General features: G+C 62.6%; 60 protein-coding genes and 2 pseudogenes (2 of these 62 cut by a window edge). 28 read left to right on the top strand and 34 right to left on the bottom strand.

The genetic code is table 11. The features are described 5' to 3' along the window. Positions 1–385, bottom strand: a pseudogene (fahA, locus tag HX881_RS16760) (fumarylacetoacetase) (its annotated part extends 934 nt beyond the left edge of the window); the annotation flags it as partial. A 3-nt stretch (positions 386–388) separates the two neighbouring features. Next, entirely contained in the window at positions 389–1687 is a 1299-nt protein-coding gene (hmgA, locus tag HX881_RS16755; RefSeq protein ID WP_177085545.1) for a homogentisate 1,2-dioxygenase, read from the bottom strand. Between the two features lie 179 nt (positions 1688–1866). Between hmgA and HX881_RS16750 the strand changes: the two genes are divergently transcribed. Continuing rightward, complete coding sequence (locus tag HX881_RS16750; RefSeq protein ID WP_177085543.1) at positions 1867–2664, top strand: IclR family transcriptional regulator; 798 nt, start codon at positions 1867–1869, stop codon at positions 2662–2664. Between the two features lie 12 nt (positions 2665–2676). Here HX881_RS16750 and HX881_RS16745 read toward each other — a convergent pair whose 3' ends face one another. Beyond that, positions 2677–5226 carry a LuxR C-terminal-related transcriptional regulator gene (locus tag HX881_RS16745; protein ID WP_177085541.1) on the bottom strand — a complete coding sequence of 850 codons (2550 nt, stop codon included), beginning with the start codon at positions 5224–5226 and terminating at the stop codon, positions 2677–2679. 248 nt (positions 5227–5474) lie between these two features. Here HX881_RS16745 and HX881_RS16740 point away from each other — a divergent pair, with 248 nt between their 5' ends. Next, positions 5475–6254, top strand: a complete 780-nt coding sequence (locus HX881_RS16740) for an N-acetylmuramoyl-L-alanine amidase (RefSeq protein WP_177085539.1) — start codon at positions 5475–5477, stop codon at positions 6252–6254. A 168-nt stretch (positions 6255–6422) separates the two neighbouring features. On the opposite strand, the gene HX881_RS16735 is transcribed toward HX881_RS16740, so the two are convergent. After that, on the bottom strand, positions 6423–7790 hold the full coding sequence (locus HX881_RS16735) for a DUF1329 domain-containing protein (RefSeq protein ID WP_017126483.1): 1368 nt from the start codon (positions 7788–7790) through the stop codon (positions 6423–6425). Between the two features lie 23 nt (positions 7791–7813). Continuing rightward, on the bottom strand, positions 7814–9598 hold the full coding sequence (locus HX881_RS16730; RefSeq protein ID WP_083875332.1) for a DUF1302 domain-containing protein: 1785 nt from the start codon (positions 9596–9598) through the stop codon (positions 7814–7816). Between the two features lie 674 nt (positions 9599–10272). Between HX881_RS16730 and HX881_RS16725 the strand changes: the two genes are divergently transcribed. Then, positions 10273–10797, top strand: a complete 525-nt coding sequence (locus HX881_RS16725; protein ID WP_177085538.1) for a hypothetical protein — start codon at positions 10273–10275, stop codon at positions 10795–10797. Between the two features lie 48 nt (positions 10798–10845). Here the strand turns inward: HX881_RS16725 and HX881_RS16720 are convergent, their stop codons facing one another. The 6 genes from HX881_RS16720 to HX881_RS16695 all read right to left on the bottom strand — a co-directional run bounded on the left by HX881_RS16720 (position 10846) and on the right by HX881_RS16695 (position 15391). Next, entirely contained in the window at positions 10846–11253 is a 408-nt protein-coding gene (locus HX881_RS16720) for a hypothetical protein (protein ID WP_177085536.1), read from the bottom strand. A 208-nt stretch (positions 11254–11461) separates the two neighbouring features. Next, positions 11462–12373: an SDR family oxidoreductase gene (locus tag HX881_RS16715; RefSeq protein WP_017126487.1), complete on the bottom strand. Its 912-nt coding sequence runs from the start codon at positions 12371–12373 to the stop codon at positions 11462–11464. A gap of 120 nt (positions 12374–12493) precedes the next feature. Next, entirely contained in the window at positions 12494–13396 is a 903-nt protein-coding gene (locus tag HX881_RS16710) for an alpha/beta fold hydrolase (RefSeq protein WP_177085534.1), read from the bottom strand. Next, the gene (locus tag HX881_RS16705) at positions 13396–14178 is read right to left on the bottom strand and encodes a class II aldolase/adducin family protein (protein WP_042935457.1); all 783 of its coding nucleotides are present in this window, start codon (positions 14176–14178) and stop codon (positions 13396–13398) included. The genes HX881_RS16710 and HX881_RS16705 overlap by 1 nt, the downstream gene beginning before the upstream one ends. Before the next feature lie 150 nt (positions 14179–14328). After that, on the bottom strand, positions 14329–15015 hold the full coding sequence (locus HX881_RS16700; RefSeq protein WP_042935423.1) for an LrgB family protein: 687 nt from the start codon (positions 15013–15015) through the stop codon (positions 14329–14331). Further along, entirely contained in the window at positions 15005–15391 is a 387-nt protein-coding gene (locus HX881_RS16695) for a CidA/LrgA family protein (protein WP_177085532.1), read from the bottom strand. The genes HX881_RS16700 and HX881_RS16695 overlap by 11 nt, the downstream gene beginning before the upstream one ends. Positions 15392–15487: 96 nt before the next feature. On the opposite strand from HX881_RS16695, the gene HX881_RS16690 reads away from it, so the two are divergent. Next, positions 15488–16384, top strand: coding sequence for a LysR family transcriptional regulator (locus HX881_RS16690; RefSeq protein WP_017126492.1), 897 nt, complete (start codon positions 15488–15490; stop codon positions 16382–16384). On the opposite strand, the gene HX881_RS16685 is transcribed toward HX881_RS16690, so the two are convergent. Beyond that, positions 16365–16820, bottom strand: coding sequence for a flavodoxin (locus HX881_RS16685; RefSeq protein ID WP_177085530.1), 456 nt, complete (start codon positions 16818–16820; stop codon positions 16365–16367). The genes HX881_RS16690 and HX881_RS16685 overlap by 20 nt on opposite strands. 154 nt (positions 16821–16974) lie before the next feature. Here HX881_RS16685 and HX881_RS16680 point away from each other — a divergent pair, with 154 nt between their 5' ends. After that, entirely contained in the window at positions 16975–17439 is a 465-nt protein-coding gene (locus tag HX881_RS16680; protein WP_177085528.1) for a PAS domain-containing protein, read from the top strand. Positions 17440–17507: 68 nt separating this feature from the next. Then, positions 17508–18113 carry a hypothetical protein gene (locus HX881_RS16675; protein ID WP_177085526.1) on the top strand — a complete coding sequence of 202 codons (606 nt, stop codon included), beginning with the start codon at positions 17508–17510 and terminating at the stop codon, positions 18111–18113. A 12-nt stretch (positions 18114–18125) separates the two neighbouring features. Here HX881_RS16675 and HX881_RS16670 read toward each other — a convergent pair whose 3' ends face one another. Then, on the bottom strand, positions 18126–19085 hold the full coding sequence (locus HX881_RS16670; protein WP_017126496.1) for a MerR family transcriptional regulator: 960 nt from the start codon (positions 19083–19085) through the stop codon (positions 18126–18128). A gap of 211 nt (positions 19086–19296) precedes the next feature. On the opposite strand from HX881_RS16670, the gene HX881_RS16665 reads away from it, so the two are divergent. The 6 genes from HX881_RS16665 to HX881_RS16640 all read left to right on the top strand — a co-directional run bounded on the left by HX881_RS16665 (position 19297) and on the right by HX881_RS16640 (position 22387). Then, the gene (locus HX881_RS16665; RefSeq protein WP_042935427.1) at positions 19297–19866 is read left to right on the top strand and encodes an antibiotic biosynthesis monooxygenase; all 570 of its coding nucleotides are present in this window, start codon (positions 19297–19299) and stop codon (positions 19864–19866) included. A 113-nt stretch (positions 19867–19979) separates the two neighbouring features. Next, positions 19980–20690, top strand: a complete 711-nt coding sequence (gene folM / locus HX881_RS16660; RefSeq protein ID WP_177085524.1) for a dihydromonapterin reductase — start codon at positions 19980–19982, stop codon at positions 20688–20690. 24 nt (positions 20691–20714) lie between these two features. Then, complete coding sequence (folE, locus tag HX881_RS16655; RefSeq protein WP_017126499.1) at positions 20715–21275, top strand: GTP cyclohydrolase I FolE; 561 nt, start codon at positions 20715–20717, stop codon at positions 21273–21275. A 2-nt stretch (positions 21276–21277) separates the two neighbouring features. Then, positions 21278–21649 (top strand): dihydroneopterin triphosphate 2'-epimerase, encoded by a 372-nt coding sequence (gene folX, locus HX881_RS16650; protein WP_042935429.1) that lies wholly within the window; start codon positions 21278–21280, stop codon positions 21647–21649. A 110-nt stretch (positions 21650–21759) separates the two neighbouring features. Then, a complete protein-coding gene (locus HX881_RS16645; RefSeq protein WP_017126501.1) occupies positions 21760–22056 on the top strand; it encodes a DUF1244 domain-containing protein in 297 nt (98 codons plus the stop codon). After that, positions 22049–22387, top strand: a complete 339-nt coding sequence (locus HX881_RS16640; RefSeq protein WP_177085522.1) for a HopJ type III effector protein — start codon at positions 22049–22051, stop codon at positions 22385–22387. The genes HX881_RS16645 and HX881_RS16640 overlap by 8 nt, the downstream gene beginning before the upstream one ends. Before the next feature lie 165 nt (positions 22388–22552). On the opposite strand, the gene trxB is transcribed toward HX881_RS16640, so the two are convergent. Beyond that, positions 22553–23515, bottom strand: coding sequence for a thioredoxin-disulfide reductase (gene trxB / locus HX881_RS16635; RefSeq protein ID WP_017126503.1), 963 nt, complete (start codon positions 23513–23515; stop codon positions 22553–22555). Between the two features lie 314 nt (positions 23516–23829). Here trxB and cysZ point away from each other — a divergent pair, with 314 nt between their 5' ends. After that, positions 23830–24585 carry a sulfate transporter CysZ gene (cysZ, locus tag HX881_RS16630; protein WP_017126504.1) on the top strand — a complete coding sequence of 252 codons (756 nt, stop codon included), beginning with the start codon at positions 23830–23832 and terminating at the stop codon, positions 24583–24585. A gap of 39 nt (positions 24586–24624) precedes the next feature. Here cysZ and HX881_RS16625 read toward each other — a convergent pair whose 3' ends face one another. Then, positions 24625–25203, bottom strand: coding sequence for a hypothetical protein (locus HX881_RS16625; protein ID WP_017126505.1), 579 nt, complete (start codon positions 25201–25203; stop codon positions 24625–24627). 137 nt (positions 25204–25340) lie between these two features. Between HX881_RS16625 and HX881_RS16620 the strand changes: the two genes are divergently transcribed. Continuing rightward, entirely contained in the window at positions 25341–26561 is a 1221-nt protein-coding gene (locus tag HX881_RS16620) for a glycosyltransferase family 4 protein (protein ID WP_177085520.1), read from the top strand. On the opposite strand, the gene HX881_RS16615 is transcribed toward HX881_RS16620, so the two are convergent. The 3 genes from HX881_RS16615 to HX881_RS16605 form a co-directional block, all read right to left on the bottom strand. Further along, positions 26530–27633: an NADH:flavin oxidoreductase gene (locus tag HX881_RS16615; protein WP_177085518.1), complete on the bottom strand. Its 1104-nt coding sequence runs from the start codon at positions 27631–27633 to the stop codon at positions 26530–26532. The genes HX881_RS16620 and HX881_RS16615 overlap by 32 nt on opposite strands. A gap of 156 nt (positions 27634–27789) precedes the next feature. Then, entirely contained in the window at positions 27790–28272 is a 483-nt protein-coding gene (locus HX881_RS16610) for a glutathione peroxidase (protein WP_042935431.1), read from the bottom strand. A 135-nt stretch (positions 28273–28407) separates the two neighbouring features. Beyond that, positions 28408–28893, bottom strand: coding sequence for an FKBP-type peptidyl-prolyl cis-trans isomerase (locus tag HX881_RS16605; protein ID WP_008000574.1), 486 nt, complete (start codon positions 28891–28893; stop codon positions 28408–28410). Here HX881_RS16605 and HX881_RS16600 point away from each other — a divergent pair. Genes HX881_RS16600 through HX881_RS16590 form a run of 3 tightly spaced genes read left to right on the top strand, consistent with a single transcriptional unit; the run spans position 28862 to position 32262 of the window. Further along, the gene (locus HX881_RS16600; RefSeq protein WP_083875339.1) at positions 28862–29200 is read left to right on the top strand and encodes a DUF3565 domain-containing protein; all 339 of its coding nucleotides are present in this window, start codon (positions 28862–28864) and stop codon (positions 29198–29200) included. The two genes, HX881_RS16605 and HX881_RS16600, sit on opposite strands and share 32 nt — an antisense overlap. A 56-nt stretch (positions 29201–29256) precedes the next feature. Beyond that, a complete protein-coding gene (gene pta, locus HX881_RS16595; protein WP_017126509.1) occupies positions 29257–31356 on the top strand; it encodes a phosphate acetyltransferase in 2100 nt (699 codons plus the stop codon). Then, the gene (locus HX881_RS16590) at positions 31357–32262 is read left to right on the top strand and encodes an acyltransferase (protein ID WP_177085516.1); all 906 of its coding nucleotides are present in this window, start codon (positions 31357–31359) and stop codon (positions 32260–32262) included. Positions 32263–32476: 214 nt separating this feature from the next. Here HX881_RS16590 and cysN read toward each other — a convergent pair whose 3' ends face one another. The 3 genes from cysN to HX881_RS16575 all read right to left on the bottom strand — a co-directional run bounded on the left by cysN (position 32477) and on the right by HX881_RS16575 (position 36222). After that, positions 32477–34375 (bottom strand): sulfate adenylyltransferase subunit CysN, encoded by a 1899-nt coding sequence (gene cysN / locus HX881_RS16585; protein WP_177085514.1) that lies wholly within the window; start codon positions 34373–34375, stop codon positions 32477–32479. 13 nt (positions 34376–34388) lie between these two features. Continuing rightward, positions 34389–35306 (bottom strand): sulfate adenylyltransferase subunit CysD, encoded by a 918-nt coding sequence (gene cysD, locus HX881_RS16580; protein ID WP_177085512.1) that lies wholly within the window; start codon positions 35304–35306, stop codon positions 34389–34391. Between the two features lie 157 nt (positions 35307–35463). Then, positions 35464–36222 carry a Nif3-like dinuclear metal center hexameric protein gene (locus tag HX881_RS16575; protein ID WP_177085510.1) on the bottom strand — a complete coding sequence of 253 codons (759 nt, stop codon included), beginning with the start codon at positions 36220–36222 and terminating at the stop codon, positions 35464–35466. A gap of 101 nt (positions 36223–36323) precedes the next feature. On the opposite strand from HX881_RS16575, the gene algW reads away from it, so the two are divergent. Beyond that, positions 36324–37484 (top strand): Do family serine endopeptidase AlgW, encoded by a 1161-nt coding sequence (gene algW, locus HX881_RS16570; protein ID WP_017126514.1) that lies wholly within the window; start codon positions 36324–36326, stop codon positions 37482–37484. A gap of 82 nt (positions 37485–37566) precedes the next feature. On the opposite strand, the gene hisC is transcribed toward algW, so the two are convergent. The 10 genes from hisC to HX881_RS16520 all read right to left on the bottom strand — a co-directional run bounded on the left by hisC (position 37567) and on the right by HX881_RS16520 (position 45584). Next, positions 37567–38619 (bottom strand): histidinol-phosphate transaminase, encoded by a 1053-nt coding sequence (gene hisC / locus HX881_RS16565; RefSeq protein WP_177085508.1) that lies wholly within the window; start codon positions 38617–38619, stop codon positions 37567–37569. Beyond that, a complete protein-coding gene (hisD, locus tag HX881_RS16560; protein WP_177085506.1) occupies positions 38616–39953 on the bottom strand; it encodes a histidinol dehydrogenase in 1338 nt (445 codons plus the stop codon). The genes hisC and hisD overlap by 4 nt, the downstream gene beginning before the upstream one ends. A 141-nt stretch (positions 39954–40094) precedes the next feature. Then, the gene (gene hisG / locus HX881_RS16555; RefSeq protein WP_017126517.1) at positions 40095–40730 is read right to left on the bottom strand and encodes an ATP phosphoribosyltransferase; all 636 of its coding nucleotides are present in this window, start codon (positions 40728–40730) and stop codon (positions 40095–40097) included. Positions 40731–40885: 155 nt separating this feature from the next. Next, on the bottom strand, positions 40886–42151 hold the full coding sequence (gene murA, locus HX881_RS16550; RefSeq protein ID WP_017126518.1) for a UDP-N-acetylglucosamine 1-carboxyvinyltransferase: 1266 nt from the start codon (positions 42149–42151) through the stop codon (positions 40886–40888). A 24-nt stretch (positions 42152–42175) separates the two neighbouring features. After that, positions 42176–42427 (bottom strand): BolA family protein, encoded by a 252-nt coding sequence (locus HX881_RS16545; protein WP_017126519.1) that lies wholly within the window; start codon positions 42425–42427, stop codon positions 42176–42178. A gap of 114 nt (positions 42428–42541) precedes the next feature. After that, positions 42542–42847: an STAS domain-containing protein gene (locus HX881_RS16540; protein ID WP_017126520.1), complete on the bottom strand. Its 306-nt coding sequence runs from the start codon at positions 42845–42847 to the stop codon at positions 42542–42544. Next, a complete protein-coding gene (locus HX881_RS16535; RefSeq protein ID WP_017126521.1) occupies positions 42840–43499 on the bottom strand; it encodes an MlaC/ttg2D family ABC transporter substrate-binding protein in 660 nt (219 codons plus the stop codon). The genes HX881_RS16540 and HX881_RS16535 overlap by 8 nt, the downstream gene beginning before the upstream one ends. Before the next feature lie 11 nt (positions 43500–43510). Beyond that, positions 43511–43978, bottom strand: a complete 468-nt coding sequence (gene mlaD, locus HX881_RS16530; protein WP_017126522.1) for an outer membrane lipid asymmetry maintenance protein MlaD — start codon at positions 43976–43978, stop codon at positions 43511–43513. After that, positions 43978–44775 carry a lipid asymmetry maintenance ABC transporter permease subunit MlaE gene (gene mlaE / locus HX881_RS16525; RefSeq protein WP_017126523.1) on the bottom strand — a complete coding sequence of 266 codons (798 nt, stop codon included), beginning with the start codon at positions 44773–44775 and terminating at the stop codon, positions 43978–43980. Before mlaE ends, mlaD begins: the two co-directional genes overlap by 1 nt. Then, on the bottom strand, positions 44775–45584 hold the full coding sequence (locus tag HX881_RS16520; RefSeq protein ID WP_017126524.1) for an ATP-binding cassette domain-containing protein: 810 nt from the start codon (positions 45582–45584) through the stop codon (positions 44775–44777). Before HX881_RS16520 ends, mlaE begins: the two co-directional genes overlap by 1 nt. A 290-nt stretch (positions 45585–45874) precedes the next feature. Between HX881_RS16520 and HX881_RS16515 the strand changes: the two genes are divergently transcribed. The 10 genes from HX881_RS16515 to HX881_RS16470 all read left to right on the top strand — a co-directional run bounded on the left by HX881_RS16515 (position 45875) and on the right by HX881_RS16470 (position 52898). Continuing rightward, entirely contained in the window at positions 45875–46849 is a 975-nt protein-coding gene (locus HX881_RS16515) for a KpsF/GutQ family sugar-phosphate isomerase (protein ID WP_017126525.1), read from the top strand. Beyond that, positions 46850–47374 (top strand): KdsC family phosphatase, encoded by a 525-nt coding sequence (locus HX881_RS16510; RefSeq protein ID WP_017126526.1) that lies wholly within the window; start codon positions 46850–46852, stop codon positions 47372–47374. 8 nt (positions 47375–47382) lie between these two features. Then, a complete protein-coding gene (gene lptC, locus HX881_RS16505; protein WP_017126527.1) occupies positions 47383–47955 on the top strand; it encodes an LPS export ABC transporter periplasmic protein LptC in 573 nt (190 codons plus the stop codon). Further along, positions 47942–48487, top strand: a complete 546-nt coding sequence (gene lptA, locus HX881_RS16500; protein WP_017126528.1) for a lipopolysaccharide transport periplasmic protein LptA — start codon at positions 47942–47944, stop codon at positions 48485–48487. The genes lptC and lptA overlap by 14 nt, the downstream gene beginning before the upstream one ends. After that, the gene (gene lptB, locus HX881_RS16495) at positions 48487–49212 is read left to right on the top strand and encodes an LPS export ABC transporter ATP-binding protein (RefSeq protein ID WP_017126529.1); all 726 of its coding nucleotides are present in this window, start codon (positions 48487–48489) and stop codon (positions 49210–49212) included. The genes lptA and lptB overlap by 1 nt, the downstream gene beginning before the upstream one ends. A 186-nt stretch (positions 49213–49398) precedes the next feature. Beyond that, on the top strand, positions 49399–50892 hold the full coding sequence (locus HX881_RS16490; protein ID WP_042935433.1) for an RNA polymerase factor sigma-54: 1494 nt from the start codon (positions 49399–49401) through the stop codon (positions 50890–50892). Positions 50893–50969: 77 nt separating this feature from the next. Next, on the top strand, positions 50970–51275 hold the full coding sequence (gene hpf, locus HX881_RS16485) for a ribosome hibernation-promoting factor, HPF/YfiA family (protein WP_017126531.1): 306 nt from the start codon (positions 50970–50972) through the stop codon (positions 51273–51275). Between the two features lie 9 nt (positions 51276–51284). Next, entirely contained in the window at positions 51285–51749 is a 465-nt protein-coding gene (ptsN, locus tag HX881_RS16480; protein WP_017126532.1) for a PTS IIA-like nitrogen regulatory protein PtsN, read from the top strand. 2 nt (positions 51750–51751) lie between these two features. Further along, entirely contained in the window at positions 51752–52609 is an 858-nt protein-coding gene (gene rapZ / locus HX881_RS16475) for an RNase adapter RapZ (RefSeq protein ID WP_017126533.1), read from the top strand. Between the two features lie 16 nt (positions 52610–52625). Further along, entirely contained in the window at positions 52626–52898 is a 273-nt protein-coding gene (locus tag HX881_RS16470; protein ID WP_017126534.1) for an HPr family phosphocarrier protein, read from the top strand. Between the two features lie 79 nt (positions 52899–52977). Here the strand turns inward: HX881_RS16470 and HX881_RS32795 are convergent. The 3 genes and pseudogenes from HX881_RS32795 to HX881_RS16460 all read right to left on the bottom strand — a co-directional run. Beyond that, positions 52978–53091 (bottom strand): annotated as a pseudogene (locus HX881_RS32795) (ZIP family metal transporter); the annotation flags it as partial. A 31-nt stretch (positions 53092–53122) separates the two neighbouring features. Further along, entirely contained in the window at positions 53123–53734 is a 612-nt protein-coding gene (locus HX881_RS16465; RefSeq protein ID WP_177085504.1) for a superoxide dismutase, read from the bottom strand. A gap of 1 nt (position 53735) precedes the next feature. Continuing rightward, a protein-coding gene (locus tag HX881_RS16460; RefSeq protein ID WP_017126537.1) for a hypothetical protein crosses the window boundary here: on the bottom strand, positions 53736–54010 show its 3' portion. Its footprint extends 166 nt past the window's final position; 275 of the gene's 441 nt are visible here — the last part of the coding sequence; its start codon lies off the right edge, out of view — the gene reads right to left on this strand; it ends in the stop codon at positions 53736–53738.

The following is a 54010-nucleotide window of genomic DNA, read 5'->3' as shown; positions in this document are numbered from 1 at the left end:
TCCTGGCCGGCAGGTGCATCACGCAATCCGCCGCCAGCGGCAGAAGATTCGTGCCCAGGGCTTCGATCCGGCCGCGCAGCTCGCTGCCTTCACCCAGCAGTTCAAGCAGGCGCTCGCGCAGGGCCACGCGGGCGCTGCGACCGAGTGCGAAGAAGGCATTCAACTGGCCGCCCCGGGTGGCCTCGACCGCGGCCCTGGCGGCCCCCTCGAACAGACCGGCCTCCAGGCCCGCCTGCAGATCGAAGATATGCTCGCCGATCGCCACGCCGCTGCGCGGGGTCGAATCCTGACGGCTGAAAACGCCCAGAGGCAGGTTCTGCAACGGGAAGTCGGCGTGCCCGTTGGCAGACGCAACCCAGCTGCGCGTGAGGGTTGGTTGAGTCATGGGTTATCTCCGATCCGGGTTGAAGGTGGCGGGCAACGTCGCCCAGCAAGCGTCGTAATTGTTCTGCAACTGCGGGCAGTCGAGGGCGAAACGGCTCGGGCGCAGCACCTGGCTGGTCTCGAACATGAAGGCCATGGTGTTGTCGATCTTGCTCGGAGCCAGGTCGGCGGCAATCGCCTTGCTGCAGGTTTCGCCGTCCGGGCCGTGGGCACTCATGCAACTGTGCAGGGAGGCCCCGCCCGGCAGGAAACCTTCGGCCTTGGCGTCGTAGGCGCCCTGGATCAGGCCCATGAATTCGTTCATCAGGTTGCGGTGGAACCACGGCGGCCGGAAGGTGTTCTCGGCGACCATCCAGCGCGGCGGGAAGATCACGAAGTCGAGGTTGGCCAGGCCGTGGACGCTGGTGGGCGAGGTCAGGACGGTGAAGATCGACGGATCCGGGTGATCGAAGCTGACCGTGCCGATGGTATTGAAGCGGCGCAGGTCGTACTTGTACGGCACGTTGTTGCCGTGCCAGGCGACCACGTTCAGCGGCGAATGATCGAGTTCGCAGCCCCACAGCTCACCGAGGAATTTCTGTACCAGGGTGGTCGGTTGCTTGAGGTCTTCGTAATGGGCCACCGGCGTGAGGAAGTCACGGGGATTGGCCAGGCCGTTGCTGCCGATCGGCCCGAGGTCCGGCAGGCGCAGCGGGGCACCGTGGTTTTCGGCGATATAGCCGCGGGCCTGGGGATCGAGCAGTTCGACGCGGAATTTCAGCCCCCGGGGCAGCACGGCGATTTCCAGCGGTTGCAGTTCCAGTACCCCGAGCTCCGTGGCGATACGCAGGCGGCCCAATTCGGGCACCAGCAGCAGTTCGCCGTCGGCATTGAAGAACACCCGCTCCATCGAACGGTTGGCACGGTAGCCGTAGATGCTGATGCCCGCCGGTTTGTCCGCGCCCGAATTGGCCGCCATGCCCACCAGGCCATCGATGAAGTCGGTGGGCTCGGCCGGAATATCCAACGGGTTCCAGCGCAGGCGGTTGGGGGTCACGGCGCCCAGCGGGCCACCGGCCAGTTGCCGGTCGAGCCGGACAAACGCCGGATGATTGGCCGACGGCTGAATCCGATACATCCAGGTCCGCCGGGCTTCGCTGCGGGCCATGGTGAAGGCGGTGCCGGAAAACAGTTCGGTGTAGAGCCCGTAGGGGGCTTTCTGCGGCGAGTTCTGGCCGACCGGCAGGGCACCGGGCAACGCCTCGCTGCTGAATTCATTGCCGAAGCCGGACTGATAGGCCAGCGTCGTGGAGTCGAGGTTCATGGAGCCTCCTGAGGGAGTGGACCGTTGTCTGCCTCGATCATCGACATGCAGCAAGGTCGGTTTGTTTTTATCGGTGCGAAATTATGTATTGCGTAATTCGATTATGCAAAACGTAATTTGATTGACGATGCCCGTCAAGCTATAAAGACGCCCATTCGTCCCGGGATCACATTGCCTCCATGGAAAAGCCGCGCAGTACCAGCGACAGCAACGGTAAACAGAAAGTCCGCTCGGCCGAGGTCGGCACCGACATCCTCAAGGCCCTGGCCGAACTGTCGCCCAGCACCTCGCTGTCGCGCCTGGCCGAGCACGTGCAGATGCCGGCGAGCAAGGTCCACCGCTACCTGCAGGCGCTGATTGCCAGTGGCTTCGCCGAACAGAACGTGGCCACCAACCACTACGGTCTCGGCCGCGAGGCGCTGCGGGTCGGCCTGGCGGCGCTGAACAGCATGGACGTGCTGCAAGTGGCCGCGCTGCCCCTGGCGGAGTTGCGCGACGACCTCAATGAAAGCTGCTTCCTGGCGGTCTGGGGCAATCACGGCGCGACCGTGGTGCATATCGAACCGGCAGTGCGCTCGGTGACGGTGGTGACGCAGTTGGGCTCGGTGCTGCCGTTGCTCAGTTCATCCACCGGGCTGGTGTTCAATGCCTTTCTCCCGGATCGCGAGACCGCCGATCTGCGCGAGGCCGAACTCAGGGCCGGCTCCCCTCACCCGCTGGCCGATGCCGCGGCCTATGCCATGACCTGCGAGCAGATCCGCCGGCGCGGTCTGCATTTTGTCCACGGGTTGTTGATGCCGGGGGTCGATGCGCTGTCGGCACCGGTGTTCAACGCCGTGGGCAAGGTGGCGGCGGTGTTGACCGTGGTCGGCCCGACCTCGCTGTTTCACGCCGATGAGGACGGCCCGGCGGCCAAGCGCCTGCTGGCGGCGAGCGAAGCCGTCAGTTGGCGGATGGGTTATCAGCCACAGGGCTGACCGGCCCCGGGATTACCCCATCAGGCCCAGCGCCTTGGCCTTCGCCACCGCCTGGGTGCGGCGCTCCACCCCCAGCTTGCTGTGGATGCGGCGGGCATGGGTTTTCACCGTGTGCAGCGAGATGAACAACTGGGTGGCAATCTCCAGATTGGAACTGCCCAGGGCGATCAGCTTGAGCACTTCCAGCTCGCGCTGGCTGAGGGGATTGTCCCCCGTGGCGATCAGTTCTTCCTCGAAGCCCAGTGCCGAGAGGATCCCCGGCTGACGCAGGCGCAGCTCACGCAAGGCCTGCTGCAGATGGCAGCGGCCGACCAGCGCCAGCCCCTCGCCGAGGTGGGTCTTGGCCAGGGCGCTGCGGCTTTCCAGAAAAGCCACCTCCGCCAGGGCCAGGCGGATTTCCGTTTCGATCCCCTGCATGCCCCGCTGCTGTGCCTGCGCCAACAACTGCGCCAGCGACTCCAGCCCGGCACAGGGCTTGCGCTGATACACCCGGGCCAGGATCAACAGGTATTCCAGCCGTGGAATCAGCTCCAGGGTGGCCGGTGGCGCCTGCACAGCGTTCGGCCCGCGATAATGGCGCAGCACCCGGGTCAAGGCCTCGTCCGCCAGTTCGGGACGTCCCTGTTGCAGCCAGAGATGGCTGCTGATCATCAACAGCACCGCGCGGTACACCAGATCCGGAATATGCCGCTGCTGCATCAGTCGCTCGGCATCGCGCAGACGGACGAAGGCCTGGGCATAGTCGCCGTGGTTGGCATCCAGCAGCGCCAGGCCGAGGAAACCGTACAGGGCACGCTTGTCCTGACTGCGCAGGCATTCGTCGAGTCCGGCCTGGAAATACTCGGCGGCCTGCTGGTCGCGGCCCTGGCGCAAGGCAATGCGGCCCTGGCGCAACGCGACCCGACCGCGCAACGGGCCGGTCAGGTAACGCTTGGCCGTCAACAGGGCCTGCACGTTATCCAGCAAGGCTTCACTGCGATGCAGGGCGCCGCGCTGCTCCAGCAACTGCGCGTGATCCAGCTCCAGCAATGCCTCGAACAGCAACGATCCCTGGGCGCGCGCCAGGCACAGGGCCTCGCGGCTCAACGCCTGGGCCTGTTCCAGCTCGCCGTTGAGCAGGGCCTGCTGGGTCAGCCCCGACAGGCAGAACAGCCGTGCCGGCCACGCCGCCGCCGGCAGATCGTGGAGGGCGTCGAGAAAATGCTCGCGCGCCGACCGCGCCTGCCCCTGCAAGTGCAGCAACCAGCCCTGCTGGGCCTGCCAGCGCGCCAGCAGTTGTCGTTGGGCCGCGGCGGACGGTTGCGGGGTGAAGCGGGCCATCTGTTCGATGCTGTGGGCCGCCTCGTCGAAACGTCCGGCGAACAGCAACGCCGTGGTGATCAGGCCGAGCAGATGCGGTGTGCCGAACATCAGCTCGTCCGGCTGTTGCTCGTGCAGGCGCAACAGCAGCGCGACGTTCTGGCCCTGGAACAGATAGTCGAAGGTGAAGTTGTGCAGCAGGCTGGCCGCGACCTCGAACTCTTCGGCGGCCAGGGCCTGCTCCACCGCCGCCTGCCAATCGCCTCGGGCACTGAACCACTGGCAGGCGCGGCGATGCCAGGAACGCCCGGCCGGCCAGGGCTCATCGCGCAGCAGCAGGGTCAGCGGCGCGAACACCCGCAGCCATTCCGTGGAGTCCTCCCAGGGTTCGATGAAACAGCCCAGCTCCTGCAGGGTGCGCATCCACTGGGCGCCCTCCCCGGCACCGAACAGATGCTCGCAGAGATCGGCATTGAAACGCGGCAGATGCGCCAGTACGCGCCAGGCTTCGGCCAGCTCGGGCGCCAGGGCATCGAACAGTTCGTGTTGCAGGTAATCGAGCAGCGTCGCCGAACGTCGCGAGCCGACCTCGGGATCGTTGGCGATCCACGCCGGCGCCTCCAGCAGGGCGACCCGTACACCCGCGCACCAGCCGGCGGTGTACTGGCCGATCCGGTCGATGCACTGGGCCGACACCTGGACTGTCGGATTGACCACCAGGCGTTCGATCTCGCCGCGCTCGAAAGCCAGGCTCGGGCCGTCGACCTCGTAGAGTTCGCCTTCCAGCAACAGCCGGGGCCAGTTGCAATGGGGCCGTCGCCGCCCGCCCAGCCACCAGCTCAGGACCGGGCTGCTGACCGCCAGCAGGCGATCGAGCAACTGGTCCAGGGCCGGGTTGGGCAAGCGGCAGTAGTCGTCGAGAAAGATCCAGGTCGGCAGGGTCCAGCGGGCCAGCCGGGCCAACAGGCTCGCTTCATCCCGGGCATCGTCCAGGCCCAGCGCCTCGGCCAGGGCGCAACAGAAGGCCTCGCTGCTCAGGCTGGCGCCGGCCAGTGGCAGCCAGCACACGCCGCAGTTGGGCGCTGCCTGCAACAGGCATTCGGCGAGCAGGGCGCTCTTGCCGCTGCCGGCGGGGGCACAGAGCAGGCGCACCCGTGCCGACGATTCGATCAAGGGTGTGCTCAGGCGTGGGCGCGGCAGATGGCGGGAAGATAAACGAGGCAAGAACCCGGGACGATCCAGACGCGGGGTCATGGCGGTCATTGCGGCGGCCTTTTCTTGGTTTTATACCGCCACCCTAGTCCTCATGGGCCGCTTTGTTGAATGAGTATTCAGCACACTGATTGACGGCCATAAGGAAACTGACCGACCGGTCGCGCCCGGCGCGCCGGGTCGCCCCGAGGGATCGCAGGGGCATTTCAAAAACACCCTACGCCGCACAAGGAAAGCTCTTAAAAACAGCGCAGTCCACAAGCCTTACTGTCTTGTTCCACGCTTAAAGAGTTCGTCTCATGAACATCATCAAATACACCACCTACCGCGCAACCAGGAGTTTTGACAGTCGGGTCCGCTTTCTCGTGATGCATTACACGGCGGGCAACTTCCAGGCTTCGATCGACAGCCTGACCGGCCCCCATGTCAGCGCCCACTACCTCGTCCCGGACCCGGCCGATGCGTCCTATATCGCGGCGGGCTTCAACACCCAGAACATCTTCAACCTGGTCAATGAGAACGACCGGGCCTGGCACGCGGGAACCAGTAGCTGGGGCAACCGTAGCAATCTCAACGACAGCTCCATTGGCATCGAGATCGTCAACCTGGCGACCGACGACAATGGACAGTTCACCTTCCCGCCCTACCCCGAGCCGCAGATCGAGGCGGTCAAGGAACTGGCGCTGAACATCCTCGCGCGCTACCCCGCCATCAGCCCGGTCAATGTGGTCGGCCACAGCGATATCGCCGTGGGCCGCAAGAGCGATCCGGGCGCGGCCTTTCCCTGGCAGCAGCTGTATCAGGCAGGCATCGGCGCCTGGTACGACGAAACCACCAGGGACAGTTATCTCAGCCGTTTCACCGAACAGGGCCTGCCGCAGCCGGCCACCTTGCTGGCGCAGTTCAAGGCCTATGGCTACGACACCTCGAAAGCGACCTCGGAGCAGGGCTTGTGGCAACTGATCCGCGCCTTTCAATTGCACTTCAGGGCCGACAACCATGACGGCAGGATGGATATCGAAACGGCTGCGCGCCTCGCGGCGCTGGTGAAAAAATACTTCCCCGCCTCGGCGCTCTGAGAGACGGCCACGGCAAGCCGACTCAGGTCCAGGGGCGCTGCTGATTCTTGGGTGCGACACAGAGCACTGTGGGAGTGGGCTTGCCCACGAAGAGGCCCTCGAGACTTGCAGCGCCGCTGATGGCCCCTTCGCTGGCAAGCCAGCTCCTACAGTGGGAAACAGTGTTGCCTAGCGAACCCCGCTCGCCCGCAGCGCCGCCGGCGTGTAGTCCGCCGCCTTGCCGACAAAGCCGAACTGGAAGCTGTGTTTCTCTTCGTTCTTCATGCCCAGGGCGATGTAGCGCCCGGCGATCAGGTCGTACAGCGTTTCCACGGTGTAGGCCGGCACCTGGTGATCGTAGTAGAACTGCGCATGGCCTTCGGCGACCCGCCACAGTTGGCCGCGACCGTCATAGTGGTCCACCAGCGCGACCTGCCAGCTGTCTTCGTCGATGTACATATGGCGTTTGGCATAGATGTGCCGTTCGCTCGGCTTGACCGTGCCCTCGATTTCCCAGACCCGGTGCAGCTCGTAGCGGGTCAGGTCCTGGTTGATGTGGCCGGCCTTGATCACGTCGGTGTACTTGAGGGTCGGCGAGTCCAGCTTGTAGCTGTTGTAGGGGATGTACATCTCCTTCTTGCCGATCAGTTTCCAGTCGTAGCGGTCCGGCGCGCCGGAGAACATGTCGAAGTTGTCCGAGGTGCGCAGGCCGTCGGCGGCCGTACCCGGACCGTCATAGGCGACTTGCGGGGCACGGCGCACGCGGCGCTGGCCGGCGTTGTAGACCCAGGCCAGGCGCGGCTCCTTCACCTGGTCGAGGGTTTCGTGCACCAGCAGCACGTTGCCCGCCAGGCGCGCCGGCGCAGTGACTTCCTGCTTGAAGAAGGTCAGCACGTTGGAACCCTTGTCCGGTGCCAGGTCGGGCACTTCCGACGGCACCGCGGCTTCTTCCTCGAAGGTGATCGGGGTGAAGGAGCCGTTGGTCTGCGGCGTCGCCTGGGTGATGGTGCGTCGCAGGTTGCCACCGTGATAACGGGTGATATGGTTCCACAGCACTTCCACGCCGTTCTTCGGAATCGGGAAGGCGTAGTAGCGGTTGCCGGTGAAGTTCGCCAGGCCGTTGCCGTCGTTGATCGTGGTGACGTTGAGGGCGCTGCGCTTGGCCGAGTCCAGCACCGCTTGCGGCAGGGCCACGGTGCGGTGGGTCGGATAGACCGGGATCTTGTAGGTCTCCGGATAACGCTTGAACATCGCCAGCTGGCCGTCCGAGAGCTTGGCCTTGTACTGGTCGGCGGTGGCCGCGGTGATGACGAACAACGGTTTTTCATTGGCGAACGGGTCGGCGAGGAAGCCCTTGCTGTCCACCGCGCCGGCATTTTTCGGGATGCCGCCGGTATAGGCCGGGATCGAGCCATCGGCATTGCCGGCCTTTTCCGCGCCGATCGGGGTCAGGGTGGTGCCGAGCTTGGCCGCTTCCTCCGGGGAAACCGCCGCCATCACGTTGGCCGCCAGCAGACTCAGGGCCAGGGCGCCGCATTGCAGGATCATCTTACGCATAAAGTAGTCCTTTTCAGCCTTGATCAGAAGTTCGCGCCGACGCTGAGCGCGAGGAAGTCACGGTCGGTCAGGGTGTTGTAGCGGCCACCGAAAAAGTCGGTGTAGCTGAGGCTCGCGGTGTAGGTGTTGCGGTAGTCGGCATCGACACCGATGCTCACTGCCTTGGCGCCTTCGTTGAAAATGCCGTTGGGACCGTAGCCCTTGACGTCATGGGACCAGGACAGGTTGGGCTTGAGGTTGACCCCGGCGAACACGTTGCTGTAGTCGAGGATCGCCCGGGCGCGGTAGCCCCAGGAGGTGGCGGTGACAAAGCCGCCGGTATCGCCCTGGAAGCCGTAGGCACCGTAGACCGAGTCACGCCCGTAGCGCAGTTTGTCCTTGGACTCCAGGCCACCGACGTAGGTGATCCCGGCCTCGCCCACCAGGGTCAGGCGATCGGCGCCCATGACCTGGTCGAAGAACTGCGTGAGGGTGGTTTGCGCCTGGGTGATTTCCTTGCGGCGATAGCCGGTGTTGTCGGAGCCGGCCGTGGTTCTGATCGGCGAGGCGGCGCCGCCGGCAATCGGATTGACCAGCGCCAGGGTCAGGTCGGTGGTGTTGAGTTGCACCGGGGCGTTGGGACGATAGCTGATCTCGCCACTCCAGGCGGTGCCGGTCGGCAACGTGGTGGAGAAGCTGGCGCCGTAGAGACGGATATCTTCCGGGTATTCGAGGTAGTACTGACCACGTCCCAGCATGATGCTTTGCGCCAGGCCGCTGCGGACGGCAGCCGGCGCCAGCGGCAGGATGCTGCCCAGTGAATTGATGGTGCTCTGGCCTGCGGTGGTGGTGCCCACAGTCGGCGTCCGGCTGTGGTAGTTCATGAAGTAGAGGCCGTATTCGGTGTCACTGCCCAGCCAACGCAAGGCCATGCCCCATTGACCGCCATCGCGAGCCTCGCGGTCGTTGCTGCGCTGTACCACAACGCCCTCTGGAGTGACCTCGAAGCCCTGCCCAAAGGCAGCCGCCAGTGGCTGCAACGGCGCGATGGCCGGGCTGCCGACGGTGTAGTTGTTGTTGCACCCGTGTTGCACCACATCGTTGCCGAAGAAGGTCCCGCAGTTGTCCACCACGGTGTTTTCCCAGTTCAACTGGTAGAAGCCCTCGACCGTCAGCGCATCGGTGAGGCTCTGGGAAGCGAAGAACATATTGACCGGGATCAGGCCTTCCTTGATCTCGGCGCCGGGCCGGCGGAAAGCCGAGACGTCGATGGGGTTGATGCTGTTGATGGAGTTGCCGATAAAGGTGCTTTCGCCCCAGCTGACCACCTGCTTGCCCAGGCGCACGGTGCCCGGCAGGTCGGCGATGGAGTAGTTGTGGTAGACAAAGGCGTCGAGCAGTTGCGCGCCGGAAGAGCGTGCCCCTTCGTCGCGATGATGGTCGCTGAGATCCTTGAACTCGCGGTCGCCATCGGCCAGTTCGAAGTCATACCAGTACTTGCCACGAACGAAGACGCCGGTATCGCCATACTTCAATTCCAGGTCATGGATGCCCTTGAAGATCTTCGAGAAGGTATCGCCCTTCTTGAAGTTCAGGCGCCCGTCATCACCGGTGGAGGCCTGCCCGGTACCGCCGTTGGTAACCCCTACCAGTTTCTTGTCGGCATCGCGCATGCCCCAGCTCGCGCCGACCGACAGGGAAGAGTCGAACTTCCCTTCGATCTCGCCGATGTTGAACGAAACCGCGTTGGCCTGGGCGCTGGCGCCCAGGGCCACGGCGATAGCCAGCGCCTGCGGCGTGAAGATGGCGCGCATTGTTGTTTTTGTCATGCGTCTTCCCCGGTGAGTGACAGAAGCCTTCACCCTACCCACCGCCAGCGGGAGCGATAAGCGCACCAAGGAGGTATTCGCGTTGTACCTCCAAAGGATGAATGCCCGCACCGGCACGGGCTTGCAGGGCACCATCGAAACGCTGGATGGCAGGCCATAGCGGGGATGGATGAAGGTCGTCGGCACACGGACCGACCTCGGGGCAACCGCCAGCGACTGTTACCGCGAATGCAACAGTGATTGTCACGAAGCGCGCTTTTTCAGACATCCACAATTGCTTATTCTTACCTGGCTTTCAGAAGGAATGGCTTGAAGGGTTGAAACTTCGAGACAGGTTCCGGCATCGAGTCACCGGCTCTGCACTGAGGGTTGTCCTGGCCGTCGCGGCTGAACGTTTTTCGATATCCGCCCCAGGGTTGGCGGGTCATCATCGCGCTGTTCACTGACGTTGATTTGTAGCTCCTTGATCAAACGTCTTCCCTTGGCCGCTGCGTTTGCAGCGGCTTTTTTTATGGTCGCGCAATTCAATTCCTATAAACGAGTAGGAATAATAACGAACCACTGTAGCTAAACTCTCTTTTGCCGACCTCAAGGCCTTTAACTGTCATATCGCATAAAGATTCAGATTTTCTTCCCGATAGGGCTCTCGTCATAAATCATTCAGGAGAGTCACTATGCTTGACTACGTCAACAGGGTGATGAATCGAGTCGCGCCCTATGTGTATCACGTCAGGGATGAATTCAAGACTTCAAGCGGGTATACGAGGGAAGAAGAAGATGCCAGCGCTAGAATAAAACAGTTCTGGGCAGACGATTCCATTCCAATAAGTGAAAAACTGCAAGGACTGGATTTTGACCTTAGCCGCTTCGATGGAAAAAACATTACCAACCGAGAGTTACTTGAGGTCGCAAAGGCACTGCTAAACGCAGGTTTGATCGACATGGATGGACTCATGGTATTTACCTATCCAGGAAGAGAATTCAACACTCAAGGCACTCAAATAAATAGAGATACTAAAATCGATGCTTTTGCGCAAATACAAAAACAATTGGACTCTATTAATCGCATGATCGATGGTGGATACGTTGTGGCCAAGGACATGATACCAAAACAGAATTTTGCACTAACCGTCCTTAAAGGATTGCAGGAACACTCGCTAATGACGACTAAAAAACACTGGGTAAATGTAAGAGTCTGACTGTGAATCAGCCCGCCTCTGCATTCTGGCAGAAACGGGCTGAATTCCTCACAATGGTACAGAGAACGTCCCTTTATAGCGGATCGCGGTTGCACCGGCCTGATTGTCAATGACAACACGGAAGGTGCCTGTTCCTAATTTTTCCTGCATATCCGACGGGCCTGTTCTCACCAGGCTCCAACCGTTTCCCTCCATCTTTTCGATATTCATGTAGGTCAACGCTCCACCCAGTGTACGAATCCGGATGTCATGAAATCGGTCATCACAGGTCGAGGTATAAGGACCATGAACCACCATCGTCTCCCCCGGCATGACAATCCCTTGATGGATGGTTCCCTGATTGATCAGGCAATTGGGGAACGTCGCCTCTGTCAGAGGCGACTTTTGCGCAGAGGCGGCTCCTGTCTGTGGCACCAGGGCAACAGCAATAACCAGTGGCAAGTATTTAACAAACATAGGTGAGTACTCCATTTCGTTTTCAGTGGTGCATCGCTCGATGCACGCGGCTGCGTTATGCAGCTCGCACCAGAAACGGAATCAATTCACACCCTAGTTGTACATTCCTTACCTATCCGACTTAATCGTAGGCCGTCTCCTGCTTCAGACGACCACTTCCAACGCGCCTCCCTTTTTCACGATCACCCTCTCGGAACCGGAGGACGGTTCAGGCCGTATATTTTTGCAGATTCGCCATCATTTGCCGCAGCGCCTCGGGGGTATCCTGCGGATGCACGGCGCCTTCGAAGTTGCAGATCTTTTCCCAGTTCGCCGCGACATCCTCCACCGCGAAACCGTTGTGCGGATCGAACCCGGCGCCCAGGCTGCGTTCCCAGCGGGTCTTGCCGATCCAGCCGCCACCGACTTCGAACAGACCGGAAGTTTCCTGGCACTGCTCACTGCCGAGGAACACCACCAGCGGGCTGATCAGCTCGGGCTTGAGCAGTTCGAACACCTGCGGCGGAATCAGGCCTTCGGTCATGCGCGTGCCGCCCGTGGGGGCGATGGCGTTGACCAGGATATTGTTCTTGCGCCCTTCGATGGCCAGGGTGCGGGTCAGGCCATAGAGCCCGAGCTTGGCCATGCCGTAGTTGGACTGGCCGAAGTTGCCATAGATACCCGAGGTCGAGGCGGTGAAGATCACCCGTCCGTAATTCTGCTCCCGCAGGTGCGGCCAGGCGGCGTGGGTGACCTTGTAGGCACCTTCGACATGCACCCGGTAGACCAGATCCCAGTCGGCGTCGTCCATCTTGAGGAAGGTCTTGTCCCGCAGGATACCGGCGTTGTTCACCACCACATCGACACGACCGAAGGCATCCAGGGCGTTCTGCACGATCTTGTCGCCATCGGTCACCGAGTCATGGTTGGCCACCGCGGTGCCGCCGGCTTCTCGAATCTCGGCCACCACCCGATCCGCCGCCGACGCGTTGGCGCCCTCGCCATGGGCCGAGCCGCCGAGGTCGTTGACCACCACCCGTGCGCCATGGCGGGCGAACAGCAGTGCATGGGCACGGCCCAGGCCGCCGCCGGCACCGGTGACGATCACCACTTTATCTTCGAAGCGCACAGACTCACTCATACAGGTCTCCAGCCGGGGGCGATGGGAATAGACCTTGAGTGTCGGACACGGGACAGCGGGTCACAATAAATACGGCTGGGGCTGAATGGTGCGCGATAAGGCAGAGGGATAGTCCGTCCGTCAGGAACAGGCCTGGCGCGGTGGCAGCGACACCGACTGCTGCCGGAACGCCAGGTAATGCTTGAGCACCTGCACCGGTGCCTCGGTCTGCGGATAATGGCCGATACCCGCCAGCAGCACGGTGTCCGGGTCGGGAATCAGCTGGCGGTAACGCTCGACCATATGCGCCCCGGAGATCGGATCGAAGGCCCCGTCGATCACCCGCAACGGCACTACGCCACGCTGCATGGCGCTGACCCAGCGCTCGCGACGCGCCCGCCGCTCGGGAATGTAGCCGATCAACTTGTGCAGGATCCGCGGGCCCTGGTTGTTCTCCACCAGGCTCCAGAAATCATCCAGCGCACTTTCGCTGGGACGCGTCTTCGGGCCGAAGATCCGGCTGAAACTCTTGACCAGCGCATCGCGGCTGAAGGCACGCCCCAGCAACCAGCCCAGCGGACTGAGCAGCAGTTTCTGCGCCAGCACCGGACGATGGGTTTCCGGGAACAGCCCGCCATTGAGAAAAACGCAGCTGGCAATGTCGATCCGCGCTTCGTAATGCCGGGCCAGGAGTTCCTGGGCGACGCTGTCGCCATAGTCATGGGCCAGCAGATGCACCGGCTGGTCGATCCCCAGGTGGGCAAGCAGCGCCTGCTGCAGGTCGGCCTGTTCCAGGAGGCTGTAGTCGTGATCCAGCGGTTTGGCCGAATCGCCGAAACCGAGCATGTCGCAGGCGATCAGCCGATAGCGCTGCGACAGGGGCTTCCACAGGTAATGCCAGTCCCAGCTGGCCGTGGGAAAGCCATGGATCAGCAACAGCGGCTCGCCCTGCCCCGCCGCCCAGTAGCGGATGCAATGGCCGCGAAACACGAAGTCCTGCCCGCGTTTGCGCCAGACGCACAGGGGAATCTCGGCCAGTGGCATCAGAGTCTGAACCCGGGGTCTTGCTGGTCGAGCTTGCGCAACAGGGCCGGCCAGGCCAGGGCGCCGCCCATGCCCTGGGCGCTGCGGGTCACCCCGGCAATCATCGCCTTCGCCCCGGCGAGGATCTGCGGCTCGATGGCGATCAGCTGCGCTCCGCCATTTTGCGCCAGGACCTGGATATCGCAGGCGCGCTGGAAGGTGAACATCATCAGGAAGGTATCGGCGATGCTCGCACCGCAGGTCAACAGGCCGTGGTTGTGCAGCATGAGGAAGTTGTTCGGTCCCAGGTCGGCCTGCAGACGGGCCTTTTCCTCGTGGTTCAGGGCCACGCCCTCATAGGCGTGGTAGGCCAGGCTCGACAGGACGAACAGCGACTGCTGGCTGATGGGCAGGACGCCCTGCTGCTGGGCCGAAACCGCCACGCCCGCGGCGGTGTGGGTATGCAGCACGCAGGTGACGTCATGGCGGACTTCATGGATGGCGCTGTGGATGGTGTAGCCGGCCGGGTTGATCTCGTAGGGACTGTCCATCAGCTTGTTGCCGGCCTGGTCGACCTTCACCAGGCTCGACGCGGTGATCTCGTGGAACATCAACCCGTAGGGATTGATCAGGAAGTCTTCGGTGCCCGGCACCTTGGCCGAGATATGGGTGAAGATCAGGTCATCCCAGCCATGCATCGCCACCAGGCGATAACAGGCCGCCAGATCGACGCGGGTCTGCCACTCGGCGGCACTGACCTGATCCTTGAGATTCGCGGGGGCTGCAACAGGGGCTACGCTCACGGTACTGACCTCGGCATTGTTCTGTTTTTTATTCTGCTCGGTTGCCAAACAGTCTAGTCAGCCCGTCGCCGCGGCGGAGTTGCATTGCCAGCCAGCTTGATGACCCTGCGGGTCAGTGGCGCATTCTGTACAAGACAGTTCAACTGCGTGTCAGATCACGGCCTCCAGCAAGGGCGCGGCAAACAGGTTCAGCAGGCCGGTCAGGACCATCACCAGCCCCGCGACCGTGCCTTCTTCGCCGCCCACTTCGCGGGCCCGGCTGACCCCGGCGCCATGCGCCCCGACACCGAACAATGCCCCCCGCGCCAGGCTGCTGCGCAGTGGCAGCCACTTGAGCAGCACGCTGCCGATCATGGCACCACAGACACCGGTCACCAGCACGAACACTGCCGTCAATTCCGGCACGCCGCCCAGGTCCCGGGCCAGCGGCATGGCGAAGGGGGTGGTGATCGAACGGGGCACCAGCGACAGGGTCAGGTCACTGTCCAGGGACAGGGCCCGGGCCAGCCCGTAGGAACTGGCGATGGACGCCACGCTGCCCGCGAGCATACCCAGCAGCAGGGCCGGCCAGTGCCGGGCAAGCAATCGGCGCTGCTGCCAAATCGGCACCGCAAACGCTACGGTGGCGGGCCCCAGCACCAGGATCAACCAGTGGGTATCGCGCGAATACTCGGCGTAGGCGGTGTGCAGCGGGACGGCGACCGCCAGCAGGATGATCGGCACCAGGATCAGCGGCGACAACAGGTAGCGCCCGGTGCGTCGGTAACTCCAGCGACTCAGGCCGTAGGCCGCCAGGGTCAGCGCCAGCCAGAACAGCGACATCCACTCAGGCTTCACGGCGGTCGCTCCAGCGGCACACCAGTTCGACGGTCAGCGCCGTCGCCAGCATCACCAGCAAGGTGCTGCACAGGATCACCAGGAGGATCCGCCAGCCGCTCTCGCGCAGCATCGCGCCGTAGTCCAGCAGGCTCATCAGCGCCGGAATGAAGAACAGCAGCATTTCCGCCAGCAGCCAGCCAGCGCCCAGTTGCAGGGCAGCCGGCTTGATCCAGCCCGCGGCGAACGCCAGCAACAGTATCCCCAGGCCAATCACGCCGCCGGGGATCGGCCACCCGGCCCAGGCCGCCAGTTGTCCGCCCAGCAGGTAAAGGCCGACCAGCACTGACAGTTCGGCGAGCAGACGGCCGGTTTTTTTCAACAGGGATCGATTCATGGTCTTCGGGGCCTCAGTGAGACAATTTTAGAGTTGCCCCTGCCATCTCAAAAGCGAATTGTTAGACTGAAGCTCATTCCACATTGGAATTGGCGAATGGAATTCAAACAGCTGCGCAGTTTTGTCGAGGTGGTTCACCAGGGCGGCTTCACCCAGGCAGCCAGGACCTTGCACGTCAGCCAGTCGGCGGTGAGCAAGCAGGTCGCGCAACTGGAGCACAGTCTTGGCGTGGTCCTGCTGGATCGCCAGGGCGCGCAGGTGCGCCCGACCGCCGCTGGCAGCGTGGTGCTGCAACGGGCCGAGGAGATGCTGCGGTTGCGCAGCGGACTGCTGCATGAACTGGACGACCTGAGCCAGCTGGCGCGGGGAGAACTGCGCCTCGGCCTGCCGCAACTGGGCGGCGATACCCTGTTCGCCGGGTTGTTTGCCGAATACCGGCGGCGGTATCCGAACATCAATATCCACTTGTTCGAGGGCGGCAGCCTGAGCATCGAGCCGGCGATCCTCAGTGGCGAACTCGAACTGGGCGGCGGCCTCAAGCCGAGCAACCCGGCGTTCGACTACCAGCCGTTCTGTGACGAACCACTGGACGTCCTGCTGGCGATCGATCATCCGCTGGCCGAGGAAGGTTCGATTCGCCTGGAACAACTGGCCGACACGCCGTTCCTGCTCTATCAACGCAGTTTCGTGCTCAACCATCGATTGATCCAGGCCTGCGAACGGCTGGGTTTCACGCCAAAGGAAAGCGGACGCAGCGGCCAGGCGGATTTTCTCGCCGCGCTGGTGGCCGCCGGGCAAGGCGTGGCGCTGATGCCCAGCGTGGTCGCCCGTTCGCTGGTCAGGCCCGGCGTGGTGCGCCTGACCTTGAGCTCACCCGCCGACCTGCGCTGGGATATCGCGTTTATCTGGCGGCGTGACGCCTACCTGTCGCAAGCCGCCAAGGCCTGGCTGGCGCTGTTGCGCGAACGCCCGGTCAGCCCCGCAATACGCTGATGAACCCGGCCAGCCAAGGCTCGGCATCGGTTTCCGGGGTGACCGTTTCGCTGGCGTCCAGGCGCAGCATTTCCTGGACCTCATGCACGCCGAGTTCGGCGAACAACTCGCGGAACTGCTCGCCACCGCCACAGAAGGTGTCGCCATAACACGAATCGCCCAGGGCGATCACCGCGCCGGGCAGGCCACGCCAGGCCGCCGGCAACTGGTCGCGAATGGCCGAATAGAGCGGCTGGACATTGTCCGGCAACTCGCCCATGCCGGTGGTGGCGGTCACCACCAGGAAGGCCTGCGGGGCGAACGCCTGGATATCGGCCAGGGTGGCGCGGGGGTTGTGCCAGGCCTCGAAGCCGGCTTTTTCGAGAACCCGCTGGGCGTGACGGGCGACTTCTTCGGCCGTGCCGTAGACCGAGCCGGAAAGGATGACGACTTTCATCAATCTGATCCTGGAGCAGAGTAAAAGCGTAGGATATTAACAGGTGAGAAACATTCCCACTGAAAATCCATCTGGATGCACAACGCGGCATTGACCATCCGGAACATTCTCTTACACTCCTCTGATCGCCAATGGACTGCGGGTCAGCGCCACAATGATCAACCCGAAACTGCTGCAACTGGTAATCGATGCTTCCAACGACGGCATCGTCGTCGCCGAACAGGAAGGTGAGGACAATATCCTGATCTACGCCAATCCGGCGTTCGAACGCCTGACCGGCTACAGCAACGAAGAAATTCTCTACCAGGATTGCCGCTTCCTGCAGTCCGGCGACCGCGACCAGCCAAACCTGGAGCTGATCCGCGAGGCGGTGCGCAGCCGCACGCCCTGCCGCCAGATCCTGCGCAACTACCGCAAGGACGGCACGCACTTCTGGAACGAACTGTCGATCTCCCCGGTGTTCAACGAAAGCGACCAGCTGACCTATTTTGTCGGGGTCCAGAAAGATGTGACGATCCAGGTCAAGGCCCAGCAGCGGGTGGCCCAGCTGGAAGCGCAACTGGCCGAGGTCAGGGCCGAGCTCGAAGCGCTCAAGGCGACCAATGGCGACAACCAATAGTGGAATTCGTTGTCTGAACAGGCATCCACCACTTTTTTATGCGCATTTCCCACCTTTCGAGCTCGATCATGCACCGCGACGCCCTTCTGACTCAGGACGAGCTGGATTTCATACGGACCATGCAACACAACCCGCAACTCAACAAGCGCGACGCTTCGTCGAGCCTGCTGGTCAATGGGGTGTCGCAGATCCGCGACCTGCTGACGCGCCTGGCGGCCCATGAACAGGTGACGATCCAGGCGCACTTCGATAATCAGAAAATGACCTTCCCGCTGCACCTGGTGGAAGACGAGTTCCATGCCCAGCACCTGCGCCTGGGAGTCCCGAGCATCTATGAAGACGGGCCGATGGTCCGCCCCTGGCGCCTGACCCTGGACGAGCCGGTGGCCCTGGAAAATTCCCGGGGCCAGCCCGGCGGCCTGGCGGTACGCGAGGTGTCGTTCAAGGGTGTACTGGTGGAAAGTCGCAACGGCATCAAGCCCCCCAGGCAGTTCGCCCAGTGGTTCAGCCCCTCGGGCTATGAACGCATTGCATTGCGCGGGCGCTTCGAACGGGAAACCGAGCAAGGCCTGTATGCCTACCGGCTGAGCCAGAGCGACCTGGGGGAAACCGAACGGTTACGCCAGTACATCCTGCAGCAGCATCGCCTGGCTCATCCGCACTTTCACGTCTGACCCCGAAGGCCTTCAGGTATCCAGCTTGCCTGCCAGCAGTTGCTGCAGGCGCTGGCGCATGCGCTGGCCGTCGTGTCCCAGACAGCCGATGCTGGTGCCTTCCAGGGAGTCCTGCAGCAGGTCGGCGACATCGCCGGCGAGCATCACCGGACACTCCACCGCGAGCGCCAGCCGATTCAGCCGGCGCGGCAGATCCGAGGCCGGCGAGCGGTTGGAATACAGTACCAGCACCCGCGGCCTGACCTTTTCACAGATCAGTGGCAACTCATCGAAAGGTTGTCCGATGGCCAGCACGCTGACCGGGCATTCGCCGTTGCCGAGCAGCAAGCCGGCCACCAGCAGCTCCAGCTCGCGACAGTCCCCAGGCAACGCCGCGAGGATAATCCGCTCCGACGCCGCGCCCCTGGCCGATTGCAGGCGCTGCAGCACCCGGCCGCGCAGGAAACCGTCGAGGAACAGCCATTCGCTGGCCTGGCCAAAGGCACCGCGCTGGGTGCGCAGGTCCTGCCAGAGCGGCATCAGAATATTCTGGAAGACCACCGTCAGCGGGTAGCTGGAAAAAATCTGCCCGTATACACGCTCAAGCGCCAGCTCGTCGAAGGCACTGATCGCGCTGCCCAGTTGCACCTGGCAGTGGCGCCAGTCATCCACGGGCAGCGGCAGCAGAGTGTCGGTCGCCGGGGCTCGGGTCGCCGCGGTTTTCGCCAGGATCTTGCCGACCTTGCTGACCGCCACCCCACGCTCGATCCAGCCGAGAATGCTGCGCACGGTCTCGATATCGCTCATGGCGTAGAGCCGATGCCCGCTTTCGGTGCGTGTCGGTTGAATGAGACCGTAGCGTCGCTCCCAGGCCCGCAGGGTGACCGGGTTCACACCGGTCAGGCGGGACACCTCGCGGATGGGAAACAGCTCTTCCTGCTTCAAGGCCGGTAATGGCAGCGATAGGGGTGCAAGTTCGGTGATGACGGCCATATTTTCCACATCAATGTGTAAAATTTTGTAGATATTCTAGCCTACATCGACTCACTTTCTTCAAACATGGAACAATGTGGTCGACGTCTCTGACGGTTTTCCCTGAACCGGGAATAATTCTTGCCTGTTTTTCAGACGCAGCCCACCACCCCGGTGCTGCGTTTCGCGTCTGCCCTACCCGGGCAGCCTGCTTGTCTTGCGGAGATACATAATGTCTACCTCACCCGTCACCATGATGGTGGCACGTCGCGTCGCCGACGGCCGTTATCAGGATATGCTCGCCTGGCTCCAGGAAGGCGAACAACTGGCTACTGACTTCCCCGGCTACCTGGGTTCCGGTGTCCTCGCCCCACCTCCGACCGACAACGAATTCCAGATGATCTTCCGTTTCAGCGATGCCGCCACCCTGCATGCCTGGGAGCACTCGGCCTCGCGCAAGGCCTGGCTGGAGCGCGGCAGCGATCTGTTCGCCCGCCCCTCCGAGCACCGGGTCAGTGGCCTTGAAGGCTGGTTCGGCAGCGTCGGCCAACGCCCGCCCCGCTGGAAACAGAGCGTGGCGATCTGGCTGGCATTCTTTCCGGTGTCGCTGCTGTTCAACTTCGCCCTCGGCCCGTTGCTGGCCGAACTGGAACTGGTGCCACGGATCCTGCTCAGCACGATGATGCTGACGCCGTTGATGGTCTACTTCTTCATCCCGCTGTCGACCCACCTGCTGGCGGGCTGGCTGCACGCGACACCGGCCAGGACGTTGCCGGAGGCGGCACCGACCCGGGGCCGCTAGCGCCGCGGGCGGGGCCCGCGCGGGTTCGCCGCAGGGTTGTAGAAGGCGTGTCGCTGGTATAGTTTGACTTCAACGTCAATCGACACCTCTTCACTGCTTGCCGCGAGCCCCCGATGCCATCGTCCCCCGCCCCGATCCTGATCACTGGCGCCAGCCAGCGCGTCGGCCTGCACTGTGCAGAACGGCTGTTGGCAGACGGTTGCCCGGTGATCGTCAGCTACCGCAGCGAACGGCCCGGCCTGCAGGCGTTGCGCGAACAGGGGGCGATCACGCTGTTCGCCGACTTCGCCAGCGAAGCCGGCATCCTGGCCTTTATCGACAGCCTGAAACAGCACACCGACAGCCTGCGGGCGATCGTGCACAATGCCTCGGCCTGGCTCACCGAAACACCGGGCGACGAAGCCGAGGCGTTTACCCGCCTGTTCAGCGTCCATATGCTGGCGCCGTACCTGATCAACCTGCATTGCGCCGAACTGCTGCAACAATCGCCACTCGCCGATATCGTGCATATCAGCGACGACGTGACGCGCAAGGGCAGCAGCAATCATATCGCCTATTGCGCCAGCAAGGCCGGGCTGGACAGCCTGACACTGTCCTTCGCCGCCCGATACGCACCGCGGATCAAGGTCAACGGCATCGCCCCGGCACTGCTGATGTTCAACCCCGACGACGACGCGGCGTACCGCGCCAAGACCCTGGCCAAATCGGCCCTGGGTATCGAGCCCGGCGCCGAGGTGGTCTACCAGAGCCTGCGCTATCTGCTGGACAACCCCTACGTCACCGGCACAACCTTGACCGTCAACGGCGGCCGGCACCTCAAGTAAGCCTTCCGGCGAGGAAACATTGCAATGAGCGCAACGCTGCCCGAGCATTACCGCGAGATCCTCCTGGGTCTTGGCGAAGACCCCGATCGCGAGGGTCTCCTGGATACCCCGAAACGGGCAGCCAAGGCCATGCAATACCTGTGTCACGGCTATGCCGAGGACCTCGCGGGGGTGGTCAACGGCGCGCTGTTCGCCTCGGACAACGACGAGATGGTGATCGTCAAGGACATCGAGTTGTACTCGCTGTGCGAACATCACCTGCTGCCCTTCATCGGCAAGGCCCATGTCGCCTATATCCCGACCGGCAAGGTACTGGGGCTGTCGAAGATCGCGCGGATCGTCGACATGTTCGCCCGGCGCCTGCAGATCCAGGAGAACCTGACCCGGGAAATCGCCGACGCCATCCAGCAGGTGACCAGCGCCGCCGGTGTCGCGGTGGTGATCGAGGCGCAGCACATGTGCATGATGATGCGCGGCGTGGAAAAACAGAATTCGACCATGAACACCTCGGTGATGCTCGGCGCCTTCCGCGACTCGAACACCACCCGCATGGAGTTCCTGCAACTGATCGGACGGAGCAAGTAGCAATGCCACAACTTCAACCGGGAATGGCCCGGATCCGGGTCAAGGACCTGTGCCTGCGTACCTTTATCGGTATCAACGAGGACGAGATCCTCAACAAGCAGGATGTGCTGATCAACCTCACCATCCTCTATGCCGCCCAGGAAGCCGTGCGCGACAACGATATCGACCACGCATTGAACTACCGCACCATCACCAAGGCGATCATCCAGCATGTGGAGGGCAACCGCTTCGCCCTGCTCGAACGCCTGACCCAGGAGTTGCTGGACCTGGTCATGAGCAACGAGGCGGTGCTCTACGCCGAGGTCGAAGTGGACAAGCCCCATGCCCTGCGGTTCGCCGAGTCGGTGTCGATCACCCTGGCGGCGAGCCGCTGAGGCCTGCCGTTGAAACCAGCCGTTGAAACCTGGAGTTGCCTGGCATTCGACGCGCCAGGCTCTTATCATCGCGGCCTATCGTCTACTGCCCTTCACGCACAGAGCCCACCATGACCGAGCAAGAACGCCTCGAACTCGAAGCCGCCGCCTTCCGCCGGCTGGTCGCCCACCTGGACAGCCGCAAGGATGTCCAGAACATCGACCTGATGAACCTCTCCGGCTTCTGCCGCAACTGCCTGTCCAAGTGGTACAAGGCCGAAGCCGACGAACGCCAGATCGCCCTGAGTCTCGACGAGGCCCGTGAAGTGGTCTACGGCATGCCCTATGCCGAGTGGAAAGCCCAATATCAGCAAGAAGCCAGTGCCGAACAACAGGCGGCATTCGCCAAAGGAAAACCCCATGACTGACCTGAATACCCTGCGCGCCAGCCTCGACAGCGGCGAGCATGTCTTTGCCGACACCCTGGCGTTTGTCGCCGCCGGCTACGATTACCAGCCACAGGCCTTCAACAACGGTGGCGTGGAAAACGCCGCCGGGCAGAACGAAGGCTCGTGCAAGACCCTCGGCCTGGCGTTGCTCGAAGGCCTGAGCGACCAGCAGGCGCTGCTGGCCTTCGGCGAGCACTACCGCTCGGTACTGGCCACTCCCGAGGGCAGCGACCACGGCAATATCCGCGCCCTGATCAAGCACGGCCTGGCCGGTGTGAAATTCGCCGCGCAGCCGCTGACACGCCGCTGATCACAGCTCCTGTGGGAGCCGGGCTTGCCCGCGAATGGAACACTGCGGTCTCCCTGGAGAAATACCGCGCCGGCACTGCCGCCTTCGCGGGCAAGCCCGCTCCTACAAGGAAATGGATGCACAAAAAAACCGGCCTCGCGGCCGGTTTTTTTATTGGGAGGTCGCTCAGAACGAAGCGTTCTGCAGACCGTCCAGGTAACGCTCGGTATCCAGTGCGGCCATGCAGCCGGCGCCGGCCGAAGTGATCGCCTGGCGATACACGTGGTCAGCCACGTCCCCGGCGGCGAACACACCTTCGACGCTGGTCGCGGTGGCATTGCCGTCACGGCCACCCTGCACCACCAGATAGCCGTCTTTCAACGCCAGCTGGCCTTCGAACAGCGAAGTGTTCGGGGTGTGGCCGATAGCGATGAACACACCGTCGACCTTCAGTTCGTCGGAGCTGCCGTCGTTGTTTTTCAGGCGGGCACCGGTCACGCCCATGTTGTCGCCCAGGACTTCGTCCAGGGTGGCGTTGAGCTTGAGGATGATCTTGCCTTCGGCGACGCGGGCATGCAGCTTGTCGATCAGGATCTTCTCGGCGCGGAAAGTCTCGCGACGGTGGATCAGGGTCACGGTGCTGGCGATGTTGGCCAGGTACAGCGCTTCCTCGACGGCCGTGTTGCCACCGCCGACCACGGCGACCGGCTTGTTGCGATAGAAGAAACCGTCGCAGGTGGCGCAGGCGGAAACGCCCTTGCCCATGAACGCTTCTTCCGAAGGCAGGCCCAGGTAACGGGCGCTGGCGCCAGTGGCGATGATCAGGGCATCACAGGTGAAGGTGCCGCTGTCGCCCACCAGAGTGTAGGGCTTCTTCGCCAGGTCCACCGCGTTGATGTGGTCGAAGATGATTTCGGTTTCGAAGCGCTCGGCGTGTTCACGCATACGCTCCATCAGCGCCGGGCCGGTCAGGCCGTGCACGTCACCGGGCCAGTTGTCGACTTCGGTGGTGGTGGTCAACTGACCGCCGGCCTGCATGCCGGTGATCAGCAGCGGCTTGAGGTTGGCGCGAGCCGCATAGACCGCAGCGCTGTAACCGGCAGGGCCGGAACCGAGAATAATCACTCGCGAATGGCGTACTTCAGACATGACTCACTCCTATCGACCGCCCGTGAGACACCGGGGCGGAGCGCCGGCAAACCGGCTGGAATAAAAAAGGACTGCGACAGCACTTGGGGAAGGCTTTTAGCACACAGTCCTGAAAAATAATGGTGTGCAGCGTATCGAGAGCGCGAAGATTAAGGAAATACGCAATAACAATCCAGCTCATAGCAGGTCTCTATCCTGAAGGACGTTCTGCGCAAAGCCGTTATCGCTGAAAACGTTACCGCAAATGTCGGCCCTTTCACCGCCTGTGCAAAGCCGGTAAGGTCGGCGCGTTTTCCCCTGCTTCGGAGCCCGTTATGCCCGCACCCGTCATGTCCGGCCCGCAATACCTGCGCGAGGGCCTCAAGCTGGTCCTGAGCCCGGGCCTGCGACTGTTTGTCCTGCTGCCGTTGCTGATCAACCTGGTGCTGTTCGTCGGATTGATCTACTTCGCCGGGCATCAGTTCAGCCTCTGGGTCGATCACCTGATGCCGACCCTGCCCGGCTGGCTGAGCTTTCTCAACTACATCCTGTGGCCGCTGTTCGTGGTGCTGGTGGTCCTCATGGTGTTCTTCAGCTTCACCATGCTGGCGAACATCATCGCGTCCCCTTTCAACGGTTTTCTCGCGGAAAAGGTCGAAGTGGTGGTGCGCGGTACCGACGACTTCCCGGCCTTCAGCTGGGGCGAACTGCTGGCGATGGTGCCCCGCACCCTGGCGCGGGAAATGCGCAAGCTGGGCTACTTCCTGCCACGGGCCATCGGCCTGTTCATCCTGTCCTTCATCCCGGTGGTGAATATCATCGCCGCGCCGTTGTGGCTGCTGTTCGGCGTGTGGATGATGGCGATCCAGTACATCGACTACCCGGCCGACAACCACAAGCTGGGCTGGAACGAAATGCTCGCCTGGCTGCGGCAGAAACGCTGGCAGAGCATGAGTTTCGGCGGGATCGTCTACCTGGTGCTGCTGATCCCGGTGGTCAACCTGCTGATGATGCCGGCGGCGGTGGCCGGGGCGACCCTGTTCTGGGTCCGTGAGCGCGGGAACGAGGCGCTGGTGCAGCCTTCGCGCTGAACCGCTGACGCCGGGGGCCGGATACCCCCGGCTCGCGACTCAGCGCAGAACGGCAAATGTGCCGAGGAGTATCAACAGCCACATGATCGCACCCGGCACGATCACCAGGTAGTTGATCCAGCGCAAGCCGGCATTGCCTTCGCCCCGCGGATCGTCACTGGCGACGTTGATCGCCCGCTGGCCCTGCCAGGTCACCGCGGCCTGGACGAACACCAGCATGACGCTGGTCACTTCCAGCAATGGGCCACCCAGCTTGTTCCTGACCATCACCTCCAGCAGGTTGCTGAGTACGCCGAGCACCACGAACAGGGTCGCCCAGAGCGACGCATCCCAGGCATGGCCACGACCGCCGGCCAGAATGCTCTTGTCGACATTGCGATACAGCGCATGGACGAAAAAGATCGGGAACAGGCCCCGGGCCACCGGCCAGACATCGAGGTTGGCCGCCCGCTTGTACAGGCTCCAGTTCTTGTAGGACCAATAGATCTGGTACAGGCCGAGACTGAGGATGAACAACACGAAGAACTTGGTGCGCGAGACCACGTAGAACCGGCCCGAGGCCTGGCCTTGTGGTGCACTCAGATCCGCCAGCGGCGGGGCATAGATATTGTCGGTCACGGAATCTCCTTGAAAGTGGTGGACATCCCCCGGTTAACGGCGCCTTGACCCGGATGTTTAGGACAAAAACGGCCCCCGTCACAAATCCATCACCCAACTGCCACGGTGCCGCAACGGCCTGGCGCGATACTGCAAGCATGACGACAGCTCTGCATATCACCCTGATCACCGAAACCTTCCCGCCCGAGATCAACGGGGTGGCCAACACCCTTGGCCGCCTGTGTGACGGGCTGCGCGCCCGCGGTCACCAGATCGAGCTGGTGCGGCCACGCCAGAGCTGCGACCAGACCCGCCCCAGCGATACCGAGCTGCTGCTTTGTCGTGGCTGGCCGCTGCCGGGTTATCCCGGGCTGCAATGGGGACAGTCGTCGATGCACAAGCTGCTGCGCCGCTGGAAGCGCCAGCGCCCGGATGTGTTGTACATCGCCACCGAGGGGCCCCTGGGTCTGTCCGCACTGCGTGCCGCCCGGCGCCTGGGCATCTCGGTGGTCAGCGGTTTCCACACCAATTTCCAGCAATACTCCAACCAGTACGGGCTGGGGATGCTGACGCGCTTGCTGACCCATTACCTGCGCTGGTTCCACAATCGATCCAAATTGACCCTGGTCCCCAGCGTCAGCCAACGCCTGGAACTGGAGCGGCGCCACTTCGAACGCCTGGAACTGTTGTCCCGGGGCGTCGACAGTCAGTTGTTCCACCCGGCCAAGCGGCTGAACGAGTTGCGCGAAAGCTGGGGGCTGGCCCAGGACGATATCGCGGTGGTGTATGTCGGACGCCTGGCGACCGAGAAAAACCTCGGCCTGCTGGCCCGCGCGTTCCGCACCCTGCAGACGACTTATCCACAGCGGCTGATGAAGCTGGTCGTGGTCGGTGACGGCCCGCAGCGCGTTGCCCTGGCCAGGGATCTGCCCGACGCGATCTTCTGCGGGACCCAGCGCGGCGAAGCACTGGCGGCCCACTACGCGTCAGGGGATCTGTTCCTGTTTCCGAGCCTGACCGAAACCTTCGGCAACGTGGTGCTGGAGGCATTGGCCTCGGGGCTGGCGGTGGTCGCCTATGACGAGGCGGCCGCCGCCCAGCATATCCGCCATGGCTACAACGGCGTGCTGGCAATGCCCGGGGACGAGGAAGCCTTCTGCGATGCGGCCTGCTGGCTGCTCGAAGGCCGGGAAACCCTGCGCAATGTGCGCCTGAACGCCCGCCAGCATGCCAGCCGGCAGGGCTGGGGGGCGATCGTCGAACAGTTCGAGAAGCAACTGCGCGGGGCCTGTGAGGCGGAGCATGGGCAACCCCATGCGCCAACCGCCTCCAAGGTGGATCTGTCGCTTACGCCAGGCTCATCAGGGCGTCACGGCTGAAGGGCAGGATGTCCTGCTCGCGACCATCGCGCACTTTCACCGCCCAGTCCGGGTCGACCAGCAACGCACGGCCTACCGCCACCAGGTCGAACTCGTCGTTGTTCAGGCGTTCGAGCAATTTCTCCAGGCTGGCCGGCTGGGCCACCTTGTCGGTATTGACCATGAACTGCAGGAACTCGCCGTCCAGGCCGACGCTGCCCACGGTGATGGTCGGCTTGCCGGTGAGCTTGCGGGTCCAGCCGGCCAGGTTCAGTTCGGAACCGTCGAACTCGGGCTCCCAGAAACGTCGCGTCGAGCAGTGGAAAATATCCACGCCGGCGTCGGACAACGGCTTGAGGAACTCGCCCAGGGCTTCCGGGGTTTGTACCAGGCGCGCGCTGTAGTCCTGCTGCTTCCACTGGGAGAAACGGAAGATGATCGGGAACGCCGGCCCCACCGCGGCACGGACGGCCTGGATCAGCTCGATGGCAAAGCGCGAACGGTTGGCCAGGCTGCCGCCGTATTCGTCGGTGCGCTGGTTGCTGCCTTCCCAGAAGAACTGGTCGATCAGGTAGCCGTGCGCACCGTGGATCTCGACGCCATCCATGCCGATGCTCTGGGCATCGCGGGCGGCCTGGGCGAACGCCGCGATCACTTCCCGGATATCCTGGTGGGTCATGCCATGGACCACGACCTGGCCGTCCTTGAGCTTTTCGCTCGGGCCATAGCCGGGAACGCTGGCGTCCGGCTCGGTCCCCAGGCGGCGCACATTGCCCACGTGCCAGAGTTGCGGAACGATCCTGCCGCCCTCGGCGTGCACGGCATCAACCACCTTCTTCCAGCCAGCCAGGGCGGCTTCACCGTAGAAATGCGGCACATTCGGGTAACCGTTGGACGCCAGGTGGCCGACGGTCGTGCCTTCGGTGACGATCAGGCCGACGCCCGCCGCCGCGCGCTTGCGGTAGTACTCGATGACTTTCGAATTGGGCACGCCACCCGGGGAGAACGAACGGGTCATCGGGGCCATCACCACGCGGGTCGGCAACTCCAGGGTGCCGAGGTGGAAAGGTTTGAACAGGGCTTTGACCGGCATCGGAGATACTCCACGGTTGAAGGGGGAATTTATGATCAGGATAATATTCCGCCCGCAACGCGGTGCACAGCACTATTGATCTGAGTGATCAAGCTTCAGAAGTGTCAGGTCATGCGTGACTGCGGGAGCAGGGTTCGCTCCCACAGCAGGCCGGAATCAGGCCAGGGCCTTCTCGATGGCCTGGACCACCGTCGGATCGTCCGGTGCGGTACGCGGCGAGAAACGCGCGAGTACACGTCCGTCCTTGCCCAGCAGGAATTTTTCAAAGTTCCAGGTGATCTCCCCCGGGAACTCGGCGCCCTCGCCCGCCAGCAGGCGGTACAGTTGGTGCCGGTCGGGGCCGTTGACATCCAGCTTGCGGCTCAACGGAAAGCTCACGCCATAGTTGAGGCTGCAGAACTCGCGGATTTCCTCTTCGGTCCCCGGTTCCTGGCCGGCAAACTGGTTGCACGGCAGGCCCAGCACCATGAAACCCTGGCCCTTGTATTGCTGGTAGAGGTTTTCCAGCGCGGCGTACTGCGGCGTCAAACCACACTTGGAGGCAACGTTGACCACCAGCACGACATGCCCCTTGAAGGGTGCGAGAGGTAGGTCCTGGCCATCCAGCGCTTCTAGTGTAAGGTCGTGAAAAGCACTCATGACGAACTCCCGATATTCCCGTGTTACGTCTCGACATTGTTGCCCGACACCACGACCGGTTTCCAGATAAAAACCGCGGCGGACTAAAAAGGCGCCCGTGGGCGCCTTCCAACTACCAGAGCTTAGCAGCTGAAATCAGTGGTGATGGCCACCTTCGCCATGGACGTGACCATGAGCGATTTCTTCCTGGCTGGCGTCACGGATGGCGACGATCTTGACCTGGAAGTTCAGGCGCTGGCCGGCCAGCGGGTGGTTGCCGTCAACGGTGACGTCGTCGCCGTCCAGATCACGAATGGTAACGATCTGCATCTGGCCATCCGGAGCGGAAGCGTGGAACTGCATGCCCACTTCCAGCTCGTCGACGCCTTCGAACATGCTGCGGCTCAGGGTGCTGACCAGTTCGGCGGCGTATTCGCCGTAGGCATCTTCGGGTTCAACGGCTACGGTCAGCTCGTCGCCGACGGTCTTGCCTTCCAGGGCCTTTTCCAGGCCTGGAATGATGTTCCCTGCACCTTGCAGGTAGACCAGCGGCGCGCCGCCGGCAGAGCTGTCGATGACCTCACCAGCGTCGTTGGTCAGGGTATAGTCAATGGAGACAGCCTTATTGGCGGCGATCAGCATGGGGCGAGACCTTTTGCATAAGAATGAAGAACGGACAAGTCTAAACAAGGATTCGTCCGAAAGCGAACGGAACCCGGACGGACGGGCCACGACGAATCCGCCGACCGTCAGCGGTTTCCACCAGGACGAGGACGGACACTGGGTGGCCGAGCTCTCCTGCGGCCATACCCAGCACCTGCGCCACCAGCCGCCGTGGCAGTCCCGCGGCTGGGTACTGGATCCCGCCCGGCGCGCGGCAAGAATCGGCCAGCCCTTTGAATGTGGTTGGTGCGCACAGGGCTCGGTTAGCGCTAACCTTGGCGTCTGAATACCGCAGGGGGCCAGCCATAGGCCCTCGCACTTGCGCTCCCCTAGAGACTACGCATGCAAACTTTTTTTATCGCGCCCACCGATTTTGGTGTGGGTCTGACCTCGATCAGCCTCGGGCTGGTCCGTACGCTGGAACGCGCCGGCCTGAAAGTCGGCTTTTTCAAACCCATTGCCCAGCCCCATCCCGGTGACACGGGGCCGGAGCGCTCGACCGAACTGGTCGCCCGCACCCATGGCCTGAAGCCACCGCAGCCACTGGGCCTGGCCCACGTCGAGCGGATGCTCGGCGACGGCCAGCTCGATGAGTTGCTGGAAGAAATCATCACCCTCTACCAGCAGGCCGCCGTCGGCAAGGATGTGCTGGTGGTCGAAGGCATGGTCCCGACCCGCAGCGCCAGCTATGCCGCACGGGTCAACCTGCACCTGGCAAAAAGCCTGGATGCCGAGGTGATCCTGGTTTCCGCGCCGGAAAACGAAGTACTCACCGAGCTGTCCGGCCGGGTCGAGTTGCAGGCGCAGCTGTTTGGCGGCCCCAAGGATCCGAAGGTCCTCGGCGTGATCCTCAACAAGGTGCGCACCGACGAGAGCATGGACGCCTTCGCCGCCCGCCTCAAGGAGCACTCGCCATTGCTGCGCAGCGGCGATTTCCGCCTGCTGGGCTGCATTCCCTACCAGCCGGAACTCAACGCCCCGCGCACCCGCGACGTCGCCGAACTGCTGGGAGCCCAGGTACTCAACGCCGGCGACTACGAAACCCGGCGCATGTCGAAGATCATCATCTGCGCCCGCACCGTGCTCAACACCTTGCAACTGCTCAAGCCGGGCGTGCTGGTGGTGACGCCGGGCGACCGCGACGACATCATCCTCGCCGTCAGCCTGGCCGCGCTCAACGGCGTGCCCCTGGCGGGCCTGCTGCTGACCAGCGACACCAAGCCCGACCCGCGTCTCATGGAGCTGTGTCGCGGCGCCCTGCAGGCCGGCCTGCCGGTGTTGTCGGTGAGTACCGGCTCCTACGACACCGCCAACCAGCTCAACGGCCTGAACAAGGAAATCCCCATCGATGACCGCGAGCGGGCGGAAATCATCACCGATTTCGTCGCCAGCCACCTCGATGCCCAATGGTTGCACCAGCGCTGCGGCACCCCGCGGGAAATGCGCCTGACCCCGGCGGTGTTCCGCTATCAGTTGATCCAGCGGGCCCAGGAGGCCAACAAGCGCATCGTCCTGCCCGAAGGTAGCGAACCGCTGACGGTCCAGGCCGCGGCGATCTGCCAGGCGCGGGGCATCGCCCGTTGCGTGCTGCTGGCCAAGCCGGCGGACGTCGAGGCGGTCGCCAAGGCCCATGGGTTCGAACTGCCGCCGGGCCTGGAGATCCTCGACCCGGACCAGATTCGCGGGCGTTATGCCGAGCCGATGGTCGCCCTGCGCAAGAGCAAGAGCCTCAATACGCCGATGGCCGAGCAGCAACTGGAGGACACCGTGGTGATCGGCACCATGATGCTGGCCCTGGATGAGGTCGACGGCCTGGTGTCCGGGGTGATCCACTCCACGGCCAACACCATCCGTCCGGCCCTGCAACTGATCAAGACCGCGCCCGGCTGCACCCTGGTGTCGTCGGTCTTCTTCATGCTGTTCCCCGAGCAGGTGCTGGTGTATGGCGACTGCGTGATGAACCCGCACCCGTCGGCCACCGAGCTGGCGGAAATCGCCCTGCAGAGTGCCGACTCGGCACAGGCGTTCGGCATCACCCCGCGGGTGGCGATGATCAGCTATTCCAGTGGCGAATCGGCCAGTGGCGAGGAAGTCGAGAAGGTTCGCGAAGCGACCTTGCTGGCCCACGAATCCCAGCGCGACCTGTTGATCGACGGCCCGTTGCAGTACGACGCCGCCGCCAACGAAAACGTCGCCCGGCAACTGGCCCCCAACAGCCAGGTCGCCGGCCGCGCCACCGTGTTCGTGTTCCCCGACCTGAACACCGGCAACACCACCCACAAGGCCGTGCAACGCAGCGCCGACTGCGTCAGCCTGGGGCCGATGCTGCAAGGCCTGCGCAAGCCGGTCAACGACCTGCCGCGGGGCGCCCAGGTGGACGATATCGTCTACACCATCGCCCTGACCGCGATCCAAGCCGCCAACCGACCTGTGGATATCTAGATGCTCGACTTTCTCCCCGCCCCGCTGCGAGGCGTGATCGCCTCGCTGCTGCTGGCGCTGAATACCCTCCTGCTGTGCTCGTTCCTGTTCTGCGTGGCGCTGCTCAAGGCCCTGCCCCTTGCCCTGACCCAGCGTTTCAGCGGCTGGTTGATGAACCATACCCATGAGGCCTGGATCAGTAACAACAAGGCCTGGATGCGCCTGGTCCGCGACACCCGCTGGCACCTCAGCGGCCTGGAGGGCCTGGACTACCAGCACTCCTACCTGGTGACCAGCAACCACCAGAGCTGGGTCGACATCATGGTCCTGCAGTACGTGCTCAACCGGAAGATCCGCCCGCTGAAGTTCTTCCTCAAGCAGGAACTGATCTGGGTCCCGGTGATCGGCCTGGCCTGGTGGGCCCTGGGCTTTCCCTTCATGAAGCGCTACTCCAAGGCGTACCTGGAGAAGCATCCGGAAAAGAAAGGCAAGGACCTGGAAACCACCCGCAAGACCTGCGCGAAGTTTCGCGACAACCCTGTGGGTATCTTCAACTTCGCCGAAGGCACGCGCTTCACCCCGGGCAAGCATACGCAGCAGCAGTCGCCCTTTCGTTATCTGCTCAAACCCAAGGCTGGCGGTATCGCCTTTGTACTGGATGCCATGGGCGAACAGCTGGAGTCCATCGTCAACGTGACCATTCACTATCCGGGCGGCAAGCCGGGATATTGGGACCTGCTGTGCGGCAACGTGCGGGAGGTGGTGGTGCACTTCGAAGAGCTGAAGATCCCGCCGCAGTTCATCGGCAGGAACTATGACCAGGACGGCGAGTACCGCGTGGCGTTCCAGGGCTGGATCAACCAGCTGTGGGAAAGCAAGGACGCGCTGCTCGAACAGATGCATCGCGACTATCCCGCCAGGCCTTGAGGCGCCGCCAGTGTTCTTCTGTAGGAGCCGGCTTGCTGGCGATGAACGATAACGCGGAGCGCCTGATACACCGCGTCGCATGAATCGCCAGCAAGCCGGCTCCTACGGGTGCGTGGCATGTTCGAAGCAATGCTGATCCGCGAAAGCGATCTGCAGGACACAAAAAAGCCCGCGGTCGATCACTCGGCCGCGGGCTTTCTGTTGCGGCAGAAGCTTAGATCGCGCCGCGCTGGCGCAGCAGCTCCAGCACCTGCTTCACGCTGTCTTCCAGCGACAACGCCTGCGTATCGACCACCAGGTCGGCATTGAGCGGCACGTCGTACGGGAAGGACTCGCCCGGGATGTTGTCGCCACCGGCCGCGTACAGGCCCTGGGGATCACGCTCCTGGCAGGCCTGCGGCGATGCCTGGACATAGACGGTGAGCAGGCGCTCGCCACCGATCAGGGCCCTGGCCTGTTCACGACCTTCGGCATCCGGCGCAACGAAGGCGGCGAGGGTCAGCAGGCCGGCTTCGTTGAACTGACGTGCCACGTGGGCGGCACGACGCCAGTTCTCGGTGCGTCCGGCACGATCCTGCGGCAGGCCCTTGTTCAGGTCATGACGCAGGTTCTGGCCGTCCAGCACGAATACCGCGCGGCCCATGTCGAACAGCTTGCGCTCCACGGCATACGCCAGGGTGCTCTTGCCCGCGCCCGACAGGCCGGTGAACAGCACGGTCGCCGGCTGCTGGCCGAAGCGCTGGGCACGCTCCTCGGTGGCGACATGGGCCAGCTTGCCATGGTGCGTGGCGCTGCCATGGGCCAGCGGCTGGGCGACGATCATGCCGGCGCCGACGGTGCCGTTGGTCAGGCGATCGATGATGATGAACGCGCCCGTGGTGCGGTTGCTGTCGTAGCCATCCAGGGCAATCGGCGCGTCCAGGGCGATCCTGACCTTGCCGATCTCGTTCAGTTGCAAGGCACTGGCCGGGCCTTCCTCGAGGGTGTTCACATCGACCTTGTTGACGATGCTGGCAATCGACCCCGGCACGTAGCTGGTCGCGCGCTTGATGTCATATTTCTTGCCCGGCAGCATCGGCTCCTCGGCCATCCAGACCAGCATGGCCTCGAAGCTGTCGGTCACCGGCGGCACATTGTCGGCATGCACCAGCAGGTCGCCACGGGAGATATCGATCTCGTCTTCCATGGTCAGGGTCACGGCCTGGCCCGGGCCGGCGTGCTCCAGTTCACCCTCGAAGGTGACGATGGACTTGACCCGGCTGCTCTTGCCCGAAGGCAGCACGACCACGTCGTCGCCCTTCTTGACGATGCCGCTGGCCAGGGTGCCGGCGAAACCGCGGAAGTTCAGGTTCGGCCGGTTGACGTACTGCACCGGGAAACGCAGGTCGGTGAAGTTGCGGTCGCCCGCCACTTCCACGGTTTCGAGGATTTCCATCAGCGACTGGCCGGTGTACCACGGCGAACGTTCGCTCTTGTTCACCACGTTGTCGCCCTTGAGGGCCGACATCGGCACGAAGTGCATGCTCGACGGCTTCATCTTCAGGCCTTCGGCGAACTTCAGGTAGTCGGCCTTGATCGACTCGAACACGCCCTGGTCAAAGTCCTTGAGGTCCATCTTGTTGATGGCGACGACGATGTGCTTGATGCCCAGCAGGGAGGCGATGAAGCTGTGGCGACGGGTCTGGGTCTGCACGCCGTAGCGGGCGTCCACCAGGATGATCGCCAGGTCACAGGTGGACGCACCGGTGGCCATGTTGCGGGTGTACTGCTCATGGCCGGGGGTGTCGGCGATGATGAACTTGCGCTTGGCGGTGGAGAAATAGCGGTAGGCGACATCGATGGTGATGCCCTGCTCGCGCTCGGCCTGCAGGCCGTCGACCAGCAGCGCCAGGTCGATATCGTCACCGGTGGTGCCGACTTTCTTCGAATCGCGGGTGATGGCTTCCAGATGATCTTCGTAGATCATCTTGGAGTCGTGCAGCAGGCGCCCGATCAGGGTGCTCTTGCCGTCGTCGACGTTACCGCAGGTCAGGAAACGCAGCAGTTCTTTACGCTCGTGCTGGCCCAGGTAGGCGAGGATGTCCTCGCTGATCAAATCAGATTGATGCGACATGCTTAGACCCTGTTTAGAAATAGCCCTGACGTTTCTTGTCTTCCATGGAACCTGCGCCATCGTGATCGATGACCCGGCCCTGGCGTTCGGAAGTACGCGTCAGGAGCATTTCCTGAATGATGTCCGTGAGGGTTTCAGCCTCGGACTCCACCGCGCCCGTCAACGGGTAGCAGCCAAGGGTACGGAAACGCACCTTCTTCTTGACGATACGCGCCTTGTCCTCGTCGGACAGGTGCTCGAGGATCCGCTCGTCGTCGATCATGATCAGGGTGCCGTTCTTCTCGATGACTTCACGCTCGGCGGCGAAGTACAGCGGCACGATCGGGATGCCTTCGAGGTAGATGTACTGCCAGATGTCCAGTTCGGTCCAGTTCGACAGCGGGAAGACGCGGATCGACTCGCCCTTGTTGACCTTGCCGTTGTAGACGTTCCACAGCTCCGGGCGCTGGTTCTTCGGGTCCCAGCGGTGCTTGCTGTCGCGGAAGGAATACACGCGCTCCTTGGCGCGGGACTTCTCTTCGTCACGCCGCGCGCCGCCGAAGGCCGCGTCGAAGCCATGCTTGTCCAGGGCCTGCTTGAGGCCCTCGGTCTTCATGATGTCGGTGTGCTTGGCGCTGCCGTGGGTGAAGGGGTTGATGCCTTGCGCCACGCCGTCCGGATTCACATGGGTGATCAGGTCCAGGCCCAGTTCGGCGACCATCTTGTCGCGGAACGCGTACATCTCCTGGAATTTCCAGCGGGTGTCGACATGCATCACCGGAAACGGCAGCTTGCCCGGGAAAAACGCCTTGCGCGCCAGGTGCAGCATCACGGCGGAGTCTTTACCGATGGAGTACAGCATCACCGGGTTATCGAACTCGGCGGCCACCTCGCGGATGATATGGATGCTTTCCGCCTCCAGCTGTTTCAGATGCGTCAGTTTGTCGACCATGGCTACTCACGAAAAGCGTTCTTATGGACGGCCAGCGGGCCGTGTTCGAGCGAGGCATGCTAGCACAGCGACCTATTCTATTGAGGTGGCCAGCTAGATCGAAACGGTATAAGAATATACCGCAGTGTTTGGCCAGATCAGCTTTGCTCCCACAGGTTCAGATCGGATTCGGGCAATCGATGAACAGGTGTTCCAGGGCAAACCGCCGGGCCAGGTAGTCGCCCAGGGCCTGCACGCCATAACGTTCGGTGGCATGGTGACCGGCGGCGATAAAGCTGATGTCGTTTTCCCGGGCGCTGTGGAACGTCTGCTCGGACGCCTCGCCGCTCAGGTACAGGTCGACCCCGGCCAGCACCGCCTGGTCGATATAGCCCTGGCCGCCACCGGTGCACCAGCCGACCCGCCGGATCATCTCGCTGCCTTCGATCAGCAACGGCTCGCGCCCCAGGGCATCCTGGACCTTGCGGGCAAAATCCCGCGGGGTCATCGGTTCGCCGAGCGAACCCACCAGGCCGACGATTTTCGGGTTCTCGGGATCCAGCGGGCCTTCGACGGTGATATCCAGCTGCCGGGCCAATTGCACGTTGTTGCCCACCTCCGGATGCAGGTCCAGCGGCAGGTGGTAGGCCAGCAGACTGATGTCGTGCTTGAGCAGGGTTTTCAGCCGACGCTGCTTCATGCCCACCACACAGGGGTCCTCGCCCTTCCAGAAATAACCGTGATGCACCAGGATCAGGTCGGCTCCGGCCTCGACCGCCGCGTCGAGCAACGCCTGGCTGGCGGTGACGCCACTGACGATGCGCGTGACCTGTGGCCGACCTTCGACCTGCAGGCCATTGGGGCAATAATCGGCAATTCGCGAACTGCCGAGGAAGCGGTCCGCCTCCTCCACCAGGGTACTTAATGCAACGGCCATAAAAACTCCTGAATATCCCGTTCAGAGGCGCTCGCAGCCTCGTATAATGCGCGACATTATGGGCCGTCCGACATGGCCTGCAACCTCCCAGGACTTGCTCAATGCTCAAGGCTCTGCGTTTTTTTGGCTGGCCGCTGCTGGCCGGCGTGCTGATCGCTTTGTTGATTATTCAGCGTTACCCAGAGTGGGTCGGGCTGCCGAACCTGGATGTGAACCTGCAGCAAGCCCCGCAGACCGCGACCATCCAGCAGGGCCCGGTATCCTATGCCGACGCCGTCGACCTCGCCGCCCCGGCGGTCGCCAACCTGTACACCACGAAAATGGTCAACAAGAACAGCCATCCGCTGTTCGAGGACCCGCAGTTCCGGCGCTTTTTCGGCGATAACCTGCCCAAGCAGAAACGCATGGAGTCGAGCCTGGGCTCGGCGGTGATCATGAGTTCGACCGGCTACCTGCTGACCAACAACCACGTGACCGCCGGCGCCGACCAGATCGTCGTGGCCCTCAAGGACGGTCGCGAGACCCTGGCGCGGGTGATCGGCAGCGACCCGGAGACCGACCTCGCGGTACTCAAGATCGACCTGCCGAACCTGCCATCGATCACCATCGGCCGCTCGGACAAAATCCGCATCGGCGATATCGCCCTGGCTATCGGCAACCCGTTCGGGGTCGGCCAGACCACCACCATGGGCATCATCAGCGCCACCGGCCGCAACCAGCTGGGCCTGAACAACTACGAAGACTTCATCCAGACCGACGCCGCCATCAACCCCGGCAACTCCGGCGGCGCGCTGGTGGACGCCAACGGCAACCTGACCGGGATCAACACCGCGATCTTCTCCAAATCCGGCGGCTCACAAGGCATCGGCTTCGCGATTCCGATCAATCTGGCGGTCGAGGTGATGAAGGCGATCATCGAGCACGGCCAGGTGATCCGTGGCTGGCTGGGTATCGAAGTGCAGCCCCTGACCCAGGAACTGGCCGAGTCGTTCGGCTTGAGCGGACGCCCGGGGATCGTGGTGGCGGGGATTTTCCGTGACGGTCCGGCACAGAAGGCCGGCCTGCAGCTGGGGGACGTGATCCTGAGCATCAACGGCGAGCCGGCCAATGACGGACGTCGTTCGATGAACCAGGTGGCGCGGATCAAACCGACCGACAAGGTGGCGATCCAGGTCCTGCGCAACGGCAAGGAGCTCAAGCTGATGGCCGAAATCGGCCTGCGTCCGCCACAGCAGACGCCACCGCAGGAAGAAGAGAACTGAGTTGCTGTCGTTCCCACGTACGGCGTAGGAGCCGGCTTGCCAACGCTAGCGGCGGCAAGCCGGCTCCTACAGGGTCAAGCCGTCAGAGATCGCCCAATGCATCGATCAGCGCCTGGTTCTGCTCCGGCGCGCCGATGGTGATCCGCAGGAACTGCGCGATGCGCTCCTGCTTGAAGTGACGAACGATCACCCCCTGCTCACGCACCTTGGCCGCCAGCGCCGCCGCGTCGTGCTGCGGGTGCCGGGCGAAGATGAAGTTCGCCGCCGACGGCAGCACCTCGAAGCCCTTGGCCTGCAACTGCGCCACCAGCCACTCGCGGCTTTCGATGACCTTGTTGCAGGTCTGCTGGAAATACTCCCGGTCTTCGAACGCCGCCGCCGCGCCGGCAATCGCCATGCGGTCCAGCGGATAGGAGTTGAAGCTGTTCTTGATCCGCTCCAGGGCTTCCACCAGGTCAGGATGCCCCACCGCCAGACCGACCCGCAGGCCCGCCAGGGAGCGTGACTTGGACAGGGTCTGGGTCACCAGCAGGTTCGGGTAACGGTCGATCAGGCCGATGGCCGTCTCGCCGCCGAAGTCGATGTAGGCCTCGTCGACCACCACCACCGAATCGGGGCTGGCCTTGAGGATCTGCTCGACCGCCTCCAGTGCCAGCAGGCAGCCGGTCGGCGCGTTCGGGTTGGGGAAGATGATCCCGCCATTGGGCCGGGCATAATCGGCGACGCGGATCTGGAACTGCTCGTCCAGCGGCAGCGCGGCGAAGTCGATGCCGTACAGGCCGCAATACACTGGATAGAAGCTGTAGCTGATATCCGGGAACAGCAGCGGCTTATCCTGCTGGAACAGACCGTGGAAAATGTGCGCCAGGACCTCGTCGGAACCGTTGCCGAGGAACACCTGGTTGGTCTGCACCCCGTAGTACTCGGCCACGGCGTGCTTGAGCAGGTCACCGTTGGGGTCCGGATACAGGCGCAGGTTGTCGTTGACCTCGGCCTTCATCGCCGCCAGGGCCCTCGGTGACGGGCCGTAGGGGTTTTCATTGGTGTTGAGCTTGACCAGCCGGGTCAGCTTCGGTTGCTCGCCCGGCACATAGGGCACCAGGTCCTTGACGAATTTACTCCAGAACTTGCTCATGCCTGTTTCCCCTGTTTGTTGTCATCGGCGACGATCCGGTATTCCGCGCTGCGGGCGTGGGCGGTCAAGGACTCGCCACGGGCCAGCACCGAGGCGGTCTTGCCCAGTTCGGACGCGCCCTGCTCGGAGCAGAAGATGATCGAAGAACGCTTCTGGAAGTCATACACCCCCAGCGGCGACGAAAAGCGGGCGGTGCCCGACGTCGGCAGGACGTGGTTGGGACCGGCGCAATAATCGCCCAGCGCCTCGCTGGTGTGGCGGCCCATGAAGATCGCCCCGGCGTGGCGGATCTGCGGCAGCCAGGCCTGCGGGTCGGCGACCGACAGTTCCAGGTGCTCCGGCGCGATGCGGTTGACCACGTCGATGGCCTGCTGCATGTCGCGCACCTGGATCAGTGCACCGCGGCCGTTGATCGAGGTTTCGATGATGGCGGCGCGCTCCATGGTCGGCAGCAGCCTGGCGATGCTCGCCGCCACCTGGTCGAGGAACGCGGCATCCGGGCTGACCAGGATCGCCTGGGCGTCTTCGTCGTGCTCGGCCTGGGAGAACAGGTCCATGGCGATCCAGTCCGGATCGGTCTGGCCGTCGCAGACCACGAGGATTTCCGAGGGGCCGGCGATCATGTCGATGCCGACCTGGCCGAACACATGGCGCTTGGCGGTCGCCACGTAGATGTTGCCCGGACCGACGACCTTGTCGACTTTCGGCACGCTTTCCGTGCCATAGGCCAGGGCGGCGACCGCTTGCGCGCCACCGATGGTGAAGACGCGGTCGACGCCGGCGACGCAGGCCGCGGCCAGTACCAGTTCGTTGATCTCGCCGCGTGGGGTCGGCACCACCATCACCACTTCGGTGACACCGGCCACCTTGGCCGGGATCGCGTTCATCAGCACCGATGACGGGTAGGACGCCTTGCCGCCGGGGACATAGAGACCGGCGCGGTCCAGGGGCGTGACCTTCTGGCCGAGCACGGTGCCATCGGCTTCGGTGTAGCTCCAGGAATCCTGCTTCTGCTTCTCGTGGTAGCTGCGCACACGTTCGGCGGCCTTTTCCAGCGCCTCGCGCTGGGGCACGGTGATCCGGGTCAGGGCCAGTTCCAGGCGCTCGCGCGGCAGGATCAGGTCGGCCATCGAGGCGACTTCCAGGCCGTCGAAACGCCGGGTGAACTCGACCACGGCGGCATCGCCGCGCTCGCGCACGGCCTTGATGATATCCAGCACCCGCTGGTTGACCGAGTCGTCGGACACACTTTCCCAGCTCAGCAGATGATCCAGATGATGGGCGAAATCCGGGTCGGCAGCGTTGAGTCGGCGAATAGCGGTAGACGTAGTCATAGCGAGGGCCTCAATAATTGGCGAATGCTTGGGAACAGCAAATCTCAGGCGCCGCAAGACTACCAAGCCATCCGCGTGGGCACCTGAGAATTCTGGCTATGACACGGATAGATGGGCGCGGCTCAAGGCCGCGCATGTGAATCAGCTGCGGTGTCGCGACTCCACTGCCTTGCGCAGGGTGTCGATCAGGGACTGGATGCGGGCGTGCTGCATTTTCATCGACGCCTTGTTCACCACCAGGCGCGAACTGATGGTCGCGATCAGTTCCTGGGGCTCCAGGCCGTTGGCCCGCAAGGTGTTGCCGGTGTCGACGACGTCGATGATCTTGTCGGCCAGGCCGATCAGCGGCGCCAGCTCCATCGAACCGTACAGCTTGATGATATCGACCTGACGGCCCTGCTCGGCATAGTAGCGCTTGGCGACATTGACGAACTTGGTCGCCACGCGCAGCCGGCCCTTGGGCTCCACCGCGCCGATCGCACCGGCGGTCATCAGCTTGCATTGGGCGATCTGCAGGTCCAGCGGCTCGTACAGGCCCTGGCCGCCGTATTCCATCAGCACATCCTTGCCGGCGACACCGAGATCGGCGGCACCATGCTCGACATAGGTCGGCACATCGGTCGCGCGAACGATCAGCAGGCGCACGTCGGCCTGGGTCGTCGGAATGATCAGCTTGCGGCTCTTGTCCGGATTCTCGGTCGGCACGATACCCGCTTCGGCGAGCAGCGGCAGGGTATCGTCGAGGATGCGGCCCTTGGACAGTGCAATGGTCAGCATGGGAAAACCTAGGTCCTTCAATTCAGGATATTGCAATACTCTAACAGACAGACCCGCGTCCCTTGTAGGAACCGGCTTGCTGGCGATTGCAATCGGTCAGTCAACCTCTCAGCTGCCTGACACAACGCTACCGCCAGCCAGCCGGCCCCCAGACACTAGCCCGGAACGCGGCGGATCTTGGCACCGAGCATCTGCAGCTTCTCTTCGATGCACTCGTAGCCACGGTCGATGTGGTAGATGCGGTCGATCAGCGTGTCGCCTTCGGCGGCCAGCGCCGAAATCACCAGGCTGGCCGAAGCCCGCAGGTCGGTGGCCATGACCGGAGCGCCCTTGAGGGTCTCGGTGCCGGTGACGATCGCGGTATTGCCTTCGACCTGGATCTTGGCGCCCATGCGGTGCAGCTCGTACACGTGCATGAAACGGTTTTCGAAGATGGTCTCGATCACCGCGCCAGTGCCTTCGGCAATGGCGTTGAGGGAGATGAACTGGGCCTGCATGTCGGTCGGGAACGCCGGGTACGGCGCGGTGCGCACGTTGACCGCCTTGGGCCGCTTGCCGTGCATGTTCAGCTCGATCCAGTCTTCGCCGGTGGTGATCACCGCGCCGGATTCCTTGAGCTTTTCCAGGACCGCTTCAAGGATGGTCGGATCGGTATCCTTGACCTTGACCCGGCCGCCGGTGACGGCAGCCGCCACCAGGTAGGTGCCGGTTTCGATACGGTCCGGCATGACCTTGTAGGTCGCCGAATGCAGGCGCTCGACGCCATCGATGGTGATGGTGTCGGAGCCGGCGCCGGAGATCTTCGCGCCCATGGCGATCAGGAAGTTCGCCAGGTCGACCACTTCCGGTTCCCGCGCGGCGTTCTGCAGCACGCTGCGACCACGGGCCAGGGCCGCGGCCATCATGATGTTCTCGGTACCGGTCACGGAGACGGTATCGAAGAAGAAGTTCGCCCCGCGCAGGCCGCCTTCCGGCGCCTTGGCCTTGATGTAGCCGCCTTCGACGTCGATCACCGCGCCCATGGCTTCGAGGCCACGGATGTGCAGGTCGACCGGACGCGAGCCGATGGCGCAACCGCCAGGCAGGGCGACTTCGGCTTCGCCGAAACGGGCAACCATCGGGCCCAGCACCAGGATCGACGCACGCATGGTTTTCACCAGTTCGTACGGTGCGATCAGGGTCTTGATGGTGCGCGGATCGATTTCCACGGAGAGCTTTTCGTCGATCACTGGCTCGATGCCCATGCGCCCGAACAGCTCGATCATGGTGGTGATGTCGTGCAGGTGCGGCAGGTTGGCCACGGTGACCGGGCCATCGCACAGCAGGGTGGCGGCCAGGATCGGCAGGGCAGAGTTCTTTGCCCCGGAGATGCGGATTTCGCCATCAAGACGAACGCCGCCAGTAATAATCAGTTTATCCATAGGAATCTCGACGCCAGTTCAGGCTCAGGTGCGCTCGGCCCAGGCCGCGCGGCTGAAAAATTTCATAGTGACCGCATGGATGCTGCCATCGGCGATCCACGGGTTCAAATGGGCATAGACGCTCTGCTGACGCTTCACCGGGCTCAGGGCCGCCAGTTCGTCGCTGATCAGATTCAGCTGAAAGTTGCAGCCTTCGCCCTCAACTTCAACCTGTATGTGTGGAAGAGAGTCCGACAGTTTTTCTTCAAGGAAACTCTTTACTTCGGTGGCCTGCATGCTCAACCTCGATCGGCGCCCAACGCGCGCGGGTCGGCCATCATACAAAAAAGCCCCGCGCCTGCGAACCCCGCATTGCAGGACTCTGACGGGGGGCTTGTCTGTTTGTGGCAATCAATGGACGGCCAACAGCTCCGTCAACTCGGAAACTTCGGCGATTTCGCGCATGTCCAGGGGCATCGCCCGGATGCTCAACGACTTGCCATCCTGCGCCGCGTCCCGCATGAACGCCAGCAGCAGGGCCAGGCCGACGCTGCTGGATTTCTTCACGGCCGAACAGTCGACCACCAGGGCCAGCGCCTCGCTGGCCTTGATCAGCGCCTGGCCCTGCTTGCGCAAGGCCGGGCCGGTGCTGTAGTCGAGCACACCCTCCAGGTGCAATTCACCCGGCTCGCCGAGGCGAACGCTTGCTTCACTCACCGCCGCTATCCTTCTGCGGGTTCTTCTCGGATTCGGCCTTGGCCTTCTCCACTTCACCCGCCCAGCCGTCGATGGTCTTGTCCAGGTTGTTGCCGTTGCGCTGCATGGCATCGGCGAACTGGTCACGGAACAGCTTGCCGATGTTGATGCCGTTGATGATCACGTTGCGCAGCTTCCACTCACCGTTGATCTTCTCAAGGGTGTAGGACACCGGGTAGACCGCGCCGTTGTTGCCCTTGACGGTCATGCCGACGCTGGTGCGGTCGCCCGACTCATCCTTCGGCGCATCGACGGTGATGCCCTGGTTGTTGTATTCGAGCAAGGCATTGCCGTAGAACTGGAACAGCCCGCGCTTGAAGTTTTCCTGGAAGCGGGTCATCTGCTCGGGCGTGGCCTTGCGCGAGTACTTGACCGTCATGATGCTCTTGGAAATACCTTCGGCATCCACCACCGGACCGACGATGCTGTTCAGCGAGTTGTAGAAGTCCGACGGGTTCTGCTTGTACTTTTCCTTGTTCGCCGACAGGTCGGCCAACATGCGGTTGGTGGTGTCCTGCACCAGGTCGTGGGCAGAAGGCGCCGCCACGGCATTGCCCATCAGCGGCAGCGCCGCGAGCAACACCAGAAGGCTACGGCGCAAGGTAGAGATCATGGAAAAACTCCTCATTTGGCGTCTTTATTAACGGTATTGAGCAGGAATTTACCGATCAGATCTTCCAGTACCAGCGACGACTGGGTGTCATGGATGGTTCCACCATCCTTGAGCAGGGTGTCTTCCCCGCCAACGCTGATACCGATGTACTTCTCACCGAGCAAGCCCGCGGTGAGGATAGACGCGGTGGAGTCAGTCGGCAGGTTGTTCACGCGTTTTTCGACTTGCATGGTCACCCGGCCGGTGAAACTGTCGCGGTCCAGATCGATCGCCGTGACCTTGCCGATGGTTACGCCGGCCATGGTCACTTTAGCTCTGACAGTCAAACCGGCGATATTGTCGAAGTAGGCGTAAAGTTTATAGGTTTCGGTATTCGCCGTCGGGGACAGTCCACTGACCCGCAATGCCAGCAACAGCAAAGCCAGGATGCCAGCCAGCAAGAAAAGGCCGACACCGATTTCCAGGGTGCGGTTTTGCATCAGAAATCTCCAAACATCAAGGCGGTCAGAATAAAGTCCAGGCCGAGGACTGCCAGCGAGGCATAGACCACGGTCTTGGTCGTGGCACGGCTGATCCCTTCCGAGGTGGGTTCACAGTCGTAGCCTTGAAACACGGCAATCCAGGTCACCACGAAGGCGAACACGATACTTTTGATAATCCCGTTCAGCACGTCACCGCTGAAGGTCACGCTGTTCTGCATATTGGCCCAGTACGAGCCGTCGTAGACACCCAGCCAGTCCACCGCCACCCACGAACCGCCCCAGATCCCGACCACACTGAAGATCATCGCCAGCAGCGGCAGGGAAATGAAGCCGGCCCACAGCCGTGGCGCGACAATATACTTGAGTGGATCGACGCCGATCATCTCCAGGCTGGAAAGCTGCTCGGTGGATTTCATGTTGCCGATTTCCGCAGTCAGCGCCGAACCGGCGCGACCGGCGAACAGCAGGGCGGTCACCACCGGCCCCAGCTCGCGCAGCAACGTCAGGGCGACCATCTGCCCCACCGCCTGTTCGGAGCCATAGCTGGAAAGGATATTGAAGCCCTGCAGCGCCAGCACCATGCCGATGAACACCCCGGACACGACGATGATCACCAGGGACATCACCCCCACGGAGTGCAGTTGCCTGACCAGCAGGCCGAAACCTCCGCCGATCCCGCCGCGACCGAACAGCACATGGAACAGGAACAGCGTCGAACGCCCGAGCACCGCGAGCACATCGATGCCCGAGCGCCCGAACAGGCGAATTCTCTCGATTAATGATTTCTTGCGCATCAGCGCTTCCCCAACAGGTCTGCGCGGTAATCCGACGCCGGATAATGGAACGGCACGGGCCCGTCCGGATCGCCGGTCATGAACTGGCGGATACGCGGGTTGTCGGCGTTCATCAGCTCTTCGGGCGTGCCCTGCCCCAGCACCTGCCCGTCGCCTACCACATAGAGGTAGTCGGCAATGCTCGCGGTTTCCGCCAGGTCATGGGACACCACGATACTGGTAATCCCCAGCGCATCGTTGAGCAGGCGGATCAGGCGCACCAGCACGCCCATGGCGATCGGGTCCTGCCCCACGAAAGGCTCGTCGTACATGAGGATCTGCGGGTCGAGGGCAATCGCCCGCGCCAGCGCCACGCGACGCTTCATGCCGCCGGACAGCTCGTCCGGCATCAGGTCGACCGCACCGCGCAGGCCGACCGCCTGCAGCTTGAGCAGGACGATATCGCGGATCATCTCTTCCGGCAGCTCGGTGTGGACCCGTAGCGGAAAGGCGACGTTTTCGAAGACATCGAGATCGGTGAACAGCGCGCCGCTCTGGAACAGGACGCCCATGTGCTTGCGGGCGTCGAACAGATCGCCACGGGATAACGTCGGAAGATTCTGACCGTTGACCCACACCTCGCCGCTGCTCGGACGCAACTGGGCACCCATCAGCCGCAACAGGGTGGTCTTGCCGCATCCGGAGGGCCCCATGATGCCGGTGACCTTGCCCCGCGGAATGCGAATATCGACATTATTGAAGATGCTGCGCGCGCCGCGCTTGAAGGTGACACCCTTCAGCTCGACCGCGTAGGCGTTATCGGCGCTCATCTAAACTCCTTGCGATGCAGCCTCTGACTCGGACACCAGGCCTCTGTAAAAGAGGCGCGCACTTCCTGAGCGGGCCGAACTGGTCGCGAACTATATCATTGCTGATACGAGGCGCCCAAGGCCGAAGCCGTGCTTGTTCAGGATAGGTACAGCCCGTTTTGACACACTGCGGGGTGAAAACTGACGGCAGGGTCCTACACTCAATAAGCAAAGCGCAACGATCAAGCGTGAGGGAATCGTTCATTGCCGCTATAATCGCGCCTTTTCATCAGGCTAATACGATTTCTGACATGAGCCAATCCAGCGACCTGATTCAATCGGCACAACGCACCATCCGCCTCGAAGTAGAAGCCGTAGAAGGCTTGTTGGCCCATATCGACGCAGATTTCGTACGCGCTTGCGAGATGATTCTGGCCAGCAAAGGCCGCGTGGTCGTGGTCGGCATGGGCAAGTCCGGGCATATCGGCAACAAGATCGCCGCGACCCTGGCCAGCACCGGCACCACGGCTTTTTTTGTCCATCCGGCGGAAGCCAGCCACGGCGACATGGGCATGATCACCCGGGATGACATCATCCTGGCGCTGTCCAATTCCGGCTCGACCGCGGAAATCGTTACCCTGCTGCCGTTGATCAAGCGTCTGGGCATCCAGTTGATCAGCCTGACCGGCAACCCGGATTCGCCGCTGGCCAAGGCCGCCGAGGTCAACCTGAACGTGCATGTCGAGCACGAGGCCTGCCCGCTGAACCTGGCGCCCACCTCCTCGACCACCGCCGCGCTGGTGATGGGCGATGCCCTCGCCGTCGCGCTACTGGAAGCCCGTGGCTTCACCGCCGAAGACTTCGCCTTTTCCCATCCGGGTGGCGCCCTCGGCCGCCGCCTGTTGCTGAAAGTGGAAAACGTCATGCATGCCGGCGACGAGCTGCCGCAGGTATTGCGCGGCACGCTGTTAAAAAACGCACTAATGGAAATGACTCGCAAAGGCCTGGGCATGACTGTGATCGTCGAGGCCGATGGCCGCCTCGCCGGGATCTTTACCGATGGCGACCTGCGCCGCACCCTGGATCGCACCATCGATATCCACAGTGCCCTGATCGAGGACGTCATGACCCCCCACGGTAAGACCGCGCGGGCCGAGATGCTCGCTGCCGAAGCCCTGAAGATCATGGAAGACCATAAAATCAGCGCACTGGTCGTAGTCGATGACGAGGATCGCCCGGTGGGCGCCTTGAACATGCACGACTTGCTGCGCGCGGGAGTGATGTAAATGAGCACCGATCTGCTGCAACGCGGCAAGCACATCAAGCTGGCGGTCTTCGACGTCGACGGCGTACTGACCGACGGTCGCCTGTACTTTCTCGAAGACGGCACCGAATTCAAGTCGTTCAGCACCCTGGACGGCCAGGGCATCAAGATGCTGATGGCCGCGGGCGTGCAAACCGCTATCATCAGCGGCCGCAAGACCACGCTGGTCGAGCGGCGCGCGAAGAACCTCGGTATCCCGCACGTGTTCCAGGGTCGTGAAGACAAACTGGTGGTGCTTGACGCCCTGCTGGCCGAACTCGGCCTAAGCTATGAACAGGTTGCCTATCTGGGCGACGACCTGCCGGACCTGCCGGTGATCCGTCGCGTCGGGCTGGGCATGGCCGTGGCCAACGCCGCGGGTTTTGTCCGCGAGCACGCGCACGGTGTCACCCAGGCCCGTGGCGGCGAAGGTGCCGCCCGCGAATTCTGCGAGTTGATCCTGCGTGCCCAGGACAGCCTTGAAGCGGCCCACGCCGCCTACCTGTAGAGCTATTTATGCTGAGCAAGAAAATTCGCAATATTGTGCTGTTCGCAGTTATTGCCGCCCTGTTCGCGGCTGTTGGCTACTGGAACATCAGCCCGGAACGCTTCCTGGAACAGACGGCCGCGCCAGTCGACAGCACGCTCGTCGACTACTATGCGATCAACGCCCACAGCGTCCAGTACATGCCCGACGGCAAGGTGCAGTACGACATGACCGGCGACAAGGTCGAGCACCTCAAGGTGTCCGATGTGACCCTGGTGACCAAGCCCGACCTGCAACTCTATCGCGGCACGGCCTTCCCCTGGCATGTCCAGAGCGAGCGCGCCGAGGTCAATCCGGACGGCACCCAGGTCGAACTGATCGACTCGGTACGCATCGCGCGCACCGATGAGAAGCAACGCAATATCGTCATCACCAGTAGCCGAATGACAGTATTCCCGCAGAAGCAATATGCGCAGACCGAGCAAGCCGTTAGAATCGACGGCCCCAACGGCGTGACCACGGGCACAGGCATGAAAGCCTATTTGGAAGAAAGCAGGATGCACCTGCTATCGAACGTAAGAGGACAGTATGAGTCTCGTTAAAACCCTCCCGATTTTGCTCAGCCTGGGCGCAGCACTGGGAAGCGTGAGCGCCTGGGCTCTGCCGAACGACAGCGAGCAGCCCATCCGCATTCAAGCTGACGACGCTCAACTGGATGACAAGCAAGGTATCGCCACCTACAAGGGCGACGTCATCATCACTCAGGGTTCGATGATCGTTAAGGGTAATACCGTGACGCTCACCCGCACCAAGGACGGCGCCATCGACGTGGTGACCTCTGTGGGCAACCTGGCCTACTTCGAACAGCGGCAGAAAGCCACCGACCCACAGCCGGTCAAGGGCTACGGCAAGACCATCCAGTACCATGCGCAACAGAACCGCATCGTCCTGATCGACCAGGCCAAGGTGATCAACGATGGCAACACCACCGAAGGCGAGAAGATCGTCTACGACACGGTGAAGCAGGTGGCTACCGCCGGTCGCGCCAATGGCACGCCGATCACCACGCCACGCCAGCGCATCGACATGGTTATCCAACCGAAAAAGAAAACTGACGAGCAAAAGGCCCAGTAATGGCAATTTTGAAAGCTCAGCATCTGGCCAAAGCCTACAAGAGTCGCCAGGTGGTGCGTGACGTCAGCCTGTCGATCGAAAGCGGCCAGATTGTCGGCCTGCTCGGCCCCAACGGTGCCGGCAAGACCACCTGCTTCTACATGATCGTCGGCCTGGTCCAGGCCGACCAGGGTCGCGTGCTGATCGACGACCAGGACGTCAGCCACCAGCCGATGCACGGCCGCGCGCGCGCGGGTATCGGCTACCTGCCCCAGGAAGCCTCGATCTTCCGCAAGCTCTCGGTGGCCGACAACATCATGGCGATCCTCGAGACCCGCAAGGAACTCGACAAGGCCGCCCGGCGCAAGGAACTGGAAAGCCTGCTGCAGGAATTCCACATCAGCCATATCCGTGACAACCTCGGCATGAGCCTGTCCGGTGGTGAACGCCGCCGGGTGGAAATCGCCCGCGCCCTGGCCACCGCGCCCAAGTTCATCCTGCTGGACGAACCGTTCGCCGGTGTCGACCCGATTTCCGTGGGCGACATCAAGCAGATCATCCATCACCTCAAGGCCAAGGGCATCGGTGTACTGATCACCGACCACAACGTCCGCGAGACCCTGGACATCTGCGAAACCGCTTATATCGTCAATGATGGGCAACTGATCGCCGAAGGCGATTCGGCCACCATCCTGGCCAACGAGCTGGTCAAGGAAGTCTATCTGGGCCATGAGTTCCGCCTGTAAGCCCGACGGTGTTTGACCGCCCGCCTGAGCGCCGGAATGTTCGATAAAGCGTCACATGCTTTTATTGTTACAGCGCTCTAGGCAAACACTCCGGTTTCAGGCATATAATTTGCTTATGTTTGGCGCTTCGGCGCCCTGTAGTGGATGGCGCATGCGCGCCGGCAAATAAGGTGTTAAGCCCCTGCCATGAAACCATCGCTAGTCCTGAGAATGGGCCAGCAGCTGACGATGACACCGCAGCTGCAACAGGCCATCCGCCTGCTCCAATTGTCGACCCTGGACCTTCAGCAGGAAATCCAGGAGGCCCTGGAATCCAATCCGATGCTCGAACGCCAGGAAGAAGGCGACGACTTCGATAATGCCGATCCACTGGCCGACAACGCCGAGCAAAAACCCAACACCGACGTCCAGGAACCCTCCTACCAGGAAACCGCGCCCACGGTCGACAACCTCGAGGAAGGCGACTGGAACGAACGCATTCCCAACGAACTCCCGGTCGACACCGCCTGGGAAGACGTCTACCAGACCAGCGCCAGCAGCCTGCCCAGCAACGATGACGACGAGTGGGACTTCACCACCCGTACATCCGCCGGGGAAAGCCTGCAAAGCCACCTGCTGTGGCAGCTGAACCTGGCCCCGATGTCCGACACCGACCGGCTGATCGCCGTGACCCTGATCGACTGCATCAACAATCAGGGCTACCTGGATGAGACTCTCGAGGAAATCCTCGACGCCTTCGATCCGGAACTGGATATCGAGCTCGACGAGATCGAAGCCGTCCTGCACCGCATCCAGCAGTTCGAACCGGCCGGCATCGGCGCGCGCAACCTCGGCGAATGCCTGCTGCTGCAATTGCGCCAGCTGCCGGCCAAGACCCCGTGGCTGAGCGAAGCGCAACGCCTGGTCAGCGACTACATCGACCTGCTGGGCAGCCGCGACTACAGCCAGCTGATGCGCCGCATGAAGCTCAAGGAAGACGAGCTGCGCCAGGTCATCGAGCTGGTGCAGAGCCTCAACCCGCGCCCGGGCTCGCAGATCGAGTCCACCGAAGCCGAATACGTGGTGCCCGACGTCATCGTGCGCAAGGACAACGAGCGCTGGCTGGTGGAACTGAACCAGGAGTCGGTGCCACGCCTGCGGGTCAATCCGCAGTACGCCGGTTTTGTCCGCCGTGCCGATACCAGCGCCGACAACACCTTCATGCGCAACCAGTTGCAGGAAGCCCGCTGGTTCATCAAGAGCCTGCAGAGCCGCAACGAAACCCTGATGAAGGTCGCCACCCAGATCGTCGAGCACCAGCGCGGTTTCCTGGAATATGGCGATGAAGCGATGAAGCCGCTGGTCCTGCATGACATCGCCGAAGCCGTGGGCATGCACGAGTCGACGATTTCCCGGGTCACCACGCAGAAATTCATGCATACCCCCCGCGGTATTTATGAGCTGAAATACTTTTTCTCCAGCCATGTCAGCACCTCCGAAGGCGGCGAATGCTCGTCCACGGCGATCCGCGCGATCATCAAGAAACTGGTTGCGGCGGAAAATCAGAAAAAGCCGTTGAGTGACAGCAAGATCGCTGGTTTACTGGAGGCACAAGGCATTCAGGTCGCCCGTCGTACCGTCGCCAAGTACCGCGAGTCCCTCGGGATCGCGCCTTCCAGCGAACGGAAGCGGTTGATGTAACCGCCGGGCGTGCCACAGCGTTCCAGTGGCAGGCATACGCCTGCCGCTTTATGCACTGGCAACGAAGGAGAAGCTGTATGCAAGTCAACATCAGTGGACACCAACTGGAAGTGACCGAACCCCTGCGTGCCTACATCGGCGAGAAGCTCGACCGATTAGAGCGCCACTTCGACAAGATCACCAACGTACAGGTGACAATGGCCGTCGAAAAACTGAAGCAGAAAATCGAAGCCACTCTGCACATTCACGGTGGTGAGGTGGTCGCCAACGCCGAACATGACGACATGTATGCCGCGATCGACCTGCTTACCGACAAGCTGGACCGCCAACTGAAAAAGCATAAGGAAAAGAACCTGCACCTGCTCCAAGGTACAGGTCGCTAACACCCACCCATGATTCGACTTGAAAACATCCTGACCCCCGGCCGTTCCCTGGTGAACGTGCCGGGCGGCAGTAAAAAACGCGCCCTCGAACAAATTGCCAACCTGATCGCCCGTGAAGTGCCTGATCTGGAAATGCAGGATGTCTACGAGAGCCTGATTGCCCGTGAAAAACTCGGCTCGACCGGTTTTGGCAACGGCATCGCCATTCCCCACTGCCGCCTCAAAGGTTGCGAGTCGCCCATCAGTGCCCTGATGCACCTGGACGCTCCCATCGATTTCGACGCCATCGACGGTGCCCCGGTCGACCTGCTGTTCGTACTGCTGGTCCCGCAGGCCGCCACCGATGCGCACCTGGAACTGCTCCGGCAGATCGCCAGCATGCTCGATCGCAAGGAGGTACGTGACCGCCTGCGTAGCGCACCGAGCAATGAAGCCCTGTATCAGGTTGTCCTGGACGTACAGAACGGTCATTAATCATGCGCTTGATCATCGTCAGCGGTCGCTCCGGCTCAGGTAAAAGCACTGCCCTCGATGTCCTCGAGGACAACGGCTATTACTGCATCGACAACCTGCCGGCCGGCCTGCTGCCGGAACTGGCCGAGCGGGCGCTGATCCATACCGAGCTGGCACAACCGCTGGTCGCCGTGTCCATTGACGCGCGCAACCTGCCCAGCCACCTGTCGCGTTTTCCCGAGTTGCTGGACGAAGTCCGCGGCCGGCATATCCAGTGTGACGTGCTGTACCTGGACGCCGACGAGGAAACCCTGCTCAAGCGTTTCTCCGAGACCCGCCGGCGCCATCCCCTGAGCAGCGCCAACCGTTCGCTGGCCGAAGCCATCCGCGACGAGAGCAACCTGCTGGGACCGATTGCCGACCTCGCCGACCTCAAGGTCAACACCACCAACCTCAACCTGTACCAGCTACGGGATACCATCAAGCTGCGCCTGCTGAACCAGCCGGAACCGGGGACCGCGTTCCTGGTGGAGTCGTTCGGCTTCAAGCGCGGCATGCCGGTGGACGCCGACCTGGTATTTGACGTACGGTGCCTGCCCAATCCGTACTGGAAACCCGAACTGCGCGAGCAATCCGGGCTCGACGGCCCGGTGGCCGAGTACCTGGCCGCGCAACCGGATGTCGAGGAAATGTTCCAGGACATTTCCAGCTACCTGCTCAAATGGTTGCCACGCTTCGCCGCCAGCAACCGGGCTTATGTCACCATTGCCATTGGCTGTACCGGCGGGCACCACCGCTCCGTCTACCTGACCGAACGCCTTGGCCAGGTTCTGCAACAATCCCTGAAGAACGTCCAGGTCCGCCACCGCGACCTTAGCTGAAAGGATCACCATCGCGATGCCCGCTCTGGAAATTGAAATCATCAACAAACTGGGTTTGCATGCCCGCGCTTCCGCCAAGTTCGTCGGCGTTGCCGGTCAGTACCCCTGTCAGATCCGGGTAGGTCGTACGCCCGAGAGCATGGTCGATGGCAAGAGCATCATGGCCATGATGATGCTGGCGGCCGGCAAGGGCACCATGATCCACATGCAGACCGAAGGCGAACAGGAAGACGAGGCGATGGCGGCACTGGTGGCGCTGATCAACAACTACTTCGATGAGGGCGGTTGAGCTGGCGCGACGCCGCACCGCAGTGATGGCGTTCGACTGAACGCCATGGGACCGGGCTGACTCCCTGCTACAGCCCTTCCAGCCAGCCCAGCAGTCGGGCAACCAGCAACACCATCCCCGCCAGCAGCAACAGCCAGCCGACTCCGAAGCGAAATAGTCGCCCTCTGCTCATTGCCACGGTTTCAGTCCCCATCATCGGCTTTGGATCTTGTTGGTTATAGGGTTCACGCCAGTGCCGCGAGATAACGCCGTTCGACCTCTGGCCAGTTGATCACGTTGTAGAACGCATTGATGTATTCCGGACGGCGGTTCTGGTACAGCAGGTAATAGGCGTGCTCCCAGACATCCAGGCCGAGGATCGGGGTATTGCCGTTCATCAGCGGGCTGTCCTGGTTACCGCTGCTTTCAACCACCAGCTTTTTCTGCGGGGTCACGCTCAACCAGGCCCAACCGCTGCCGAAGCGCGTCAGTGCCGCCTTGGTAAAGGCCTCCTTGAACGCCTCGAAGCCGCCCAGTTGTTCGTCGATGGCCTGGCCCAGCGCCGCTTCCGGCTCACCGCCACCCAACGGGCTCATGACCGCCCAGAACAGCGAATGGTTGGCATGGCCACCACCGTGGTTGATCACCGCCGGGCGGATCTTTTCCGGCAGTTGCTGGACCGCGGCCACCAGTTTTTCCACCGGCCAATCGGCCCATTCCAAGCCCTCCACCGCCGCATTGAGGTTGGTGATGTAGGTCTGATGATGCCTGGTATGGTGGATTTCCATGGTCTTGGCATCGATATGCGGTTCCAGGGCATCGTAGTTGTAAGGCAGCGCAGGCAAGGCGTAGGTCATTTCAATGAACTCCATGTTGATGACGCGTCGGGGTCGATCCCGAGGAGGCCGTCTGGCTGTAGAGCAGGCGGCTGGTGCGGGGGTATTCGCCGTGTTCGCTGATAAAGGCGAGCAATTCGACGTAGGTCTTGCTGCTCTGATGCATCGCCGCCTCGCGCAGTGGCGGCGCAAGCCGGGTGTCCTGCATCGTCTGCAGCAGGCGCTGATGGATCGCGCACAGGTACTCGACGCTTTCTTCGGGCTGATTGAGCCGCAGGTGGAGGTCCGCCAGGTTGT

This window comes from Pseudomonas gingeri, assembly GCF_013386115.1.
GTDB lineage: Bacteria > Pseudomonadota > Gammaproteobacteria > Pseudomonadales > Pseudomonadaceae > Aquipseudomonas > Aquipseudomonas gingeri.
The sequence above is the reverse complement of the archived record's forward strand: the minus strand, read 5'-3'. Positions and strand labels throughout refer to the sequence as shown.

What these genes read in the sequence shown, in the direction of transcription:
- hmgA (WP_177085545.1), bottom strand. Translation starts at nt 1,687, where the DNA reads ATGAACCTCGACTCCACGACGCTGGCCTATCAGTCCGGCTTCGGCAAT.
- HX881_RS16750 (WP_177085543.1), top strand. Translation starts at nt 1,867, where the DNA reads ATGGAAAAGCCGCGCAGTACCAGCGACAGCAACGGTAAACAGAAAGTC.
- HX881_RS16745 (WP_177085541.1), bottom strand. Translation starts at nt 5,226, where the DNA reads ATGACCGCCATGACCCCGCGTCTGGATCGTCCCGGGTTCTTGCCTCGT.
- HX881_RS16740 (WP_177085539.1), top strand. Translation starts at nt 5,475, where the DNA reads ATGAACATCATCAAATACACCACCTACCGCGCAACCAGGAGTTTTGAC.
- HX881_RS16735 (WP_017126483.1), bottom strand. Translation starts at nt 7,790, where the DNA reads ATGCGTAAGATGATCCTGCAATGCGGCGCCCTGGCCCTGAGTCTGCTG.
- HX881_RS16730 (WP_083875332.1), bottom strand. Translation starts at nt 9,598, where the DNA reads ATGACAAAAACAACAATGCGCGCCATCTTCACGCCGCAGGCGCTGGCT.
- HX881_RS16725 (WP_177085538.1), top strand. Translation starts at nt 10,273, where the DNA reads ATGCTTGACTACGTCAACAGGGTGATGAATCGAGTCGCGCCCTATGTG.
- HX881_RS16720 (WP_177085536.1), bottom strand. Translation starts at nt 11,253, where the DNA reads ATGTTTGTTAAATACTTGCCACTGGTTATTGCTGTTGCCCTGGTGCCA.
- HX881_RS16715 (WP_017126487.1), bottom strand. Translation starts at nt 12,373, where the DNA reads ATGAGTGAGTCTGTGCGCTTCGAAGATAAAGTGGTGATCGTCACCGGT.
- HX881_RS16710 (WP_177085534.1), bottom strand. Translation starts at nt 13,396, where the DNA reads ATGCCACTGGCCGAGATTCCCCTGTGCGTCTGGCGCAAACGCGGGCAG.
- HX881_RS16695 (WP_177085532.1), bottom strand. Translation starts at nt 15,391, where the DNA reads ATGAATCGATCCCTGTTGAAAAAAACCGGCCGTCTGCTCGCCGAACTG.
- HX881_RS16690 (WP_017126492.1), top strand. Translation starts at nt 15,488, where the DNA reads ATGGAATTCAAACAGCTGCGCAGTTTTGTCGAGGTGGTTCACCAGGGC.
- HX881_RS16685 (WP_177085530.1), bottom strand. Translation starts at nt 16,820, where the DNA reads ATGAAAGTCGTCATCCTTTCCGGCTCGGTCTACGGCACGGCCGAAGAA.
- HX881_RS16680 (WP_177085528.1), top strand. Translation starts at nt 16,975, where the DNA reads ATGATCAACCCGAAACTGCTGCAACTGGTAATCGATGCTTCCAACGAC.
- HX881_RS16675 (WP_177085526.1), top strand. Translation starts at nt 17,508, where the DNA reads ATGCACCGCGACGCCCTTCTGACTCAGGACGAGCTGGATTTCATACGG.
- HX881_RS16670 (WP_017126496.1), bottom strand. Translation starts at nt 19,085, where the DNA reads ATGGCCGTCATCACCGAACTTGCACCCCTATCGCTGCCATTACCGGCC.
- HX881_RS16665 (WP_042935427.1), top strand. Translation starts at nt 19,297, where the DNA reads ATGTCTACCTCACCCGTCACCATGATGGTGGCACGTCGCGTCGCCGAC.
- folM (WP_177085524.1), top strand. Translation starts at nt 19,980, where the DNA reads ATGCCATCGTCCCCCGCCCCGATCCTGATCACTGGCGCCAGCCAGCGC.
- folE (WP_017126499.1), top strand. Translation starts at nt 20,715, where the DNA reads ATGAGCGCAACGCTGCCCGAGCATTACCGCGAGATCCTCCTGGGTCTT.
- folX (WP_042935429.1), top strand. Translation starts at nt 21,278, where the DNA reads ATGCCACAACTTCAACCGGGAATGGCCCGGATCCGGGTCAAGGACCTG.
- HX881_RS16645 (WP_017126501.1), top strand. Translation starts at nt 21,760, where the DNA reads ATGACCGAGCAAGAACGCCTCGAACTCGAAGCCGCCGCCTTCCGCCGG.
- HX881_RS16640 (WP_177085522.1), top strand. Translation starts at nt 22,049, where the DNA reads ATGACTGACCTGAATACCCTGCGCGCCAGCCTCGACAGCGGCGAGCAT.
- trxB (WP_017126503.1), bottom strand. Translation starts at nt 23,515, where the DNA reads ATGTCTGAAGTACGCCATTCGCGAGTGATTATTCTCGGTTCCGGCCCT.
- cysZ (WP_017126504.1), top strand. Translation starts at nt 23,830, where the DNA reads ATGCCCGCACCCGTCATGTCCGGCCCGCAATACCTGCGCGAGGGCCTC.
- HX881_RS16620 (WP_177085520.1), top strand. Translation starts at nt 25,341, where the DNA reads ATGACGACAGCTCTGCATATCACCCTGATCACCGAAACCTTCCCGCCC.
- HX881_RS16615 (WP_177085518.1), bottom strand. Translation starts at nt 27,633, where the DNA reads ATGCCGGTCAAAGCCCTGTTCAAACCTTTCCACCTCGGCACCCTGGAG.
- HX881_RS16610 (WP_042935431.1), bottom strand. Translation starts at nt 28,272, where the DNA reads ATGAGTGCTTTTCACGACCTTACACTAGAAGCGCTGGATGGCCAGGAC.
- HX881_RS16600 (WP_083875339.1), top strand. Translation starts at nt 28,862, where the DNA reads ATGGAGACAGCCTTATTGGCGGCGATCAGCATGGGGCGAGACCTTTTG.
- HX881_RS16605 (WP_008000574.1), bottom strand. Translation starts at nt 28,893, where the DNA reads ATGCTGATCGCCGCCAATAAGGCTGTCTCCATTGACTATACCCTGACC.
- pta (WP_017126509.1), top strand. Translation starts at nt 29,257, where the DNA reads ATGCAAACTTTTTTTATCGCGCCCACCGATTTTGGTGTGGGTCTGACC.
- HX881_RS16590 (WP_177085516.1), top strand. Translation starts at nt 31,357, where the DNA reads ATGCTCGACTTTCTCCCCGCCCCGCTGCGAGGCGTGATCGCCTCGCTG.
- cysN (WP_177085514.1), bottom strand. Translation starts at nt 34,375, where the DNA reads ATGTCGCATCAATCTGATTTGATCAGCGAGGACATCCTCGCCTACCTG.
- cysD (WP_177085512.1), bottom strand. Translation starts at nt 35,306, where the DNA reads ATGGTCGACAAACTGACGCATCTGAAACAGCTGGAGGCGGAAAGCATC.
- HX881_RS16575 (WP_177085510.1), bottom strand. Translation starts at nt 36,222, where the DNA reads ATGGCCGTTGCATTAAGTACCCTGGTGGAGGAGGCGGACCGCTTCCTC.
- algW (WP_017126514.1), top strand. Translation starts at nt 36,324, where the DNA reads ATGCTCAAGGCTCTGCGTTTTTTTGGCTGGCCGCTGCTGGCCGGCGTG.
- hisC (WP_177085508.1), bottom strand. Translation starts at nt 38,619, where the DNA reads ATGAGCAAGTTCTGGAGTAAATTCGTCAAGGACCTGGTGCCCTATGTG.
- hisD (WP_177085506.1), bottom strand. Translation starts at nt 39,953, where the DNA reads ATGACTACGTCTACCGCTATTCGCCGACTCAACGCTGCCGACCCGGAT.
- hisG (WP_017126517.1), bottom strand. Translation starts at nt 40,730, where the DNA reads ATGCTGACCATTGCACTGTCCAAGGGCCGCATCCTCGACGATACCCTG.
- murA (WP_017126518.1), bottom strand. Translation starts at nt 42,151, where the DNA reads ATGGATAAACTGATTATTACTGGCGGCGTTCGTCTTGATGGCGAAATC.
- HX881_RS16545 (WP_017126519.1), bottom strand. Translation starts at nt 42,427, where the DNA reads ATGCAGGCCACCGAAGTAAAGAGTTTCCTTGAAGAAAAACTGTCGGAC.
- HX881_RS16535 (WP_017126521.1), bottom strand. Translation starts at nt 43,499, where the DNA reads ATGATCTCTACCTTGCGCCGTAGCCTTCTGGTGTTGCTCGCGGCGCTG.
- mlaD (WP_017126522.1), bottom strand. Translation starts at nt 43,978, where the DNA reads ATGCAAAACCGCACCCTGGAAATCGGTGTCGGCCTTTTCTTGCTGGCT.
- mlaE (WP_017126523.1), bottom strand. Translation starts at nt 44,775, where the DNA reads ATGCGCAAGAAATCATTAATCGAGAGAATTCGCCTGTTCGGGCGCTCG.
- HX881_RS16520 (WP_017126524.1), bottom strand. Translation starts at nt 45,584, where the DNA reads ATGAGCGCCGATAACGCCTACGCGGTCGAGCTGAAGGGTGTCACCTTC.
- HX881_RS16515 (WP_017126525.1), top strand. Translation starts at nt 45,875, where the DNA reads ATGAGCCAATCCAGCGACCTGATTCAATCGGCACAACGCACCATCCGC.
- HX881_RS16510 (WP_017126526.1), top strand. Translation starts at nt 46,850, where the DNA reads ATGAGCACCGATCTGCTGCAACGCGGCAAGCACATCAAGCTGGCGGTC.
- lptC (WP_017126527.1), top strand. Translation starts at nt 47,383, where the DNA reads ATGCTGAGCAAGAAAATTCGCAATATTGTGCTGTTCGCAGTTATTGCC.
- lptA (WP_017126528.1), top strand. Translation starts at nt 47,942, where the DNA reads ATGAGTCTCGTTAAAACCCTCCCGATTTTGCTCAGCCTGGGCGCAGCA.
- lptB (WP_017126529.1), top strand. Translation starts at nt 48,487, where the DNA reads ATGGCAATTTTGAAAGCTCAGCATCTGGCCAAAGCCTACAAGAGTCGC.
- HX881_RS16490 (WP_042935433.1), top strand. Translation starts at nt 49,399, where the DNA reads ATGAAACCATCGCTAGTCCTGAGAATGGGCCAGCAGCTGACGATGACA.
- hpf (WP_017126531.1), top strand. Translation starts at nt 50,970, where the DNA reads ATGCAAGTCAACATCAGTGGACACCAACTGGAAGTGACCGAACCCCTG.
- ptsN (WP_017126532.1), top strand. Translation starts at nt 51,285, where the DNA reads ATGATTCGACTTGAAAACATCCTGACCCCCGGCCGTTCCCTGGTGAAC.
- rapZ (WP_017126533.1), top strand. Translation starts at nt 51,752, where the DNA reads ATGCGCTTGATCATCGTCAGCGGTCGCTCCGGCTCAGGTAAAAGCACT.
- HX881_RS16470 (WP_017126534.1), top strand. Translation starts at nt 52,626, where the DNA reads ATGCCCGCTCTGGAAATTGAAATCATCAACAAACTGGGTTTGCATGCC.
- HX881_RS16465 (WP_177085504.1), bottom strand. Translation starts at nt 53,734, where the DNA reads ATGACCTACGCCTTGCCTGCGCTGCCTTACAACTACGATGCCCTGGAA.